The sequence below is a fragment of the Plantactinospora sp. B6F1 genome, from assembly GCF_040120695.1.
GTDB lineage: Bacteria > Actinomycetota > Actinomycetes > Mycobacteriales > Micromonosporaceae > Plantactinospora.
This window is the reverse complement of record NZ_JBEEAC010000038.1, coordinates 1-57,671: the sequence shown is the minus strand read 5'-3', so window position 1 is coordinate 57,671 and position 57,671 is coordinate 1. Positions and strand designations below refer to the sequence as shown.

The following is a 57,671-nucleotide window of genomic DNA, read 5'->3' as shown; positions in this document are numbered from 1 at the left end:
CGGGTCGTCGGGGTCCCGGACGTCATTGTCGAGTGCGGGTGTCATATCCACCTCTCGGCTTCGGTCTCGACGTCGAACACCCCGAACGGGATGATCTCGGCATCCGGGCGGTCGCTCTCGTTGACGGCCGGCGCGGCAGCGGGTTCGGGGAGGGTAGGCCGGTGGCCGGCCTGCCCGGCGCGGGTCCGCGCGGTGATCCGGGCGCTCGCCCGGTCCGGGCGCTCAGCGCGGGTCAGCAGCTCGTCGAGGACTCGGGCGACGTCGGTCTCGGTGGCACCTGTGCCGGCCAGCCTGCGGGCGTGACGCCAGGTGAAGTCGGCGAACGGTGCGGACACCATGGGCAGGTGCGTCCAGGCGGCGGTGATCCAACCGTCCGGGGTGCGCACGTGGACCTGGGAGACGTCGTAGGGGTCGTAGTGAACCTCCCACCGGCCCCGTTTGGCGATCACTCCGGAGTGCTGGTGCCGGTAAGGGCCGAGCGCGGCGGTGTTGTAGGTGCGGTTGCCGATCTGGATGCCCTCGTCGGTGATGCGCCGCCACTCGACCGGCAGAAGTTCCAGGTAGTCCTCGCCTGACAAGGTCAGCGGCAGATAGCCGGCCGCGGCGACCAGCGCGGCGTATTTCTCGTTCGGAGTGACCTGGGTTCCGCAGCTCCGCGTCGATATGGTCTGCGAATCTGGGCTGTGAGCTGGGCAAACGCCGGTTGGCCCGGTGACATGGCGTGTCACTAGGCGATGGTGTTGTTGCAGGTCAGGTGGTTGCGGGTGTCGCGTCGAAGATGCGGGGCGGGTCGGTGATCTTCAGCTTCGCGAGCAGGGCCTTCTGGGGTTGGGAGAGCTCGGTGCGCTGGGCGAAGGTCCCGGCGGGGCCGGTGAACACGCCGAGGTGCAGCCGGTCGATGTCGGTGCGGATGCTGGTCCAGGTGCGGCCGGTTTCGGTCTCGGCGACGCGGATCAGCAGCAGGGCCAGCCAGCAGAGCAGGATGTGGGCGCGGATGCGGTCCTCGCGGCGGTGGAACACCGGCCGCAGGTCGAGAGTGGTCTTCATGTCGCGCCAGCCGCGTTCGACTTCGAGGAGTTGCTTGTAGCCCAGGGCGATGTCCTCGGCCGACAGTGTCGGGTCCGAGCAGCGCAGCAGGTATTTGCCGTCCAGCCTCTGTTCGGTCTTGATCTTCGCGTGGTCGATGCGGAGCAGACCTTTCGGGGTGACGCGCAGGAACCGGTTCAGGCCGGGCTTGGTCGAGATCACGCCGCGTAGCTCGGCTCGCTTGGTGGCCGACAGCGTGTCGGAGCCGTCGATCAGGTCGGTGAGCTGGGCGATCAGCCGCTGGCGGATGGCGGCGTCCCGGTCGGCGGCCTCAGGGTTGTAGCAGATGACGAACCGGTCGTCGGTGTCGATGTTGACCTCTTTGACCTGCAGGTTCTCTGCGACGCATGCGTAGCGGCCCTGCCTGGCGAGGGCGGCGTCGGCGTCAGCGGTGCCGGCGCGTAGCTTCTCGCCGAGGATGTAGTGCCCGCCGCCCTGTTGCAGGAAGCGGCGGTTCTCGGCGGAGGCGAAGCCGCGGTCGGCGACCCAGACGACCCGGGCCAGGTTCCACTCGCGCATGTCGGTCTTGACCTGCCGGATCAGGGCGGAGTCGCCGGTGTTGCCGGGCCAGCACCACACCCTTACGGGGATGCCGGTGCGGGTGACGGCCATCCCGACCACGACCTGGGGCAGATCGTCGCGGGAGTCCTTGCTCTTGCCGTGGCTGCGGAACCCGGCCTGTTTGACCGCGGCGGGATTGTCGGCGTCGACCGGCTTGCCCTTGTCGTCGCGCCAGACGAGGTCGTCGGCCTCGTCGAGTTCGAAGTAGGTGCTGGTGGTGTCGAAGAACAGCAAATCGACTTCGAGGTTGAGCAGGTCGGCGAGCTGGTCGTAGACACCGCGGGTCAACGCGGGCTCGACGGCGATGAGCTGGTCCATGGCCCGGTAGCAGGCGTCGTCGGTGACGTGCGCAAGGCCGGGCAGGTGCACGTCCTGGCAGATCCACTCGGCGGCGGCCAGCTTGCTCGACGGGGCCAGGGCCCGGTTCGCGACCAGCCCGAACAGCACCCGTTCGACGTCGACCTCGCGCCGGGCCGAGCCGACCAGCGGCCGCAGGACGGTGTCGATACGCAGTCGGCGCCACAGTCCGTCGAGTAGCCACGCCCCGCCCAGCGGCCGGGACTCGGTGAACGACAACCCGGCCGGTGCGGCAGCGGCGAGGGCGTCGGCCGGGTCCAGCAGCCGCGACAACGCGTCCACGAGGCGACGGATACCGGCCACGTCGAGCTGGTCGGCGCGGCCGAACGAGTACAGCACCCGGGTCTTGGACGCCTTCGTGGCCGGATCCCACTCGTTGTGGGCCAGTTGCAGGTAGCGGATCGTCTGCCCGTCGCGGGTCTTGCGTGTCGACGCCTTCACGTACACGAGGCACGACCGTACACCGACTATGTCCCCAGGCATAGATCAGCAGCTCAGCGAAGTCATCCACAGGCAGGCGTGTCACTAGGCGCTTTCGCGGTTCCCGCCAGGTCGCAACGCCCTGACCTGCACCTTCACGCCGCGACGCCGACTATATCGACGCGGAGCTGCGGAACGCAGGAGTGAGCATCCGGCGCGGCTGGTGCGGGTCGCGTAGCGCCTCGTGCGGGCGGTGCTGCCAGCCGACGATGAGCCATTCGTCGAGCAGATCCTGGAGTTCGCCGATGGTCCATTCGCCCGTGACGTCGCGGCCGCGCATCGTCGGGTTCCCGCCGGTGTAGCCGGCAACGTGCTGTGCGAACAGCGTCTTGACCGCGCTGTTGGTGGCCTCGACGACGCCCTTGTCGGTCGGGGTGCCCTTCCGAGCCGGTTGGACGGAGATCCCGAGCCGGTTGCAGGCCCGGGAAAAGGTGTCCGAGACGAACACCCTGCCATGGTCGATGACGATCTGGTCCGGGACGATCACCGGCCGGGCCGCAGCCTCTCGCATCCGGGTGTCGATATCGACGAGCCGGGCGTGCGGCATCCGCGACGCCGACATTCGTAACGCGTTCGCCCAGCCGGGCCGCATCGGCTCAGGGACCAGCATCTTGGCCAGCAGCAGCGCCGCGTCAACCGCCTTCGTGTCGACCGGGCGCAGCACCGCGGCGCAGATCGTGCGGGTCGCGACGTCAACCGCGATGGTCAGATCCGCGCGGACCGGCAGGCCGTCGTCGAGGACCACCATCACGTCGATCGAGGTCGAGTCGATCTGGACCTGCTCGCCCGGCCGGGCAGCGAAGGTCGGGGTGAACAGCCCGCCCGGACGGTTCGCCATCTGTCGGCGTGTCACCGCCGACCCGAACGTGTGCTTGCCCTGCGAAAACCGATCGATCAGCTCGTAGAAGGCCGTGCGGCCTGGCAACGGAACCACCCCAGGCCCGTGGATTTCCTCCACGCGTTTGACCACCCGGTGTATCAGTCGTGACCGAGTGCCGGTCGACGCGTCCGTCTGCTCGGCGATGACCTCCCGGACCGCCCCGACCAGCCGCGCGTCCGTCCTGCCAAGACCCTCCAGCGTCCGCGCGGTGCGCTGGTCGACTAGGCCCCACAGTCCTTGCTCGGCGTAACGGGCCCGCCAGGATTGGATGGTGCGGACGCCGATACCCAGCTCAGCGGCCTTTGCCGCGTCCCGTTCGTTCAGCGTGGTCCGGCCCGGGTCGAACTGTGGCCTCGGTTGTGTCCCGGCCGGTGCGCCGGCCGGCAGGCCCGTCTCGACCTCGACGATGTGCAGCTCCCGCTGCTGCGCCGCAGCGAGCGCCTGCTGCGGTAACGCGTCCAGCAGCCCGAACTGATCGATCACCGGCCCGGACTCGGCGTCGAGGACTACGAAGCCGGGCGAAGCGATGAGGTGGCCGGCCAGCACGAGCTGCTCACCGGCGTCCGAACGCAACCGCACCATCGTGCCCGACAGCCCCACCACCTGATGCTCTCCGCCGTCGAAGCTGACCCGGTCACCCGGGCGCAGCACCGGCCAGCCCGCCATCAGCAGCTTCCCTGCGCGGTCGTCACGATCGTGTCCGGGTGCAGCGGCGCCGTCAGATCCGTCCGGAGCTCGTGCCGCCAAAGCAGATGGAACAAAGCCGGCAGCGCCGCGATCGGATCACCCACCGCCTCCGCACCCGCCATCAAGCGCCCAGGCTGCGTGAACACTTACCGAAGCCGGGCGGCGACGGCGGGCAGGTCATGGCGCGGATGCCGGTAACCCGCCAGCCAGCGAACGTTGCGCGTGACGATCACGTCCGTCGCCCCGGCCACCTGGTAGCGCCAGCCGACCTGTTCACACGCCTCAGCCGTCGCGGCGAACGCGGCCGCGTCCCGCGGCTTGATCCGCTCGACCGGCCGGCAATCAAGGACCAGTGCTCCCCCGTCGGCCAGTCGGGCGAAGTAGTCCGGCGCGTGCGACCGGGCCTTGCCCTGCTCAGTCGTCCAGAACAGCCAGAACGGCTGCGACGCCACCGCAACCACGACCGGGTCGAAGTCGAGCAGCATCAGGTGATCGCGCTCCAGCCACGATTCGTAGCCGACATGCCCGCCCATGGTCGCCGACCACCATCGGCCCGGGAGATGCCTCTGCCCCTTGTACTGGGGAAACACCCGCGCGGGCCGGCACGACTCGAACCGGATCCCCCACGCGTCCGCCACTCCCATCCGGTGCTCGGCGCCGTCCTCGGTCAGGTAGCCGACCTCAAATCCGCACCCGACGCTGCTCACCTCACCGACAACGGGCCGCAGCGTCGGCTCAGCCATGCCCGGCCCCTGTCTCGATCGAGGACGGCTTGCCGGTCCGCAACCCCAGCAGACCCTCAAGTTCACGAGCTACCGGCTGGCAGCGGCGGTAGTCGTTGCGAGGCCACACTGTCGGACCGTCCTGACGCACCAGCGTCGCCACCAGATGAACGTGATCATCGGCGTGACGCACCGCTACCCACCGCACCGACGCCCGATCACCGGCCGGCGCCAACCCGACCCCGTCGGCGAACACGACGGCGATCTGCGCCCACTGCTGGTCCGGCAGCAGCGGATCATCCCGGTGATTGTGGATCGAGCAATGCCACGCGGGCTTGTCCGGCGGGTTGTTGCCAGCAAGGACCGGTTGTTCCAGGAGCGTGGCAAGCCGGGCGACCGAGAAGCTGCCACCGGCCGTCGGCGGCTGAAGCTCGGCAACCCCGCCGATCGCTGCGGTCTCCCACACCGCAACCAAGCGCTGGTCGTGATGCTCGCCGTTCTCACCCAGGCCGAACAAGTAGCGCAACACCTCGCGGACACTCGCGCTGCGCGGCCGCACCCGCGGAATCACGCCGAGACCCGTCTCAGCAGGCCGTGTAGCCGCTCAGCGACCCTGTCAAGGCGCTCGACTGCCTCCCGCAGCGGCCCCTCGGAGCCGCCTGCGACCGACCGCGCCGCGCCTACCAGAGCAGCGCGAGCGGCGAACACCTCCCGCTGCACCCGGGCCAGCTCGGCCCGCGTGGCTCCGGCGGCGCCGCCTTGGGTATCCGCCCGGGCCGCCGCGACCGCTACCTCTCCCGCGTACCCGGTCGGAGTCAAACCCGCCCGGCGTGCCGCCGCAGAAATCTCACGCATCTCCTCGTCCGCCAGCCGGACGTTCAGGCAGTTCGACCGTCCGGCCGGCATCCGCGCCCGGTTCCGGGCCGGCACCACCGCCCTGGCACCCGTCGGAGAATCGACGCTCACACCACGGCATCCTGCTCTCCACCGACACCGTTTTCCGGCACCAACTCGGCGCGTACGGGTGACTCGCAACCTGTTCCGGACGGCTCGCAAGATCACTCGCAAACTTTCCCGGACACTCGCAGGATTCACGCGGAAGCGACAAAAGGATATGCCCCTTTTGGGCTGGGCAGAGCGGCGACAATCGATTAGAATGTGTGTACTAAAACGGCTTCTGAACTGGGAGGACAGCCGTGCCAGAGTCCGTCGCCACCGCGCCTACTGCCGCCCCCCTCCCCTACGCCACCCTGCTCGCCTTCACCCGTTACGTCGACCGCACCGGCCCGGCCAAGGCGACGTTCGTCGGCGGCCTCCGCAAGCAACGCGCGAGCCGCTCGGGCTTCAACCCGCATGGGCAGCTCGTCAAGGCGCTCAAGACCGACATCGCCTTCCGGACCGGCGGCCGCCACCTGGCGGAGATCGCCGGGGTGGTCAAGCCGCGCTGGCGCCCGCTCTACGAGGCGCTGGTCCCGGGCGCGATCAGCTACCTGCACTCGCTCGGCGACCTGTCGGCGGTCGAGCTCGCCCAGACCCACGACGCGCTCGGGATGGTCGGTGACCTGCCGGTGAAGGTCAACCCGCACCTCGGTCTGCGCTACGACGACGGCCGGCGGGAGGCCGTCCGGCTGCACTTCGACGAGCAGCCGCCGAGCCAGGAGGCACTGCTGGCCACCCTGCACCTGATGGGCCGGCAGATGGACCAGGTGCTGCCCGGTGCCGAGCCGGTGCTCGTCGACGTCCGCCGGGGGGTGACCCACCACCCCGATCCCGCCGTCCGCTCCGACCAGGTAGCGCGCTGGCTGGCCGGCGAGGCCGCCGCCTTCGCCGCCATCTGGTCCACCGCCGCCTGACAGCAGCGGCAAACGCGGACGGGACGCAGAGGACGGGCCCCCCGGACGCGACCGCACTACGTGCGGGAACGAGTGGCCTCCCCGCGCTGGAAGGCCACTCGTTCCCAGATCGAGCGCGATCTTCCCGCCGCGGGGCGGGCGGATCGCGGGGTTCGGTCAGACGGTCAGGGACCAGGTGTCGAGGCGGCCGGCGTACGGGGCCGCCGCGTCCTGCACCCGCAGCCGCCAACTGCCGTTGCGGGCCTCGGCCGACAGGTTCACCAGGTAGACCGCGTTGATCGGTGACCCGCCGACGACCCGGTTACGCAGCAGGTAGGAGCTACCGTCCGGGGCGACCAGCCGCAGTACCAGGTCGCCGACCCGGCCGTGCGAGATCCGTACGGCGACTGCGCTGGTCGTCGAGGCGTTCCCCGAACAGCCACTGAGGACGATCGGGCTCTGCACCGTGCCGAGGTCCGGGATGGCCAGGGCCGTGGTGTTGCTACCGGCGCAGGCGGTCGGCGTACCGGCCGTCAGGTTCAGCGTCCAGGTGTCGATCCAGCCGACGTCCGCGTACGCCATGTCCTGCACCCGCAGCCGCCACCGGCCGCTCGCCGTCTCGCTGGACAGGTTGACCCGGAAGGTCTGGTCGATGTTGTCCGCGCCGCCGCCCGTCCGGTTGTGCAGCAGGTACGCGCTGCCGTCCGGCGCCACCAGGTGCACCACCAGGTCACCGCGGTACGTGTGCAGGATCCGCACCCGGACCGTGCTCGACGCCGACGCCCGGCCCGGGCAGCCGGTGATGGTCACCCCGCTCTCCACACTGGACATGTCCGGGATCTCGACGTCGGCGCTGTTCGTGCCGGTACAGCCGGCGGGGTTCGTGACGGTCAGGGTGTACGGCGCGACCCTGGTGGCGTACGGGCCGGTGCCGGTGATCGTCAGCCGGTAGCTGCCCGGCACCGCCGCCGAGCCGACCCGGATCGTCAACACCGACGACCTGCCGGCGACGACCGAGGCCGAGCTGAACGTGGCGGTGACCCCCCTGGGCAGTCCGGCGACGGTCAGCGCGACCGTCTGGGCCGAACCGGCCGTGACCCGGGTGCTCACCGTCGCCTTGACCGTGCCGCCCGGACCGGCCGAGCCACCGCCCGGGGCGACCGTGAGGGTGAAGTCGGACGTGGGTACGCCGGCGACGTGCAGCAGGATGTTCGGCGAGCCGGGACCGGGATCGGTGACCAGGCCGGGTGTGCCGCCGCCGACCAGTACGTCGCGCACCTGCTGCGGGGTGTACGACGGGTTCTGCGCCAGCACGAGCGCGGCGGCGCCGGCCACGTGTGGCGAGGCCATCGAGGTGCCGTCCGCCGGCCCGCTGGAGGTGTCGCTGTCGATGGTGGACGAGACGATCGCCACCCCTGGGGCGAAGATGTCGACGCAGGTGCCGTAGTTGGAGAAGGTGGCCCGGGCGTCGGTACGGCCGGGGCCGCCCGGGAAGCCGCCGGTGGCGGCCACGGTGATCGCGGCGGGGACGCTCGCCGGTGAGCTGCCGCAGGCGTCGACGCTCGCGTTGCCGGCCGCGACGGCGTAACTGACGCCGTCGGCGATCGAGTTCGCCACCGCCGTGTTGGCCGCGCTGTTCGCCGGCCCGCCGAGGCTCATGTTCGCCACCGCGCGCTCGCCGGGGTCGTGGTCGCCGGTGACCCAGTCGACGCCGGCGATCACCTGCGCGTAGCTGCCGCTGCCGCTGCAGTCCAGTACCCGTACCGCGACCAGGGTCACGCCCTTGGCGACCCCGTACTCGGCGCCGCCGACGGTGCCGGCGACGTGCGTGCCGTGCCCTTGGCAGTCGTCGGCGGATCCGCCGTCGATCGCGTCGAAGCCGGAGACCGCCCGACCGCCGAAGGTGCTGTGGGTGAGCCGGATGCCGGTGTCGATGACGTAGGCCCGGACCCCGCTGCCGGTGTTCGGGTAGGTGTAGCTGTCGTCAAGCGCCAGCGGGCGCCGGTCGAGCCGGTCGAGGCCCCAGGAGGGGGTCGGGGTCTGCGTACCGGTGAGCCGGACCCGGTGGTTCTGTTCGACGTACGCCACGGACGGGTCGGTGCTGAGCCGCCGGGCCGCCTCGGCGGAGCCGGTGAACTCGAAGCCGCGCAGCGCGTGCCGGTAGGTGCGGGCCACCTTTCCGCCGGCCCGGTCTGCGAGTACGCCGGCCCGGTCGGTCACCGAGTCGGCGCTGACGGACGCCTCCTTGAGGACCACCAGATAGCTTCCGCTGATCGCGGTGGCGCCGCCGGAGTTTCGGATCGTACCGCCGGCCGGTGCCGCGGCCGCCGGTGCCGCCGCCGTGCCGAGCAGCCCGGCGGTTACCGCGACGACCAGGGCGAATCTTCCCGCCCGGCGGTGACCTGATGTGCTGGCAATTTCCATCGCCATTCTTCTCCCCTCCTGCCGGTGGCCGGGGCCCGCGCGACGGTGCCGCGACGCCGCCCCGGGAAACGGCTAACAGGACACTACGAGGAGTATCTGAATACTGGCGGACAGTAACCGACACCGGTGCAGTCGGCATCTGGACCGGGAGGGCCGTTACCTGACCAGGATCTCTCGACTATCGGCGGAGCGTGAGGATCAGGTCGGCGACCAGCGCGGTCCAGCCGGTCTGGTGCCAGGCACCCAGACCGGCTCCGTTGTCGCCGTGGAAGTACTCCGGAAAGGCGAGCAGGTCCTTCCAGTCCGGATGGGTCTGGAAGAGTTCGGCGATCCCGTAGATCGGGCGGCGCCCCCAGGCGTCCGGCACGAAGAGCGCGATCAGCCGGGCGGAGAGGTCGTCGGCGATCTCGGTCAGGGTGTGCTTGCTCCCGGACCGGGTCGGATACTCGACCAGCAGGTCGTCGCCGAAGAACGCCGCGTGGTCCCGGAGTGCGGAGATCAGCATGAAGTTGGTCGGCATCCAGATCGGGCCACGCCAGTTCGAGTTGCCGCCGAAGAGCCCGGAGGTCGATTCGGCCGGCTCGTAGCCGACGGTGAACTCCTGCCCACCCAACTCCACCGCGAACGGCTGGTCCAGGTGCCGGCGGGAGAGCGTACGCAGCCCGTACGGGGAGAGGAACTCCTCCTCGTCCAGCATCCGGGCGAGCAGCCGGACCACCTGGTCCGGGCCGACCATGGAGAGCAGGCGCTGCTGCCGCCCGTCGACCCCGAGCCGGCGACCGCCGATCACCCGGGCGTACTCCGGCTTGTTGGCCAGGAACCAGCGCAGCCGGGCGGTCAGCTCGGGCAGCCGGTTCAGCGTCACGGTGGTCAGCCGGGTGATCGCGGCCAGCGGCAGCAGCCCGACCACCGACCGCACCTTGAGCGGTCGGCTGGTCCCGTCCGGCAGCCGCAGCACGTCGTAGAAGAAGCAGTCCTCCTCGTCCCAGAGGCCCTGGTCGTAGGCGGCCGCCGCGATGTACGCGAAGTGCTCGAAGAACTTCGTCGCGATGTCCGAGTACGTCGGGTCGTGCACCGCCAGGATCAGCGCCATGTCCAGCAGGTTGAGCGCGTACATGGCCATCCAGCCGGTACCGTCGGACTGCTCCAGCACCCCGGCGACCGGCAGCGCGGCCGAGCGGTCGAACGGGCCGACGTTGTCCAGCCCGAGGAAGCCACCCTCGAAGACGTTGTTGCCGCCGACATCCTTGCGGTTGACCCACCAGGTGAAGTTCAACAGCAGCTTGTGCATCATCCGGGCCAGGAAGTCGAAGTCCCGACCACCGTCGATCTCGAAGACCTTCAGCGCCGCCCAGGCGTGCACCGGCGGGTTCACGTCGCCGAACGCCCACTCGTACGCCGGGATCTGCCCGTTCGGGTGCAGGTACCACTCACGGAGCAGCAACAGCAGTTGCGCCTTGGCGAAGCCGGGGTCGACCCGGGCGATGGTCACGCAGTGGAAGGCCAGGTCCCAGGCGGCGTACCAGGGATACTCCCAGGGGTCCGGCATCGAGATGACGTCGAAGCTGTTCATGTGCCGCCAGGAGCTGTTCCGGCCGAACCGGCGCCCGTCCGGCGGGGGTGCGGCGGCCGGGTCGCCGGTCAGCCACTGCTGCACGTCGAAGTGGTAGAACTGCTTGCCCCACATCAGCCCGGCGATCGCCTGCCGGACGACCAGCGCCTCCTGCGCGGAGGCGCCGCCCGGAATGAGCCGGCCGAAGAACTCGTCCGCCTCGGCGCGCCGGGTCGCCAGCACCGCGTCGTGCTCCGCCCCGAGGTCGAGCGGGGGCGCGGGCTCGCTGGCCGGCGGCGGGGCGGTCCGGGTGAGCCGAAGCTTGATCACCATCTCGCCCCGGGCCGGTACGTCCAGCACGTAGTGCAGCGCCCCCTTGGTGCCCTCGCCGGCCGGGTTGACCGTGTCCGCGCCGTGCACCACGTGGTCGTTGATGCCGTCCTTCGGGTAGGCGCTGCGCCCCGGCAGCCCCCAAAGTCGTTCGGTGTTGGTCTCGTTGTCACAGACCAGCGCGGCCGGGCCGCCGTCGCCCTCCAGCACCAACTGGCCGAGCACCCAGTGCTCGCCGACCAGCCGGCCCGGGCTGCCGACCAGCCTCGGCACCTGGTCCCGGCCGGGCAGCCCCCAGGACCAGGTGTTGCGGAACCAGAGCGTGGGCAGCACGTGCAGGGTGGCCGGCTTCGCTCCCCGGTTCGCCACGGAGATCGAGACGCACATGTCGGTCGGGGACGCCTTCGCGTAGTCGACGGTCACCGCCCAGTACCGGTCGTCGTCGAAGATCCCGGTGTCGATTAGTTCGTACTCCGGCTCCTCCCGGCCGCGCGCGGCGTTGACCGCGACCAGCTCGTCGTAGGGGAAGGCGGCCTGCGGGTAGTGGTAGCGCCAGCGCATGAAGGAGTGCGTGGGGGTGGAGTCCAGGTACCACCAGTAGTCCTTGACGTCCTCGCCGTGGTTGCCGCCGTCGCCGCCGAGCCCGAACATTCGCTCCTTGAGGATCGGGTCCGCGCCGTTCCAGAGCGCCAGGCCGAAGCAGAAGGTCTGCCACTCGTCGCAGATCCCGGCCATCCCGTCCTCGTTCCACCGGTAGGTCCGGGACCGGGCGTGGTCGTGCGGGAAGTAGTCCCAGGCGGTGCCGTGCTCGCTGTAGTCTTCCCGGACCGTCCCCCAGGCCCGCTCGGCGAGGTACGGCCCCCAGGCCCGCCACGGCTCCTGGCCGGCGTCGGCCTCGGCCAGCCGGGCACGCTCCGGATCCAGCTCGGCACGCCCCGGATCCAGTCCGGTCCGCCCCGCGTCCCGGGCACGCCCCGGGGACCCGCTGCCGGCGCTGCGCCGACCGGTGTCCCTCCCGTCGTCCATCCGACCCCCGCCCGTCATCCGACCGATCCCGGTCGTCCTTCCGATCATTGTGATCGGTCCCGGCACACCCGGCCAACGATCGCGGTGACCGTCACCACGGCCGGTGTGCCGGGGCACCGGAACGGGCATCATGGGCGCCATGCTGCCGATCGAGTTCGGGCCACGGGTCTGCGGTCACCTGGACACGGGCGTCGACCGGGAGTGGCTGGTCCCGGACGGCCTGGGCGGGTACGCGATGGGCACGGTCAGCGGGCTGCGCACCCGGCGGTACCACGGGTTGCTGATGGTGGCCGGGGAGACCCCGGCGGCCCGCCGGCTCGGGCTGGTCAGCCTGGACCCCGAGCTGATCCTGCCCTCCGGTGCGGTGGTCCGGCTCGGCGCGCACGAGTGGCGCTCCGGCGCCGTCGACCCGACCGGCTTCGCGCTGCTGGAACGCTTCGACCTGGTCGACGGGCTGCCGCGCTGGCGGTGGCGGATCGGTGACCTGGTGCTGGAGCGCGAGCTGGCGATGAGGTACGGCCGGTCCTGTCTGGCGGTCCGGCACCGGCTGGTCGCCGGCGGCCCGGCCCGGCTCAGCCTGGCCGCCGTGGTGACCTGGCGGGACGGCCACGGCGAGCGGCGCTCGGACGGGCCCGCGCCGAGAATCGCGCCGGTGGCCGGCGGCGCGGTGGTCGAGGAGGCGTTCCGGCTGGCCGGGCCGGGCTGGTCGGCCGAGGGCCAGTGGTGGCACGGGGTGCACCATCGGGAGGAGGCGGCCCGGGGACTCGCCCCGGACGAGGACCTCTGGTGTGCGGGCCGGTTCGGCGGGGCGCTCGACCGGCCCGGGGAGAGCGTCTCGGTGCTCGCCTGGGCCGGGGACCTGGCCGAGGAGCCGCCGCCGGCCGACGAGCTGATCGAGGCGGCCCGGCGGCGCAACCGCCGGGTGGTGGCGACCGGGCGGCCGGCGGACGGGGTGGCGGCGAGGCTCACCCTGGCCGCCGACGCGTTCGTGGTCCGCACCGGCAGCGGTCCGGACGTGGTGGCCGGCTACCCGTGGTTCGGCGCCTGGTCCCGGGACACCATGATCGCCTACGAGGGGCTGTTCCTCGGCACCGGCCGGGCGGACGAGGGCCGGGAGCTGCTCCGGGCGTACGCGGGGACGCTCTCCGAGGGCATGCTGGCGAACACCGCCGACACCGGGCGGGTGGAGTACAACACCGTGGACGGGACGCTGTGGTTCCTGCACGCGGTGGCCCGGCACGTGGCGGTCGCCGGGGACACCGACCTCGGCGCCGAGCTGCTGCCGGCACTGCGCGCGGTGGTCGAGCACCACCTGCGGGGCACCCGGTACGGCATCGTGGCGGATCCGACCGACGGGCTGCTCACCCAGGACAGCCCCGGGGCGGCACTGACCTGGATGGACGCCCGGGTCGACGGCGAACCGGTGACCCGGCGGGCGGGCAAGCCGGTCGAGGTGAACGCACTCTGGGTCAACGGGCTCGCGGCGGTCACCGAACTGGCCGGGCTGCTCGGCCAGGACGCCGGGTCGGCCCGGGTCGCGCACGCCAGGGCCCGGGCGGCGTTCCGGCGCCGCTTCCCGGCGCCGAACGGCTGGCTGTACGACGTGCTCGACGCCCCGCCGCCGGGCGATCCGGATGCCGCCGACGGCCGGCGGCACGACGACCTGCTCCGACCCAACCAACTCCTCGGCTGGTCGCTGCCGTACGCGCCGCTCGACCCGGATCCGGTGGTGCTGCGGCGGATCGGCGCGGCCCTGCTCACCCCGCTCGGCCCGCGCAGCCTCGCGCCGGACAGCCCCGGCTACCGACCACGGCACCGGGGCGGCCCGGCCGAGCGGGACTCCGGCTACCACCAGGGCACCGTCTGGCCCTGGCTGACCGGCCCGTACGCCGACGCCTGTCGTCGAGCCGGACTGCCGGTGGCGGGGTTGTTCACCGGGCTGGCGGCGCACCTGCCCGAGTACGGCCTGGGCTCGGTGAGCGAGACCGCCGACGCCGAACCGCCGCACGGGGCCACCGGGGCACCGTTCCAGGCCTGGTCGGTGGCGGAACTCCTTCGGGTACGGCGGGACTGACCGAGCGGCGTTACCGGCCCGAGCGGCCCCGCCTTCGCCGGTTTCCCGGCAGCGGCGGCCCCGGCTGCTGATCCGGCGCCGGTCCGGCGACACGCCGGGGTCCCCGCGTCAGCACCGCTTGTCCCGGGCCGCCGCACCGTCCGGAGTACCCGTTCGCGGGTCGGCGGCGCACCCGGGCTGACCTGGCCGAAAACCCGAAGCAGACCCGCGTTTGACCGCACCGGAGCGAGCCGGTGAAGTAGACCGTGACGTGGCTGACACCAATGTGGATCAAACGGTGATTGCCTCGTGATCCCCGGTTTGGCACAGTGTCGCCAGCCGTATGGGATGTACCCCGGGGAGGATGCACAACGATGATGGGACCATCCCATGCGCTGTCCGGCGCCGCGGTCTGGTTGGCCGGATCCTGGGGACTGGACTACTTCGCCGGCTACGAGCAGTCGCCGCTGGCGATCGCGGTCGGTACGGCGGTCTGCGCGGGCGGGGCACTCTTTCCCGACCTCGACATGTCCGGCAAGGTCACGAAGAACCAGGGCGGTGCGACCGTCGCCCGGACCTTCGGCGTGGTCTCGCTCTTCTTCGCCGAGGTGATGGAGAAGATTTCCCTCGGTGTCTACCACGCGACGAAGCTGAGCAAGGATCCGCACCGGAACAACGGCCACCGTACGCTGACCCACACCCTGCCGTTCACCGTCCTGGTCGGCTGGGGTACCACCGCGCTCTGCACCGCCTACGGCAAGTGGGCGGTGATCGGCATCCTCTTCTTCATGATCGGTCTGGCGTTGCGCGGTCTCTTCGACGAGTGGGCGAAGCGGGCCGGCTGGGTGATCGTGACCCTGGTGTCGCTGGCGGCGGCCTACTTCACCTTCCTGCACCTGCCCGGTGACCGGGGCTATCCGATGCTCGGGCTGGCGGTCGGGGTCGGCTGCTTCGTACACATCATGGGCGACATCATCACCAGCAACGGGGTGCCGATCCTCTGGCCTATCCCGATCAAGCGTCGGATGTGGATGATGATCGGCATCCCGAACAAGATCGCCGTCAAGGTGGGCGGCAAGGTGGAGACGGTCGTGCTGCGTGGCGCCTTCACGGTGATCTCGATTCTCTCCGCGGTCGGCCTGGTCGCCCCCTCCGTACTCCGGCGCTTCAACATCGAGGTCTGACCCCGGCGGTAGCCCGCCGGGGTCAGACGGCGACCCGCTGGGCCGGCACCGGGACGGTCAGCCCCCAGGCGGCGAGCAGTTCCGGAGTGTTCGCCCGGCTGCCGTCCGCCACCGTGTCACAGGCGATGTCGACGATCTCGTCCTTGTGCGCCATCAGGTACGGACGGGCGCCGACGTCGGCGTTCGCCAACGCGGCGATCCCGGCCCAGTGCCGGCGGCCGAAGAGCATGGGATAGCCGCGCAACCCGTCGTAGGTGGCGCAGACCAGGGCATCCGGGTAGGGCAGCGCCGCCACCCGGCGTACCGCCGCCTCGGTCAGTCCCGGCATGTCCACCGGAACCACCACCACCGCCTCGATCCGCCGGTCCGGTACGGCGTCCAGGCCGAGCCGGATCGACGAGCCGATCCCGGTACCCCAGGAGCGGTTGACCACCACCGTCGCTCCGGTGAGGTCGGCGGTGGCCCGTACCTGTTCGGCCGCGGCTCCGAGGACCACGACCAGTGGCCCGCAGCCCGCCGCACGCATCGTGTCGAGCACCTGGTTCACCAGGGGTCGCTCCCCCTGGTGCAGCAACGCCTCCGGGCCGCCGATCCGGCGTCCCCCGCCCGCGGCGATGATCATTCCTGCGATCCGACTCAGCACTGTCACCTTCCGCCCGTCGCGCGACCCCCGCCGCGCGCACAACGGTCCCAACGATCGGACGCCACCCAGGTATCGGCACTAATCGGACCATTTCGCAACTATGCCGCATTTGCATAAGAGTCCACCACCGAGACGTCGAGCGGGAACCGCACCGGAGTCTCGCCGAAGAGCAGCCGCCCGGCCTGCGTCGCCGCCTCGTGCACCAGGGCGGTCACCTGGGCGGCCAGCTCCGCCGGGCAGTGCACCAGCACCTCGTCGTGCTGGAAGAAGACCAGCTCGGGCCGGCCCGCCCCCGGCCCGTCGCCGAGCCCGGCCAACCCGTTGCGCAGCCCGGCGAGCAGGGTCAGCGCCCACTCCGCCGCCGTCGCCTGGACGACGAAGTTGCGGGTGAACCGGCCCCGGGCCCGAGCGGCGGCCCGGGCCCGGGGACCGAACGGGTCGATGCCGGCCGACTCCACCACCGGCCCCTCCCCCTCCTCCGACTCCCGCACCGAGACCGAGGCGGGTGGACAGGTCCGCCCCAGCCAGGACCGGACCAGCCCGCCGCCCTCGCCGGCCCGAGCCGCCGCCTCGACGTACTCGAAGGCGGTCGGATAGCTGCGCCGCAACACCGCCAGCGCCGGGATCGCCTCGCCGCCGGTCTGGCCGTACATCGCACCGAGCAGGGCCAGCTTGGCCCGGGCCCGGTCACCGCCGAAGCTCTCCCGGGCCAGCGCCGTGTAGAGGTCACCCGCACCACCGGCGGCGGCCAGCCGGGCGTCCCCGGAGATCGCCGCCAGCACCCTCGGCTCCAACTGGCCCGCGTCGGCGACCACGAACCGCCAGCCGGGATCGGCCAGCACCGCCCGCCGGATCACCTTCGGGATCTGCAACGCGCCGCCGCCCCGGGTCGCCCACCGCCCGGAGACCACGCCGGCCGGCACGTATTCCGGACGGAACCGGCCGTCCCGGACCCAGGCGTCCCGCCAGGCCCAGCCGTGCGCCGTCCATATCCGGTAGAGCTCCTTGTATTCGAGGAGCAGCGGAACCGCCGGATGGTCGACCCCGCGCAGCACCCAGGCCCGGGTGCTGGGCAGGTCGTGGCCGGCCCGGGCGAAGGCCCGGAGCAGCTCGGCGGGCGACTCGGCGTGCAGTTGGCGTACCCCGAAGGCGGCGGCGATCCGCGCGGACAGCTCGGCCAGCCGGCGCGGCGGCCCGCCCACCGGCGACGGCTCGCCGAGCAGGTCGACCAGGAGCGCGTCGTGCACGTCGGCCCGCCACGGCAGCCCCGTCGCGCTCATCTCGGCGGCGATCAGCGCCCCCGCCGACTCGGCCGCGACCAGCAGCCGGAACCGCCCGGGATGCGGCGCCGCCGCGATCCGGGCCTGCTGGTCGGCGTAGACCCGGACCAGCGCGTCGAGGCCGAGCGGCGGCGGCCCGGAGACCACCTCGAAGAGTGCGGCCTGCGCCGCTCCGGGCGGCGCGGCGGCCCGGGGCGGCGGATCGGCCGGCACCGGCGCGCCGGTCAGCCGGGCCCACGCGGCGGCCAGGCCGCGCGGCTCTCCCCAGCGCCCGTCCCGGCCGAGCAGCAGCGCCTCGGTCAGCTCGACGTCGTGGCAGCGCTCCACCCGGTGCCCCTGGCGCAGCAGCCCGGGATAGATCGCGGCGGTGGAGGCCCAGACCCAGCGGGGCGGATCCCCCTGAACCTGGGCGGCCTCCCGGCCGGCGACCGCCGCGCCGAGGTCGGCGACCCGCTCGGCCGGTCCGGCGGGGCGGCCGTCCGGATGCAACGGCTGGAGCAAACCCCCCTCGCCGTCCTCGTCCCGGACCACCGCCACCAGCACGGAGACGATTCTGCCCGCACCTACCGACATCCCCGGTGGCCGCCACTCGCGGCCGGGCACCCCGGTCTACGCTGTGGCGTTAGAGTTTCACGGTCGGCGCGCCGCGGAGCACGCATACCGATGTCTCATCGGGGCGGGAACGCGAGAATCTCGGCAACGAGGCGGGGAGGCATCAGGATCGTGACGCAGGTGATCGAACGCCGACCTCCGGTCCCCGCGCCGCGACTGCGTACGTGGTACGGCGGCCTGGGGCTGGGCCTCGCGGTGCTGCCGGTCGTCGTGGCGTTGACCGGCTGCGCGGAACCCGACGACGGCCGCGCGTTGGCAAAGGTCGTCGCGGAGGAGCAGGCGGATCTCGTCGGCAAGGGCCTCGGGTACCGCGATCGGGTTCGCAGCGCCGAACACATCGCCGCCACCGAGATCCCCGCGCAGACGCAGGGTTATGGCTGGACCGCCCGGCTCGCGCCGCTGCACTGGTCCGGACGGGTCAGCGGCGGCGAGCGGGCCACGATCGACGTACGGTTGGACGTGACGGTGGAGGCAGAGCCGGCTTCGGGCTTCGCCAGCAGCGGCAACTCTGCTGGCCAAGCCGGTCGCTGCTACCGCTACCAACTCCAGTTGTATCGCTACACCACCCACGACGAGGTCGACTGCCCGGCGGCAGCGCTCCCGCCGGAGCCGAGCGCCTCGCCGATCCAGCAGCTGCCGAAAGACGCCCATGACCGGCTCTCCAAGGCTCTGCGCACGGCCACCCCGGCCACGCTGGACAGCGCGGTGCGGTCGGCCTTTCCCGAGGAGTACGTCTCCGTCGACGTTGCCCTGCACGAGGGTTGGCTCGTCGCCGCCGTGGGCGTCCCCGCCGAGCGGGACTGTCTTCTCCTGGTCAGATCGCCCGTCGGCGCCATCGTGTCGCCCGGATACAACCGCACCTCGTTGGAACCGGGTGAGCTGGGGTGCTCGACCGGCCTGTTCGAGTCGCCGCCGCGCTGACCGGGTGCGCGCCTCCTCCGCGCCCTCGGCGACGACTCGCGCCAGGGTGTGCACCGTGGGTATTGGGTATCGGCGCCGCTGCCCCAGGCCCGCAGTTGTTCGCGGTCGGCGTACCGGGTGGGGTGGTGCCCGGCCGGCGGAACATCGAGGGTGTACTGATGGATGCCGCTTTCGTCCTCGTACACAGTCCGTCGGTCGGGCCACTGACCTGGGCACCGACCGCGCAGCTTCTCGAAGGCTCCGGAGCGGTGGTCATCGTGCCGTCGCTCGTCGGCGTCGCGGATGCGCGGCCGCCGTTCTGGCGGTCTGTCGCCGGGACGGTCAGCGCGGCGATCGACCGGTTACCGCCGAACCAACCCGCCGTGATCGTGACGCACAGCAACGCCGGCCTGTTCGTGCCGGTACTCGTCGAGGCGACCAGTCGGCGGGTCGCCGGCTGCCTGTTCGTCGACGCGGCACTGCCGCTACCTGCCGGGCCGACGCCTGTCGCGCCACCTGAGCTGCTGGACTTCCTACGCCCGAAAGCGATCGGTGGCCGGCTGCCGCCGTGGACGACGTGGTGGGACGAATCCGACGTCGCACCGATGTTCCCGGACACGCGGACGCGCGACGCCGTCTCGGCCGAACAGCCTCGGCTCCCGCTGAGCTACTACGAGGAACTCCTGCCCAACCCGCCCGGCTGGGAGAGCCGGCCGTGCGGCTATCTGCTGTTCGGCCCACCCTACGAGCGCGTCGCCGACGACGCGAGGCAACGAGGCTGGGCCGTCGACCACGTTCCGGGCAGGCATCTGCACCAACTGGTGGAGCCACGCACCGTGACCGACCGCATCATCGCCATGACCGACGAATGGCGTCGGTCCGGGCACTGACGCCCCCACCGTCCCGGCGGACACCGGTCCGTTACACGGCCCCGGACAGGTACTCCCGGCGTCGCCGCGGTTCGAACTTCTCGATCGCGTACCGCAGCATGACCCGGGGCATGACCCGGTAGTGCCGGGTCAGGAACTCCTCGGCCGCCGCTCTGTCGCGGTTGCCCACCTCGCGCAGCATCCAGCCCACCGCCTTGTGCACGAGGTCGTGCGGGTCGTGCAGCAACCGTTCGCCGAGCCGGAAGGTCCAGTGGAAGTCTCCGGCCCGGACGAAGGCGAAGGTCGCCATGACGGCGATCCGCCGCTCCCAGACCAGGCTCGACCCGGCCAACCGGTCCAGTACGCTCCGGTCCCTGTCGATCAGCCAGGGCCCGACGATGTACGGCGCGGACGAGTCCACCAGGTCCCAGTTGTTGATGTGCCCGGTGTTGGCCAGGGTGAGGTCGAAGATCCGGCCCCGCTCCGCCTCGTCCCCCTTGGCGAACTTCCGCACCAGGATGAGGAGTGCGGTCAGCCGCTCCTCGTGCACGCCGCTGGTCAGCAGCTTCGTCGTCTCGGCCAGGGAGAGCTCGCGCCAGTACCGGCCGGCCACCCTGCGCTGTTCCGGCACGGTGACGCCGATGGCCCGGTCGCCCTCGCCGTAGCCGCCCGGAACCATCTGGAGGAACCGGCTCAGCTGCGCCGCCCGGCGCGGGTCGGCGAGGCTGGCGAGTTCGTCACGGACGTCGGCGGAGCTGGCCACGACTGTGCAACCTACCGCGACCGCCGCGGCGCGCCGGTGCCGCTCGCGTGCGGTCGGCGCGCCGAGCGACGCGGCACGCTGCGGCGTTACGCGGACTCGCCGACGAAAAGACAGACATTCGTCACCGTGACTGATATAGATCGACGCCTTGTAAGGCGGGATTACCACCACTTAGCGTGGATGAGTGATCACTGCTGCACGGGCACGTTGATCCATGCGGGTCGAGGTCCGATTACTGGGTGCTGTACAGGTGTTCGGCGACGGTCGGCTCGCGGCCCTCGGTGCGGCGAAGCGCCGGAGCATGCTCGCCGGGCTGGCATTGGAGGCCAACCGTTCGGTGTCGCTCGCCCGACTCTCCGAGATGGTCTGGGCGGAGCCGCCGCCACGCTCGGCGATCGCGAACCTGCGGAGCCATGCCGCGGCGCTGCGCCGGATCGTCGGCGACCGTCTGGTGGCCGAGCGCGGCGGGTACCGGTTGCGCCTGGAGCCTGGTGAGCTGGACGTCGACGACTTCCGGCGGTTGGCCGGGACGGGCCGGGACGCGCTCATGGCGGGCGACCCCCACCTGGCGGCACCCCGCCTCACCGCAGCGCTTCGGCTCTGGCGGGGTCGAGCCGGCGAGGGACTGCCCGTCGGTACGACCATCGACGCCCGGCTGACCAGCCTCGACGAGCAGCGCCTACACGTCATCGAGGACCTGGGAGAGGCACGACTACGGCAGGGCCGGCACATCGAGGTCGTCCCGGTACTACGCCAACACGTACACGGCCATCCGCTGCGGGAGCGGGCCTGGGGCCAGTTGATGCTCGCCCTCTACCGTGGTGGGGACGCCGCGGCGGCGCTGGGTGCGTACCACGAGGCTCGGACGGTGCTGGGCGAGCAACTCGGGGTGGAACCCGGCCCGGAGCTGACCCAGCTGTACCGGGCGGTGCTCAACCGGGCACCGACGCTGGACCCGCCGGGCGACCGGACCGCGATCGCGCTTGCCGGGAGGGAGTCTCGGCAGTACTCCGGCGCGCCACGGGAGCTGCCGCCGGACGGGGTGCAGTTGGTCGGCCGGAGCGCCGAGGTCGCCGAGCTGGTCGCGGCCGTACGAGCGGCGGGACGGTTACCCACCACCGTGCTGGTCTCCGGCCCGGGCGGCAGCGGAAGGTCCGCACTGGTGGTCCGGGCCGCACACCTGCTGGCCGCCGACTTCCCCGACGGCCAGGTCTACCTGGACCTACGTCGGTCCTCGGCTACGGCCGGAGCCGTGCTGCCGGTGGAGGTGGTGGCGAGGGTACTCCGGGCGCTCGCCATGGCCCCCGACCCGGCCGACGGGCTCGACGAGCTGACCGGCCGCTACCGGTCCGTTCTGGCCCGGCGTCGGGTACTGGTCGTGGTCGACGACGTCGAGCACGCCGCTCAGGTACGTCCGCTGGTGCCGGCCGAACCGGGCTGCGCGGTCTTCGTCACCTGCCGACGCCGGCTGCACACCCTGAACTGTGTACGACACGTCTCGCTGGACCCGCTCGCCCCGCCAGACGCGTACGCGCTGCTCGCCAGCCTCGTAGGGGTGGCGCGACTCGACGCCGAACCTGAGGCCAGCGCCGAGCTGGTGCGGTTGTGCGCCGGGCTGCCGCTGGCGTTGCGGGTGGCCGGAGCACGGCTCGCCAGCCGACCCGAGTGGCCGGTCGCGCTCCTGGCCGAGCAGCTCGGTGACGAGCGGCGCCGGCTCGACGTGCTGAGGTACGAGGACCTGTCGGTCCGGGACAGCGTCGCCGCCGGCTACCAGGCGGCACATGCGGCCGACGAGCTGACCGGGCAGGTCTTCCGACTGCTCGGCGAGCTGCCCTCCCCGGTGTCGCCCGAGCAGGTCGCGGCACGGCTGGGCGTGTCGGTATCCCGGGCCTGGGCGGCGTTGGAAGGTCTGGTCGACGCGCAGTTGACCCACCCAGAGGCGCGGCGCGGCTACCGTCCGCTGCCGTTCGTTGCCGAGTACGCCATGGAGTTGGCAGCCCAGCCGGTGGCAGCGGTGCCGTCGGCCGACCGGGTCGATACCGCCCGATAAGTATCTCGACGATAGCGGCAAATATATCTCTGTCCCCTATCTTCGACCCCACGTGTCTACGTCGGTGCTGAGGGTGATGGCTGATGGGGAAGCTGCGCGGGGTGCTGGCCACCGTTCTGTTACTGGCCCTGGTGGTCACGCTCGGCGGGGTGGAGGCCCTGCCAACCCGGGAACCGACGCCGAGCGGGGCCGCTGGCGGCGAGCGCAACGACGGCGGGTGGCTGTCCCGGTTGGGTGAGGCGGCGCGGGGCCTGGTCGGTGCCGCTGGGCCGCGCCGCGAGCGGTCGGAGCCGGTAAGTCCGGGGTTGGCGGTGGATCAGGCGACACCGGCTGGCCGGGTGGTGAAGCCGGCGAAGCGGGTACGGGAGTTGACCGGCCGGCGGTCGGCGACGACGCGGTTCTTCGAGATGTCGGATGGGCGGGTCCAGGCGGAGGTGTCGACCGGCGCCCGGTTCTACCGGGACGCCTCGGGTCGGTTCCTGCCGATCGACACGACGGTCCGATCGGTCGGTGCTGCCGGGTACGCGAACACGAGTAACACCTTCGCCAGCCGGTTCGGGGTACGCAGCGACGACCTGGTCCGGTTCGAGTTGGGCGGTGAACGGGTTCGACTGGGGCTGGCCGGTGCCGGGCGCAAGGTCACGCCCACCGCCGAGGGGGACACGGTCACCTACCGGGATCTGGTCGACGGGGTCGACGTCTCCTATGAGGTGCTCGGGGATGCGCTGAAGGAGTCGATCATCCTGAAGCGCGCCTCGGCGGCCACGTCGGTGACGTTCCGGCTGGATCCGGGACGGTTGTCGGTGTCCCAGCGGGACGACCAGGCGATCGAGTTCCGGGACCCGGACAGCGGGCAGGTGCTGCTGGTGATGCCGGCGCCGTTCATGTTCGACTCCCGGGACGACGCGGAATCGCCGTACGGGAAGGCCTGGAGCGACCGGGTCACCCAGCGGTTGGACACCTCCGGTCCGGTGCCGACGCTGACCGTTGCCGCCGATCCGGCGTGGCTGGCCGACCCGGCCCGGGTCTTTCCGGTGACGGTGGACCCGACGATCAAGATCCAGCCGACGACGACACAGTCGGCGGACGCGATGATCACGTCGGACGATCCGACCGGCAACTTCGACGGCAACTGGCGGCTCTCGGTGGGGACCACGACATCGTCCCGGGCGCGCAGCCTGGTCAGGTTCAACCTCGCCGGTATCCCGCTGAACACGGCGATCGACTCGGCGTCGTTGGAGATGTACTTCGACCAGGACCACACCACCGGCGGCTACGACGTGCCGTTGGAGGCGCGGCAGGTGACGGCGCCGTGGTCGGAGTCGACGGTGACCTGGAACTCGATCAACGCGAGCATGGGCGCCGGGGCGGCGACCGTGGTCACGGTCGACGACACCGACACGGCGAAGACGGCGGTCAGTGGGGACTGGCCGGCGTCGGCCAACACCGACTACACCCGGTACGCCGTCAACGGCACCTACAGGTACAACAAGAACACGGTTGCCGGTGAGACGTTCACCTGGATTCCGACCCTGCCGGAGGCCGGGACGTACACCGTGGACGCGCACCACGTGACCGCGTCGGACCGGTCGACCGCGGCGCCGTACCGGGTCGCGCACACGGGCGGGACCACGTCGAAGACGGTGAACCAGCAGGTCCCGGGGGTCGCGGACTGGGCCACCCTGGGGACGTACCCGTTCACGGCGGGTACGACCGGTCGGGTGGTGTTGGGTGATGCCGGGGTGTCCGGTTCGGTGGCGGTGATCGCGGACGCGGTGCGGTTCACCAAGGCCGGCGCGGTGAAGAAGGCCGGCGAGTCGAGTGTGTGGCACCGGTTCCCGGTGACCAACGTGGTCCAGTCGTGGCTGACCGGCACCGCGAACCACGGGTTCATGCTCAAGGCGGCGAACGAGGCGATCCTGGGCCGGGGCGGTCCGCGCTACGAGGCGGCGGAGTACGCCTACAACGGCGAGAACGAGAACACCCCTAAGTTGATCATCAACTACGGCCGACCGGGGGTGTCCCTGGATGCGCCGACGACGATCCACGCCACCGGCGCGGAGTTGGACTGGTCGGCGTACTCCGGCAGCGACATCGTCGAGTACCAGGTGCACCGCAGCGTGTTCCAGACCTTCACCCCGTCGGCGGCGACGCTGGTGGCGCCGGTGTCCAAGACGGCGACGAGCTTCCGCGACACCACGGCGACCCCGACCCCGGTGGACTCCACCGACCCGTTCGGGCAGGTCTACTACTACATGGTCGCGGTGAAGACCAACGACGGGGCGGTGATCCCGGCACCGACCCAGATCGCCCGGCTGCCCCGGGCGGGGCGGATCGTGCGGGTGTTGCAGGGCGACGCCACTGACACCACGTTGACCTCGGCCCAGCCGTCGAGCGGGCACGACGTGCTGGCCGGCAAGCCGTGGCTGATGGTGGGCAATGACTCCACCACCTACGGCACGGCCCGGACGGTCGTCCGGTTCCCGGGTGTGTCCTCCATTCCCGCCAACGCCCGGATCCTCGGGGCCGAGTTCGAGCTGTGGTCGGCGACCACCCCGACCACCGGGGGTGCGACCTACCAGGTGCACGCGCTCACCCGAGGGTTCGACGAGGCGAGCGGCTCCTGGGACGACGCCGCCACCGGAACGCCATGGGTGGCCGAGGGTGGGGACTACGATCCGGCGGTACCGGACACGGTCACCGGGGTCACCAACGACCCGGCGTGGCGGAGCTGGTACGTCGAGGACGTCACGCAGCGCTGGGTGTCCGGCACGACGCCCAACCACGGTCTGTTGGTGCGGCTGGCGGACGAGACCGGCCCGGCCGAGCGGATGCTCTTCCTGTCCAGTGAGGCGGCTGAGCCGCAGCTGCGACCGAAGCTGGTGGTCACGTACACCGTGCCGACCACGGAGCAGACCTACCACGCGCCGGAGACGCCGCAGCAGATGGCGCCCGGCAGCGCCTACACGGTGCCGGTGACGGTGTCGAACCCGACCACCGGCACCTGGTCGGCGGCGGACTGGGAGCTGTCGTACCGGTGGGCCCGGGCCGACGGCCTCCCGCTCGACGACCCGGCCAGCCAGGCCGTGACCCCGTTGGGCCGGGACGTCACCGCGGGGGACGCCGTAACGGTGTCGGCGCAGGTGAGAACGCCGTCGTCGAGCACGGAGGGGAACAAGCGCACCGACTACGTCCTGCAGTGGGAACTGCACAACAAAGCCACCGACGAGTGGTTGTCGGCCGTCGCGCCGATCACCTCGCTAAACCAGACGGTGGCGGTGGCGGAGCCGACCTCCGACCAGCTCGGCCTGGAGAAGTTCTACTCGTACGCGCAGCAGGAAACCGGTGCCGGCGGCACCCTGCGGAACAACCTGTTCGCCGGCAACACCGTCTGGTCGTACGACGCGTTCAGCAACCCGTCCCGAGGGCTGTCGACCTTCGTCCGGTTGGCGTACAACTCCCTCGACACCTCCGACACGGTCGCCGGGTACGGCTGGTCGTTGCAGGCGTCGTCGCTGATGCGGCTCGGTACGCCGCTGGACTTCCACCCCAACCCCAACCCCAGGACGGTGACGCTGACCGACGGCGACGGTACGAGTCACTGGTTCACCTGGAACGACGATGCGCAGGAGTGGGTGAGCCCGAAGGGCGTGCACCTCTACCTGCAACGGTTGGTGGCCTGCGGCAACAGGACGGAGGAGTCCCGGGCCTGGCAGTTGACTCGGCCGGACCGGACGAGGTTCTTCTACGACTGCGACGGCTACCTGTCGGCGGTGGTGGACAACAACCTCAACGAGACGTCGTTCACCTACGAGGAGCGGAGGTCGAACAACAAGCCGACCAAGTTCCTCAGGTATCTGACCGACCCGTCCGGTCGGCGGACGCTGACCGTCGACTACTACGCGAAGGGTCAGACGTACGACTACATCGACGACACGACCTGGACGCGGCGGTCGGCCTCGAACCTGACGAACCCGCACATCATCGACCACGTCTCGCGGATCACCGACATCTCCGGACGGCGGTTGACGTTCACCTACACCGACAAGGGGCTGCTGGGTGAGCTGGTCGACGGTGCCGGGTCGACCAATGGTGATCCCAAGCTGTTCAGGTTCGCCTACGACATGACCCAGGGGAACAAGAACGTCAAGCTGGTCAAGGTCACCGACCCGCGCGGCAACGCGACGAACCTGGCGTACTACTCGCCGCCACAGGACGACCCGAAGTTCCACTGGCGGACGAGGACGTACACCGACCGGCTCGGGCATCCGACCCAGTTCGCGTACACCGATCCGGACGGGCCGCAGGGCGACACCATCCACACCACGGTGACCGACGCCGAGAACCACCCGACCAACTACCAGATGGACGGCTACGGCCGGCCGGTCCAGACCACGGACGCGAAGCAGCAGGTCACCAAGCTGGGCTGGGACGACGACCACAACGTGGTCCGGAGGGAGGAGGCGAACGGCGCCGTCTCCACCTGGCGGTACGACCAGAAGACCGGTTACCCCCTCGAAGTCAGGGACGCCGAGGCGGTCCGGAACGGCACCCCCGGCACCACGTTGGGCTACCAGGCCCAGTTGAACGGCTACGTCGCGGACCTGGTCAGCAAGACCAGCCCAGAGGGTCGCCGGTGGACGTTCGGCTACCAGACCGACGGCGATCTCGCCTGGGTGGTCGACCCGTTCGGCAACACCACCGCGGATCCGGAGGACTACAAGACGTCGTACACCTACGACGACTGGGGGCAGGAGCTGACCGCGACGGACGCCAACGGCAACACCACGCGGCACGACGACTTCGACGCCAACGGCTACCCGCGGATCATCACCGACGCGCTCGACAAGCGCACCACCTTCGAGTACGACGAGCGCGGCCAGGTGCTCACGGTCACCGACGCGCTGGGCAAGACGACCACCCAGACGTACGACACCTTCGGTCGGCCGCTGGAGAAGCGGGTACCGAAGAAGCAGGACGAGGGTGAGTTCATCGTCACTCCCGCCCCGGTTTACGACCCGAACGACAACGTGGTCGAGTCGACCTCGCCGAACGCGGCGGTGTCGAGGGCGGTCTACAACGCCGGCGACGAGCTCGTCGAGTCGTACGCCCCGGTCGACAAGGCCGGTGACCCAGAACGGAAGACCTCGTTCACGTACGACAGGGCCGGCAACCTGATCACCACCACCGAGCCGAAGGGCAATCTGACGCCGGAAGAGGGCGACTTCGTCACCACCAACACCTACGACGAGATCTACCAGCGCACCAGCGTGACCAACGCCGAGGGGCACCGGATCAGCTACGAGTACGACAACGTCGGCAACGTGGTCACGGTGATCGACCCTCGGAAGAACGCCACGCCGGAGACCACCGACTACACCACCAGGTACGCCTACGACCTGGCCCGTAGGGTCACCCGGACCACCGACGCGCTGGGCAAGTTCACCACCAGCACGTACGACCGGGACGGCCTGGTCACGGCCACCACCGATGAACTCGGCAACACCACCACCACGGTGCTGGACCCGCGCGGCATGCCGGCAGAGGTCAGGGTGCCGCACGAGACGGTCGGCGGCGCCACCACCTATCGGACCACCCAGTACCGCTACGACGAGGCCGGCAACCGAACGAAGGTGATCAGCCCCCGAGGAGTGGCGACCACCGACGACCCGAACGACTTCGCCACGGTCACCGTCTACGACGAACTGAACCGGGTGAAGGAGACCCATACCGCGTACGACGAGGACGACCCCCGCTACACGACGGCGGACCGGACCATCTACAGCTACGACGACGTGGGCCGGTTGACGACCCTGTCCGCACCGCCGTCGTCCGGCGAGTCGGTGCGCAACGACACCACCTACACGTACTTCGACAACGGCTGGGCCGAGACCTCGACGGATTCGTGGGACATCCTGACCGAGTACGAGTACAACGAGCTCGGGGCGCAGACCGCCCGTACCGTCATCTCGGCGGGCGGATCGTCGAGCCGGACGATGACCTGGACGTACCACCCGGACGGCAAGCTGCGGTCCCGGGCCGACGACGGCGTGCCGGTCGGTAGCCAGGTGGTGCTGGTCGACAACTCCGACTTCAACAACACCGGTACGACCGGTGCCTGGACGACGGTGACCGATCCGGCGACCGGCAGGTACGGCCACAACTACCAGACGCGTCCGGCCGGCAGCGGCGTCAACAGCTTCGACTGGCGGCTCAACGTGCCACAGGACGGCACGTACGAGGTGTTCGTCCGCTACCCGCGGGTCTCCGGTGCGGCGAGCAACGCCCGCTACACCGTTACCCACGCGAACGGCAGCGCGGCACGGACGATCGACCAGACGACCAACGGTGGCGCCTGGGTGTCGCTCGGCTCCTACTCCTTCAGCGAGGGCGCCGACAAGTTGGTGAGCCTCTCCGACCAGGCGACCGGCACCGTGGTCGCGGACGCGGTCAAGCTGGTCCGGAACAACGCCGGCGAGCCGGACCACGAGAAGCAGGACTACACCTACGGGTACGACCCGAACGGCAACCTGACCAAGATCAACGATGCCAGTCCCGGGGCGCGGGTCGACGAGTACACGGTCGAGTACACCGGGTTGAACCAGGTCGACGCCGTCCGCGAGTTCCGAGCCGGCGAACTGCGCAACACCACCGAGTTCAGGTACAACGAGAACAACGCCCCCGTGTCGATCACCCACGACCGACAGCACGCCGCCTACACCTACGACCCGCGGGACCTGATCTCCACGATCGCCAACGGCGCCTCGGCGGGTGACCCGGACCCGAAGGTCACCAGCTACACCTACACCGACCGGGGTGAGCGGCTGACCGAGGTCAAGGGGAACGGCAACACGGTCGACTACACGTACTACCTGGACGGCCTGGTGCACACACAGACGGAGAAAAGGTCGAACGGTACCCTCGTCGCCGACCACATGCTCGACTACGACCTCAACGGCAACCGCGTCAGTGACGTAGCCAAGAAGATGAACGCCGACAACCACGCGGCGTACCTGAGCACCACGTCGGTCTACACCTACGATCCACGGGACCGGGTCGCGTCGTTGACCAGGACCGGTGACGGTGCTGGCACCGAGACGTACGTGCACGACGCGAACAACAACGTCATCTCCCAGAGGGTCATGGGTGTGGCGTCGACGTTCAACTACGACCGGAACCGTCTACTCAGCACCACCACGGGCCCGGCCACGTCGCGCTACAACTACGACGCCTTCGGTCGGCTCGACACCATCACCTCCGGTGACCAGACGGTGCAGCGCAACATCTACGACGGCTTCGACCACATCGTCGAGAACCGGACGCAGACCTCGACGACGAGGTACACCTTCGACCCGATGGATCGAACCACCACGACGACCACCGACGCGGGAACCGCGCAGGAGAAGACGGTCACCTTCCACTACCTCGGGCTCTCCGGCGAGGTCCTCGACGAGGAGGTCGCCGGGGAGATCGAGAAGTCGTACCAGTACTCGCCGTGGGGCGAACGACTCTCGCAGATCACGTACCGCAGCGACGGCGGCGAGGAGCGCGGTTACTACGGGTACAACGCGCACTCCGACGTCGAGATCCTGACCGACGAGGCCGGCAACACCAGGGCCACCTACGGCTACACCGCCTACGGGAGCGACGACGAGGCGCAGTTCACCGGTGTGGACAAGCCCGATCCGACCGACCCCGACAAACAGCCCTACAACTCGTACCGGTACAACGCCAAGCGGGTCAACGCCAACTCCGACACGTACGACATGGGCTTCCGCGACTACGCACCCAGCCTCAACCGGTTCCTGACCCGGGACAGTTACAACGGCGCCCTTGCCGACCTGCGACTCGGAATCGACCCCTGGAACGCCAACCGTTACGCCTTCGCCGGCGGCAATCCCATCTCCCTCGTCGAGAACGACGGCCACGACTCCTGTAGCTGGAACCCGATGAGCTGGGGTGACTGTGCCGCGGACGCCGGAGACTGGATCGGGGACACCGCAAGCGACGCAGGGGACTGGATCGGGGACACCGCCAGCGACGTCGGAGACTGGATCGGAGACACCGCAAGCGACGTCGGAAACTGGATCAAGGACACGGCCAGCGACGTCGGAAACTGGATCAAGGACACCGCCAGCGACGTCGGAAACTGGATCGACGAGAAAGCGACCGCGGCATGGGAGGCGACGACCGCCTACGTCGCGGAGCAGTGGGACCGGTTCACGGATTGGCAGTCGGCAGTGCTCGGCGATGCGGTGGAGTGGATCGTCACCCAGACCGGCGGAGAGTGCCAGACCGTTTATGGCCTCCGGGTCTGCGAGGAGGGCTGGCTCCCGATGCATTCCCGTGGCGGGACCCAACTGGGCGACACGTTCGTCTGGGACGGCGGCACCATGGACCCGGATCTTGCCACGCACGAGAAGTTCCACCGCGACGAGCAGTGGCGGCGGTACGGTTGGATCTTCGGCGGCATGTACCTGTGGGCGGAGTTCGTAGACCGGAACAAGCCGTGCAACAGGTACGAGGAGGCCGCCGAGCAGGCCTCGAACGGTGGAGGTGGCTACAATTGCTGACCCAACGGCAATGGCTGATGGCTCCCCTGCTCGCGGTGGCGGCCCTACTCGCCTCCGGGTGTGAGTACGTGGCCCCCAGTGACGACATCTACGAGATCGGCGTGGCGCGGATAGGCGACGAACTTCACGTCTTCGCGCCACTCTGCGACGACGAACGGATCGCGAGCGTCGAGGCCATCGACAACACGGCGGCTGCCAAGGAGTCGACCTTCGACCGGGAATCGACCAGATTCACGTACTGGAAGGTGGCGGAGCCGACCGACGATCGTGCCGCGCGGGGTTGGATCGTGGTTGGCGACGACGCCGGCTATCAGAAGGTGAGCGTCCCCGCCGGCTCCGCCATGGAGTTACCGGAGACGCTCGCCGTCATGTTTCGGATCAACGATCCCGAGGCCGGCCATTCGGTCGGGGGCGCTTTCGAGGTAGGCAGGGTACCGACCTATCCGGCTGGCACGGATCCGGAGACCGTGAAGTACGGCTACAATCTCGGCGCGAAGAATGAGGAGCGGCTGACGGCCTCGGAGATCAGTGACCGCTCCAAATGCGCGCTTGACTACTACCGATCCTGATTCTCCTGTCACGTCCAACGGGTCAGGGGCTACTTCAGGGCGCCGGCGGTGAGGCCGGACTGGATCTGTCGCTGGAAGATCGCGTAGACCACGATCATCGGCAGAATCGCCATGGTCAGCGCGGCGAAGAGCCCGGACCAGTCCGCCTCGTAGCCGGCGTTGACCGAGATGTCGGCGATGCCCTGGGTGAGCACCCACTTGTCCTCGGCGTTGGAGAGCAGCACCAGCGGCAACTGGTACTGCGACCACTGCCCGATGATGTTGAAGATCCCGACGCTGATCAGTCCCGGCTTGGCCATCGGCATCATGACCTGGAAGAAGAGCCGGGTGTGCGAGCAGCCGTCGATCATGCCCGCCTCGGCCACCGAGGTCGGCAGCGTCTTGAAGAACGCGGCCAGGAAGAAGACCGTGAACGGCAGCGAGTACGCGATGTAGACCAGGACCAGCCCGGTGTGCGTGTTGAGCAGGCCGAGGTTGTCCACCACGAAGAAGAGCGGCACCAGGGCGAGGAAGACCGGGAAGGCCAGCCCGGAGACGAACAGGTAGTAGATCAGCCGGTTGCCGACGAACTTGTAGCGGGCCAGCACGTACGCGGCCATCGAGCCCAGCAGCATGGTGCCGAAGACGCCGCAGGCGACCACGATCACGCTGTTGACGAAGAACTTGCCGACCCGGGCCTGGGTCCAGGCCCGGCCCCAGTTCTCCCAGCGCAGTTCGGCGGGGAGGGTCCACGGACTGCTGAAGATCTCCGCGGTGTTCTTGAACGAGGCCAGGAAGGTCCAGAGGATCGGGACGATCACGATCACCGCCCAGACCACCAGGGCCACGTGCCCCAGGCTGGAGAGCAGTCGTACCTCGGACCTGACCCGGCGGTCGCGGCCCTTGCCGGCACCGTCGGCCGCCTTGCGTCGCACCGGTCCGGTCACCGGGCGTTCGGTCTGTGTCGTCATCTGGGGTCCCATCTAGTACTCGATGCTCTCCCGCTTGGACACCCGCAGCGTGAGCGCCGCGAAGGTGATGGTCAGGAAGAACAGCGCCACTCCCATCGCCGAGGCGTATCCGGCCCGGCCGTAGATGAACGCGTTGCGGTAGATCTCCATCGCGAGCACCGTGGTGGCGCCGTCCGGGCCGCCACTGTCGACGGAGAGCACCGCGACGATGGCGAAGGCGTCGAACGCCGCGATGCCGAGATAGACCCAGGCCACCTGGAGGGTGTCCCAGAGCAGCGGCAGGGTCACCCGGAAGAACAGCGTGATCCTGGTGGCGCCGTCGATCTCGGCGGCCTCGTAGATCTCGGTCGGGATCGACGCCATGCCGGCCGAGAAGAGGACCACGTAGAAGCCGACCGCCTGCCAGACCAGCACCCCGATGATCGACCAGAGGGCGAGGTTCGGGTTGATCAGGAAGAAGATCGGTTCGAGCCCGATCTTCGTCAGTACGCCGTTGATCAGGCCGGACTCGTCCGGCCGGTACACCATTTGGAAGAGTACGGCGATGATCGCCACCGCCAGGACCTGGGGGAAGAAGAAGACCACCCGGTAGAAGGCGGATCCCCGGACCCCGATTCGCTGGCCGCCCTTGCTGCCGCCGCCGACGTTGAGCAGGAACGCGAAGAACAGCGCGATGGCGATGGTGATCAGCGGCAGGGCAAGCAGCAGTATCCCGTGGTGCTGGACCGCCTTCCAGAAGGCCGTGTCGTTGAACAACCGCTGGAAGTTCTCGAACCCGATCCACTCCGGCGCGCCGATCCCCCGCCAGTTCGTCATCGCGAGCTGGAACGCCTGGGCGTACGGCGCGATCACGAAGACCGAGTAGAGCGTGACCGGCAGGAAGAGAAAGCCGATCACGAACGGGTACTTGCCCTGCCGCATGATCACTCCACTCCGGTCAGTCAGCGCGAGAACTTGGCGACACTGCTGTCGTTCTTGATCGCGTCCGCGCGCTTCTGGATCCGTTCGGCCCACTGCTCGGCGCTGGCCCGGCCGAACATCAGCTCGTTGGTCGCCGTCCGGGCCTCGGTGTCCAGCTCCTTGTACCAGTTGTCGAACATCATGTTGAACACGTTCGTCCCGGCCGCCTTCAGCGCGGCCTGCGAACTGGCCACACCGGGCGGGAAGGAGTAGCCCTCGCTGCCGGCCGGAACCACGGTGGCCGCCCCGACGGTCTCGGTGAAGCCCCGGGCGCCCGCCTTGGAGAGCATCTGCCGCATGTACTCCATGCCGCCGCGCGGGTTCTTGCTCTTGGCCGAGACGAAGTACCCCTCGCCACCGGCCGCCCGGATCGCCCCGGCCGGCAGCTTGTCTCCAGCGGTCAGGCTCGGCACCGGCATGAGCTGGTACTCGAAGCCGGCCGGCGTGTCCTTCTTCTGCTCGTTCTCCAGCCAGTCACCGCTGGGATAGAAGGCGAGCTTGTACTGGTTCTGCCGCAGCTGCACGTCGGTGTGCTTGAGGCCCTCGAAGCTCTTGTCGCCGTACTTGGCGCCGATCTCGGCCCAGGCCTTGGCGGACTGGATCACCGGCTCGGCCTTCCAGGCGTTCGGCTCAAGGTTGTCGATGTTCTTCAGCACGTCCGGACCGCCGACCTTGGCCGCCTGGGTCAGGATCACGTTCCACATGTAGTAGGCCGCGTTCGCCCCGGCGTAACCGAACGGGGTGATGCCCTTGGCCTTGATCTGGTCGCAGAGCGCGGTGAACTGCTCCCAGGTGGTCGGTACGGTCCAGCCGTTGTCCTTGAAGAGCTTGCCGGAGTACCAGATGCCGTAGACGGTCGAGACGTAGTAGAGCACGAAGGGCTTGCGGCCACCGTCCTTCGTGTTGAACATGCCCTGCTCGACGACTCCGGGGATGACGGTGTCCCGGACCTTCTTGTTCGGGTCGTCGACCGACGGCGCGTCCCACAGCTCGGTCAGGTCCTGGAGCTGGTCGTCGTTGACCAGGGCACCGAAGTCGAGGAACTTCTCGCCCGAGTTGTTGACGAACTCCGGCGGGTCACCGGCGGTGAACCGCGGCTGGAGCACCGTGGAGACCGCCTGGGTCGCCTGGTGCTTGATCTCCGCCTTCGGGAACGCCGCCTTGTAGAGCTTCTGGTGCACGTCGGTGGCGTACTTCTCGCCGTACCCACCGTTGAAGATGATCACCTCCAGCGCGGCGTCCTCCTTGACACCGAGCGGGTTGGTGGCGCTCTTCTCCCCGGTCTCCTGCTCGGTGGTGCCTCCGTCGTCACCGCCGGTGGCACAGGCACCGAGCAGCCCGGCGGCCGGGATGGTGAGCAGCCCGACGGCCGCGGCCCGGCGCAGCACCGTGCGGCGGCTGCTGCCCAGCGCCGCCGGCAGCTCAGGCCCGGTCATACTCGACGAATCAACGCGGTCCGACGTGTGGTCGGGGATTGCGGACATCTTCATCTCCTCGGTTGAGAATCGGGTCGGGCCAACCGGACGACTCCGGATGACCGGGACCTGCCAGCGGTGCGGGTTGCGCGCTCCTGCGCGGAGCGATCGGGCCGGAGGTGGCATGCGATGCCTCCGCCGGCGACGGGTCGGGGTCGGATGCGGGTCACGGGCGCGCCTCCCTGATTGCCTTGTGCCCGCCCACCGCCCGGGCCGTCCGCTGGAACGCGGCGTGGGCCCGGTCGTGGGTGCGTTGGGCGACGGCGATGTAGAGCAGGTCGAGCACGACGAGCTGCGGATGCCGGGCGGAGAGCGCGTCCGGCCGGAAGGTGGTCGCCTGGCTGGCGGTGCGCAGCACGATGTCGGCCAGTTCGGCCAGCGGGGACCGGGGGAACCCGGTCAGCGCCACGGTGACCGCGCCGTGACTGCCCGCCTCGGCGAGGGTCTCGATGGTCTCGCGGGTCTGGCCGGTGTGCGAGATGCCCAGGGCGACGTCGCCGGGGCGGAGCAGCGCGGCACCGGCCAACGCCTCGTGTACGTCGTTCCAGGCCCACGCGGCCACGCCGATGCGGTGCAGGCTGAACTGCATCTCCTCGCCGACCAGCGCGCTGCCGCTGGCGCCGAAGATGTTCACCCGGGCCGCTCCGGCGATCGCCTCGGCGGCCCGCCCGACCTCGGCCAGGTCGAGCAGCGCGGCGGTGTCGCGCATGGCCTGGGTGTCCGCCGCGATTATCTGGCCGAGCACCCGTTCCAGCGGGTCGGTCGGTTGGATCTCCCGACCGATGTCGACGGTCCAGCCGGCGGTGTGCGCCCGACCGGTCTCGGCGGCGATCCCGAGCCGCAGGTCGGCGTAACCCTCGAAGCCGAGCGCCCGGCAGAACCGGGTGACGGTGGCCGGGGACGTGCCGCTGCGCTCCGCGAGTTCGACGATGGTGGCCCGGGCGGCGGCGGCCGGGTCGCTGAGCACCTGCTCGGCCACCCGTTGCAGGGCGCCGGTGAACTCGGTGAGCCGGGACCGGACCCTGACCAGCACGCTGTCGGCCGGGGAGAGCCCGGCGGCGGCCCGGCGGTCGGGCCCGGCGTCGACCACCGCGGTCCCCGCGATGTTGTCCGACTCCGGCTCGACCATGGGCACACCCTTCGGAAAAGGAAGTTAACTGTTAGTGGTAAAAGTTCTTACTAACACCCCCCGCTTGTCAAGACGATGGGTGAAGTTTTCAAACTGTTACCTCGGCCGCCCCTGTGCCGGACTACCGGCGCTTGCCCGGAAGAGCCGTACCGAGCAGCATGGACGCCGATCGACTGGGCGCGGGAAAGGCGGTTGCCGGTCATGTCCGACGGCATAGTGGTGGGGCTCGACGTCGGCGGCACCTCAACCCGGGCCGCAGTGGTCTCGCTGGCCGGGGAACCCCTCGGCACCGGGCTGGCCGGCGGCGGCAACCCGACCACCCACGGCGCCGACCGAGCCGCCGAACAGCTCCGGCTGGCGCTGACCGACGCCCTCGCCGAGATCGATCCGGGACTGGCCTGGGCCGGCGTGATCGGGCTGGCCGGAGCCGGCCGGCTGCTCGCCGATCCGGCCGGCCGGCTGGCCTTCGAACGGGTCTGGCAGGAGGTCGGGCTGCGCTGCCGGTACGAGGTCCTCGGCGACGCCCTCGTCGCGTACGCCTCGGGCACCGCCGAGCCGGACGGCACGATCCTGATCGCCGGCACCGGGGCGATCGCCGTCGAGGTACGCGACATGACGCTGGCCCAGGTCGCCGACGGCCACGGCTGGCTGCTCGGCGACGCCGGCAGCGGCTTCTGGCTCGGTCGGGAGGCGGTCCGACGAACGCTGGCCGACCTCGACCGGCACCGGACGCCCGGCCCGCTCGGCACCCTCGTCCTCACCGAACTGCTCGGCTCGGCGGAGGTCGCCGCACGGCCCCGGGACACCGTGGACAGCCTGATCCAGACGGTGACCCGGCGCCCCCCCGTCGAACTGGCCGCACTCGCACCGCTGGTCATCCGGGCCGACCGCGATGGCGACCCGTCCGCCGGGGCGATCCTTGCCGAGGCCGCCCGGCTGCTCGCCGCCAACGTGGAGCGGATCCGGCCCGCTGACGCGCGTACCCCGATCGTGCTCGGCGGCGGGCTGCTCACCGGGGACACCCCGCTGGCCGAGGCGGTCCGCCCGGCGCTGACCGCGCGCTGGCCGGACGCGCCGGTGCGGACCGCCGGGGACGGTGCGCTCGGCGCCGCCTGGCTGGCCGCCCGGGACCTGCCCGAGCTGACCGACCCGGCCGCACTGCACCGCCGGCTGCTCGGCCCGGCCGCCCACTGAGGTCGGTATCAGCCTGCCGCTCCGGGGCTCCTGTCGCTACTCAGGAGGGGGAGGTTGGAAGGTTCATTCGTAGTGATAGCGGCACTGCGCTATCTGCACGGTGTCATCGACGATCCGGTACACCAGGCGGTGTTCCTGATCGATTCGCCTCGACCAGAACCCAGCCCAGTTGCCGCGCAACTGCTCCGGCTTGCCGATGCCCTGGTGGCCGTTGCGTCGGATGTCCTCAATCAAGGTGTTCACTCGCTTCAGCATCTGACGATCTCGCTGCCAGCTCAGATAGTCCTCCCAGCCCCGGCCTGCGAACTGGACCTTCACGCCGCCGACGCCCCACCTGGCATGGCGTCCGGGTCGATCAGGTCACGCATCTCCCCGCCCCCGTTGCGCAACTCTTCGACGGCTTCGTTCAGACGGCGCGCGTTGGCGGGACTGGCCATCAGGTACGCCGTCTCCTTAAGCGACTCGTACTCACGCAGCGAGATGATGACGGCCGCCTCACGGCCAGAGCGGGTCACCACGATCTCCTCCGCGTCGTCCACGACGTGGTCCAGCATCCTAGCCAGGTTCTGCCGGACTTCGGAGTAGGGAACGGTACGCATGATGCCTCCCGGACGCGACGTACATAAAATTGTACAACCCTAGAGAGCGCACGTCAGGCGAGTCCCGCGCCGCCCGACGTTGGCTTACTCGCTCTCGTCGCGTTGGCTGGGCCGGTTCTCGCGGATCCACGCCTCGACGGCGTCTCGATCCCAGATCCGCATGCGGCCGTTCCCGACCGTGTCGATGGGCTCGGGGAAGCCAGGCCGTCGGACGATCTCGGTTGCCCTGGTACGTGATACCCCACCGAGCATCGCGGCGACGTCTGCCAGGGCAACCAGCCTCATGGGGCGACGGTAGGCACAAATGACCTTGCCACTTCGACACCTGCCACATTGACAGTGTCGAAGTGACAAGGGAGGCTGTTGTGCTTGGGCTGTGCCGCTCGTGGAGCTGGGCTCGGGGGCGGCACGTCGGCCCTGGCCTGCCCGGGTGGTCGGATCAACCCGTCCGTTGGCAAGGAGCGCCGGCCACCGGGCAGGCCCGGACGCGACGAAGGGGGGCGCGTGTGTTCCCGGCTACTGCTGGGCCGCCAGGGTGGCGTACGAACGGTTGACCAGGAACTGGAGGAAGTGGCAGCCGGAGACGTAGCACGGCCCGGACCTGTCCCAGGTAGGTCCGGGCCGTTACCGCGGCGGTACCGCGTGGGCGGTCGGCCCTACTTCAACTGGCCGGCGGTCAGTCCGGACTGGATCTGGCGCTGGAACAGGACGTAGACCGCCAGCACCGGCAACATCCCGAGGGTCAGGCCGGCGAACAACCCGCTGAAGTCGCCCTGGTAGCCCTGGCTGATCGCCAGCGCCGCAAGCCCCTGTGCGAGTACCCATTTCGACTCGTCCCCCTGCATCAGCACCTGCGGCAGGATGAACTGATTCCACTGGCTGAGGAAGTTGAAAATCGCCACGCTGACCAGGCCCGGTCGGGCCATCGGCAGCATCACCCGGAAGAAGAGCCGGAAGTGTCCGCAGCCGTCGATCAGCGCCGCCTCGGCAACCGAGGTCGGCAGAGTTCGGAAGAACGCGGAGAGGAAGAAGACAGTGAATGGCAGCGAGTAGGCGGCGTAGACCAGCATCAACCCGGTCCAGGTGTTGAAGAGCCCCGCGTTGCGGACCACGAAGAAGAGCGGCACCAGGGCGAGGAAGACCGGGAACATCATGCCGCCGACGAACAGGTAGTAGAACCCCTGCCGGAAACGGAAATCGTACCGGGCGAAGACGTACGCGGCGGTGGCGCCGAAGAACATGGTCAGGGTCAGCGAGCCGGCCACCACGATCCCGCTGTTCAGGAAGTACTGTCCGATCCGCGCCTCGGTCCAGGCCCGCGCCCAGTTCTCGAAGCGCAGCGCGCCGGGCAACCCCCACGGATCGCTGAGAATCTCGCCGTCGCTCTTGAACGAACTGATCACGACCCAGAGCAGCGGCAGGGTGGTCAGCAGCCCCCAGAACAGCAGGAAGCCGTGCGAGAAGACGTTCATCACGCCCCGCTCGCGGCGGGGTGCCCGGTCGCCGGTCCCGGACCGGCTGTCGGCGCCGACGGCAGGCGGAGCCGACGCGGGAGTGTCGACGGTTGTCACGAGTACTCGATTCGGTCCCGGCGGGTGACGCGCAGCGCCAGTACCGCCACCGACAGGGTCAGGAAGAACATCACCACGCCGATCGCGGAGGCGTACCCGAACTTGGTCTCGGTGCCGAACGCGGTGTTGTACATCCGCAGGCCGATCACGTCCGACGAGTGGTTGGGACCGCCGTCGGTCATCAGCTGGATCAGGATGAAACCGTCGAGCGCGGCGATGGCCAGATAGATCCAGGCGACCTGCACGGTGTCCCAGAGCAGTGGGAGGGTCACCCTTCGCAGCGTGGTGAGCCGGGAGGCGCCGTCGAGCATCACCGCCTCGTAGATGTCCTTCGGAATGGCCTGCATCGCCGCGCCGAAGAGCACCACGTAGAAGCCGACGTTGCTCCAGACCATCACCGCCAACACCGCCCAGAACGCGGTACGCGGGTCGCCGAGCCAGGTCGGCGCGGGCAGCCCGACCGTGCGCAGCGTGGCGTTGAGCAGCCCGTTGTTGGGGTGGTAGACCTCCTTCCAGAGCAACGCGATGATCACCACCGAGAGCACCTGCGGGAAGAAGTAGACCAGCTTGTAGACGCTGGAACCGCGCACCCCGACCACCCCGGCGCTGCCGCGCCGGCCGCCCATGTTGAGCATGCTGGCGAAGAAGATCCCCAGCCCGATGGTCAGGACCGGGAGCAGCACCAGCAGGATCGCGTTGTTCTTCACCGCGTTCCACAGCGCGCCGTCACGCAGCAGCGTGCTGAAGTTCTCCAGCCCGACATAGTCGGCGGAGGCCGAGTAGCCCAGCCAGTTGGTGGTGGAGATCTGGAACGCCTGCAGGTACGGCGAGAGCACGAAGATGCCGTACAGCAGCAGCGGCGGTACCAGGAAGGTGATGATCAGCGGATACTTGCCATGTTTCACGTGACTGACATCCTGCCCACTCCACGCGGGAAGACCTGTCCCCGCGACGATCACGCCGGGGGGCCGGCCGTGCCGGCCGACCCCCGCGACGTCACCCGACGGCCTACTGACGCTTGTACTTCTTGATGCTGCTGTCCGCGGCGATCTGGTCGGCACCCTTCTGGCACGCGTCCAGGAACTCGGCCGGGGTGCTCCGGCCGCTGAAGAACTCGCCGCAGGCCGCGTCCACCAGCTCGCGCTCCAGCTTGCGGTAGTAGTTGTTGTAGACCCAGTTGAACCCGTTGCTGCCTGAGGCGTCCAGCGCCTTGACCACGGTGCTCAGCCCGAACGGCAGGTCGATGCCCTCGGTGGAGCCGGCCACCACGGTCAGGCTGGAGACCTTCCGGGTGAAGTCCTGGGCACCCTTCATCGACAGCATGGTGCGCAGGTACTCCAGGCCGCCGGCCCGGTTCTTGGCCTTGGCCGGGACCATGAACGGCTCACCGGCGGTGCCACGCATCGCCTCGAACGGCAGCTTGTCGCTGGTCCCCAGGCTGGGGGTCGGCGCGACGGACATGTTGAAGCCGGGCGGGGTGACCTTGGCCTGCTCGCTCTCCAGCCAGGAGCCGCAGGAGATGAAGGCGGCCTTGCCCCGGCACCACTCGGTCTGCGACTGCACGTGGTCCAGGCCAGGGCTGCCCGGCATGATGAAGCCGTCCTTGACGATCTGGTACCAGGCGTCCGCCGCCATCTTCATCGGCTCGGACTTCCAGGCGTTCGGCTCCAGGTTGTCGATCGCCTTCGCCACGTCCGGGCCGCCGAACTTGATGGCGGTGGAGAGGACCGGCCAGCTCATGTACCGGGGGTGCTTGCCGGCGTAGGTCCAGGGAGCGATGCCGGCGGCCTTGATCTGCTTGCAGAGCGCGATGTGGTCGTCCCAGGTCTTCGGGTACTGCCAGCCCCGTTCGCTGAAGAGCTTGGTGGAGTACCAGATGCCGTAGGCGGTGTACGCGTAGCTGAGCACCAGGAACTTGCCGTCGTACGACCCGACGTCCACCACGCCCGGCAGCAGGGTGTCCCGGACCTTCTTGCCCGGAATGTCCAGGCTGGGCGCGTCCAGCAGCTCGCCGAGGTCGGCCAGGGCGTTCTGCGAGACCAGGCCGTTGAAGTCGATCTGCCCGGCGCCGGAGTTGTTCACCACGTCCGGCGGGGTGCCGTCGACGAACCGGGGCTGGAGGGTCTTGCTGATCTCCTGGGTCGCCGAGTGCTTGATCGTTGCCTTTGGATATTTGGCGGTGTACATCGCCTGGTGGGCTTTGGCATACTCTTCGCCAAAGCCACCGTTGAAGATGACCACCTCGAGCGGCGCATCTTCCTTGACCCCGAGTGGGTTCTGCTCACTCTTCGTGCCTTCGAGCGACTCGCCGCCGCTCTTGTCGTCGTCGCCGCCGAGGGCGCAACCGGTCAACAGACCGGTGGCGGGGACGGCCAGCAGGCCGGCCGCGGCGGTACGACGGAGAATGTCACGCCTGTTCATTGCTTCTCCTCGGATCCGGTCCAGGTGGACGCCGCAGCCGGTTGGGGCGGCGCCCGCCAACGAGGCTCGGGGTCATCGGGTCGGGTGGCGCTGGCGGTGCTGGTCGGCGGCTCGGCCGTCGACGGGTCGTGTGGGGTGGTGTCGCCTTGACAGGTGGGAAAATTCGGACAGTGGTGCTTGTCTTCACTTGACAGAAAGTTACTGAAGGATTCTTACGGAAGAGGGTGCCGGCAGCAAGCCCCGGCGGCCGAACCGTTACGCAGCGGCAATCCACCCCGGGTTCCCGCATAGCGCGTCCGGGGGCCGACAGAATAGATAGCCTGGCCACATGCGCCGCCTGCGGGAGGTCGCCGACCGCACGCCAGCCCGGCGGGAGCGCTACGTCGACCTGCTCCGCGCGACGGCGATCGCCCTGGTGGTGCTCGGTCACTGGCTGATCGCCGTAATCGAGGGCGACGACGGACAGTTGCGCGGCCACAACGCCCTTGAGGACATCGGGTGGGCCCATCCGGGCACCTGGCTTTTCCAGGTCATGCCACTGTTCTTCCTGGTCGGCGGCTACGCCAACGCCGCCTCGCTGGCCAGCCACCGACAGCAGGGCGGCGACGCCGCTGCCTGGTTGCGGGACCGCAGCGGACGGCTGCTCCGGCCCACCACCGTGCTGCTGGTGCTGCTCGCCCTCGCCGCGCTGGCCGCCCGGCTGCTCGGCGGCGGCCCGTCCCAGGTCCGCGAGGTCGTCTGGTACGCCACCGTACCGCTCTGGTTCCTGTCCGCATACCTCTGCGTGGTGCTGCTTACCCCGGTCACGTACGCCCTGCACCGACGGTACGGCCTGGTCGTGCCGGTGGTACTGCTCGGACTGACCGCCCTCGGTGACCTGGCCCGGCTGCTCGGCGAGAGCCGGCTGGGATACGGGAACTTCCTGTTCGGCTGGCTCGCCATGCACCAGGTCGGGTTCGCCTGGCGGACCGGGCACCTGCCGATGCGTCCCCGGGTGGGCGGGCCGCTGCTCGCGGTCGGGCTGACCGCGCTGCTGCTGCTGACCCTGGTCGGCCCGTACCCGACCAGCATGATCAACCAACCGGACCAGCGGATCCAGAACATGTCCCCGCCGAGCCTGGCCCTGCTCGCCCTGGCCACCGCGCAGCTCGGGCTGATCATGCTGCTCCGCGCCCCGGCCGAGCGGTGGTTGCACCGGACCCACCCCTGGATGCTGGTCGTCGCGGTCAACTCGGTGGTGCTGACCATCTTCCTCTGGCACCTCACCGCCGTGATCCTGCTGGCCGGTGGGCTGGACGCGCTCGGCGCCCTGCCCGCCCCGCCGGTCGGCACCACCACCTGGTGGCTCTGGCGGATCCCCTGGCTGATCATGCTGACCGGGGTACTGGCGGTGCTGGTCGCCATCTTCGGCCGGATCGAGCTGCGCGGCTCCCGCCGCCCGCACGGCCGGCACCGGGCGCTGCCGGCGGCACTGTGCCGCACCCTCGCCCGCCCGCTGCCCCGGCTGCTGCTCGTCGTGCTCGGCTTCGCCGCGACCGTGGTCGGGCTGTTCAGCAACAACGCCGCGCCGAAGAGCGGCGAGTACCCGCTCGGCCTGCCCACCGGCGCGCTGGTCGCGTATCTCCTCGGAGCCGGCCTGCTCCGGCTGCTCCGCTCGGTGCCCACCCCGGCCCCGGACTGACCGGCCGGCACACCTCCGCCCCGCCGGACACCGGGCCCCGCCGGACACCAGGCCCCGCCGGACACCGCCCTCCCCGCCAGCCCGCCCGGCCACCCGCCAGCCCGCCGAGCCACCGGACAGCGGGATGCCGCCGGCCGGGGCGGAATACTATTGCCTGTGCCCAACGGACAGCTCCGGCGGATGGCCGCCTTCTCCTTTCCGGCCCACTCCTTCGACCCGGCCACCGGCCAGGCCGCCCTCGAATACGCGCTGACCGGCCCGGACGGCGAGCTGCGGTTCACCGAGCGGATCAGCTTCCCCCGGCCGGAGGCACCGCCGTCACCGAAGGCCCTGGCCACCTTCGGTCGGGTGCTGGAGCTGCTGCACCTGGTCGCCGGGGTGAGCTACTACAAGGCCGCCGCACCGCCCAGGCTGGTCCTGCCGGCACCGCTGGGCGAGCAGGCGGTCGCGCTGGTCACCGCCGTCTACACCGCCGGACTCGCCGAGTACGCCTACCGCAACGACCTGCCGCACGTGCTGGACCTGACCCCCGAGCTGCCACCGGGGCGGAGCGCCGAACCGGTCGGCTGGGACAACTCGGACCGCCGGCCGCTCTCCACCGTGGGTGGCGGCAAGGACTCCATCGTCACCCTGGAGGCGCTACGCCGGGCCGGCTTCGACCCGGTGCCCTTCTCGGTCAACCCGAACCACATCATCGCCAGCGTCGACGAGGCCTCCGGGCTGACCCCGCTGGCCGCCCGGCGGCGGCTCGACCCGGCGCTGATCGAGCTGAACGCGGCCGGAGCCCGCAACGGGCACATCCCGGTCACCGCCATCAACTCGCTGGTCGCGGTGGCCACCGCCGTACTGCACGGGCTGGGCCCGGTGGTGATGTCGAACGAGCGCTCCGCATCCGACCCCAACCTGGTCTGGCACGGTGTCCAGGTCAACCACCAGTGGTCCAAGGGAGTCGAGGCGGAGGGGCTGCTCCGGGCCGCGCTGGCCGGACACGCCGGGCTGACCGAGCCGTACTTCTCGCTGCTGCGGCAGCTCTCCGAACTGCACATCGCCCGGCTCTTCGCCCAGTTCGACCGCTACGACGACGTGGTGACGAGCTGCAACGCGGCGTTCAAGCTGCGCGACCCCAGCGACCGGTGGTGCGGGGACTGCCCGAAGTGCCGGTTCATCTTCCTGGCCCTGGCCCCGTTCATGCCCCGGGCCCGGCTGGTGCAGATCTTCGGCGCCGACCTGCTGGCCGACCCGACCCAGTCGCCCGGCTACCTGGAACTGCTCGGCGTCGACGCACACAAGCCGTTCGAGTGCGTCGGCGAGGTCGAGGAGTCGGTGGTGGCGCTCGGCCTGGTCGCCGAGCATCCGGACTGGCGGGACGCGGCCGTGGTCCGCACGCTGCTCGACGCCGTCCCGGCGCAGGCCTGGACGGCGGCCAACGCCACCGACGTCTTCACCCCGGCCGGACCGCACTTCGTCCCCCCGGCGTACGCCAAGGCGCTGACCGCGATCTCCTGAGCCCGGCCCGGTCCTGTCGAAACGGCGCTGGACCGGGCGGCGGTCCGGCCACCGGGCGCCGGTCCGGATGGATCAGCCGTCCCGGACGGCGTCCAGGGCGAGCAGGGCGACGTGCAGCGACAGGCAGTCGTCCACCGAGTCCAGGTCGACCCGGAGAATCCGGGAGATCCGGGCCAGCCGCTCGTAGTAGGCCGGCCGGGACAGGTGCGCCGCCGAGGCGGCGGCCGACTTGTTCCGGCCGCTGGCCAGGTAGCCGCGCAACGTACCGAGCAACTGCTCCCGGGGATGCTCGGCGTCGTGGGTCAGCAGCGGCCCGAGTTCGCGTTCGACGAAGGTCTGCAACCTCGGCTCGTCCCGGAGCAGGTGCAGCAGCCCGACCAGGCCAACCTGGGGCAACCGGTACACCGGCAGGTCCCGTCGCCCCCGGCGGGCGGCGTCGGCGACCTGGCGGGCCTCGATCAGCGAGCGCCGGACCTCCCGTACGGTGCCCACGCCGGAGCCGGCCGCCACGATCACCGCGCCCGGCACGCCGTACGGCCGGACCGTGGCCGGGCCGGCGTCCAGGCGTACCCGGTCCAGGGCCGCCGCGAACGCGACAAGCGCGCGCTCCTCGTCCCCGGGGTCCCGCAGGGCCAGCACGGCACCGACCGCCTGGTCGTCCAGGGTGCTGGCCAGTCCGCTCAGTTCGACCTCCCGCAGGGCCTGGCTGACCGCCTCGGCCAGATCCCGCAGCCGGGCCTGCCCGCCCGGCGCCGCGCCCGCCTCGTCGGCGCGGTACCGGACCACCACCCCGACCAGGTGCCGGCGGTCCAGGGGTACCCCGAGGGCGCGGGCCCGCAGCGCCACCTCGTCGACCGGCCGGGTGTGGTCGAGCAGCGCGGTCAGCAGGGTGCGGTGGATCTGCCGCTCCAGCCCCTCGGCGTCCCGCCGGATCAGCCGGCCCAGCGCCAGCGTGGAGGCGGCCCGCTCGATCAGGATCGTCAACCGGGTCGGCGGGCCGGCCGAGGTGGCGACCGGCGGCTCCCCGCTCGGCCAGCGCAGCAGCAGCCGCCCCCAGTCCTGCCCCCGGGCGCCGACCGTGGTGCAGAGCCAGCCGGCGTCCGGGTCGTAGCCGGTCCGGCCGGTCGGGCGGATTCGCCGGGAGTGCTGCTCCCAGCCGCGGAGCAGCAGCTCGGCGCTCTCCCCCGCCGGGTCGTACGCCAGCACCTGCCGGGAGAGGTTCTCCAGGATCACCGGGCAGCCGGCCAGTACGGCGGCCTGCCGGACCACCTCGGCCGGCTCGGCGCCCTCGACGGAGAGTTCGGTGAACCGCTGGTGGATCTCCTCGGTCGCCCGCAACTCGGCGAGTTGGGCGTCGAGAATCAGCCCGTGCACCGCCTCGGTGATCGGGACGAACGGCGTCACCCGGCAGAGTTCGACCAGCGGCAGGTTCCGGCGCTCGGCCGCGGTGACCATCGCCCGGGGTACCGCGGCCGGATAGCGCCGGCCGAGTTCGACCAGGAGTCCGGAGACCCCGACATCGGCCAGCTCGTCGATGAAGGCGCGCAGCCCGGCGTCGTCGCCGGGCAGGCCGATGCCGGTGGTGAGCACCAGTTCACCGCCGCTGAGCAGGGCCGCGATGTCCGGCACCTCGGCGGCGTGCACCCACCGTACGCGCCGGTCCAGCCCGGCCGCGCCGGCGACCACCCGGGGGCCGCCGTGCCGGACCGGATCGAGGGCCAGCACCTCGCGCACGGTGGGAAACACGGGCTCGACGGTACCGCCCGACCCGCGACCACCCGCGCCGCCACCGGCACCGCCGGGCCGGCGACCGCACGGCTGCGCCGAACCCTCCGGCGCAGCTCGCCAGGTCGTGGCCGATCCCCTGGAGGATCGGTGCCGGTTGATCCCCGACAGGAGATCAGTCGACGCCGAACTCCATCGCGGCGCGGTCGAGTGCCTCGTCGTCGGCGGAGGAGACCCCCCGCGAGGCGATGGCTTCCGCACCACCTGCCGGCATCGCACCGATCAGCCCGGTCGACGCCGCCTGCGCGGCACCGACCACCCGCTGCGGGGTCGCGCCGCCGACCATGCCGAGGGTGGCGTACTGCTCCAGCTTCGCCCGCGAGTCGGCGATGTCCAGGTTGCGCATGGTGAGTTGGCCGATCCGGTCCGCCGGGCCGAACGCCGAGTCCTCGGTACGCTCCATCGACAGCTTGTCCGGGTGATAGCTGAACGCCGGGCCGGTGGTGTCCAGGATCGAGTAGTCCTCGCCCCGGCGCAGCCGCAACGTCACCTCGCCGGTGATCGCGGTGCCGACCCAGCGCTGCAGCGACTCGCGCAGCATCAGGGCCTGCGGGTCCAGCCAGCGCCCCTCGTACATCAGCCGGCCGAGGCGGCGGCCCTCGTTGTGGTAGTTCGCCAGGGTGTCCTCGTTGTGGATCGCGTTGACCAGCCGTTCGTACGCGGCGTGCAGCAGCGCCATCCCGGGTGCCTCGTAGATGCCCCGGCTCTTGGCCTCGATGATCCGGTTCTCGATCTGGTCCGACATGCCCAGGCCGTGCCGGCCGCCGATGGCGTTCGCCTCCAGCACCAGTTCGACGGGGCTGCCGAACTCCTTGCCGTTGATCGTCACCGGGCGGCCCTGGTCGAAGCCGATCGTGACGTCCTCGGTCGGGATCTCCACCGACAGGTCCCAGAACCGGACTCCCATGATCGGGTTGACGGTCTCGATACCGTTGTCGAGGTGCTCGAGGGTCTTCGCCTCGTGCGTGGCGCCCCAGATGTTGGCGTCGGTGGAGTACGCCTTCTCGGTGCTGTCCCGGTACGGCAGCCCGCGCTCGGACAGCCACTCCGACATCTCCCTACGCCCGCCCAGTTCGGTGACGAAGTCGGTGTCGAGCCAGGGCTTGTAGATGCGCAGCTGCGGGTTGGCCAGCAGCCCGTACCGGTAGAAGCGCTCGATGTCGTTGCCCTTGAAGGTCGAGCCGTCGCCCCAGATCTGGACGTCGTCGGAGATCATCGCCCGCACCAGCAGGGTCCCGGTCACGGCCCGGCCCAGCGGGGTGGTGTTGAAGTACATCCGCCCGCCCGAGCGGATGTGGAAGGCGCCGCAGGTCAACGCCGCCAGTCCCTCCTCCACCAGGGCGGCACGGCAGTCGACCAGGCGACCGAGCTCGGCGCCGTAGCTCAGGGCGCGACCGGGTACCGAGGCGATGTCGGGCTCGTCGTACTGGCCGATGTCGGCCGTGTAGGCGCAGGGGACGGCGCCCTTGTCGCGCATCCACGCGACCGCGACCGAGGTGTCGAGGCCGCCGGAGAAGGCGATGCCGACACGTTCGCCGATGGGCAGGGAGGTGAGAACCTTGGACACAGGGAAGATTATGCATTAGGTCGCATCATCATGCAAACGGCGGATCGTCACGTCCCAGCTCCCAGAACGCCACCGCCGCAGCGGCGGCGACGTTCAACGAGTCCACTCCGCGCCGCATCGGGACGACCACCCGGACGTCGCTGGCCGACTGGGCTCCAGCGGTGAGGCCGGGACCCTCGGCCCCCAGCAGCAGTGCCGCCCGCTCGCGCTGGGCCGGAGTCAACCGCTGGATCGGTACGGCGTCCGGCGCCGGCGTCATGGCGAGCACGGCGAAGCCGGCCTCCCGGACCCGGTCCAGACCTGCGGGCCAGCTGTCGAACCTCGCGTACGGCACCGCGAAGACCTCGCCCATACTGACCCGGACGCTGCGCCGGTAGAGCGGGTCGGCGCAGGTGGGCGAGAGCAGGACGGCGTCCACCCCGAGCGCGGCGGCGCCCCTGAAGATCGCCCCGAGGTTGGTGTGGTTGTTGACGTCCTCCAACACCACCACCCGGCGGGCCTCCCGGAGCACCTCCGGCACGGTCGGCAGCGCGCGTCGGTGGAACGAGCCGAGTACGCCCCGGTGCACGTGGAAGCCGGTGACCCGCTCCAGCACGGCCGGGCTGGCGGCGTAGACGGGTGCGGGCGTCCCGCCGGCACCGTTGCCGGCGGCCAGGTCACCGAGCTGGTCGACCCGTTTCGCGTCGACCAGGAAGGAACGCGGCCGGTAGCCGGCCCGGACCGCCCGGCGCAGCACGAGTTCGCCCTCGGCGATGAAGAGCCCGTTCGGCGGCTCCCACCGGGTACGCAGCTCGACGTCGGTGAGGGCCCGATAGTCGGCGATCCGGGGATCTTCCGGGTCGGTGATCACTTCGGCAGGCACGATGGTGGGCGCGTCGGACACGTGCCGATTCTCCCGGTCCCCCGCTCCGCCACCCGATCGGGCTCGACAGGTAGGAGATTTCCTACGCTTGACTGGTAGGACATTGCCTACCTATTGTCGTCCGCATGGCTATCACGCAGATCCAGTTGCTCTCACTGCCGGTGACCGACCAGGACCGGGCCCGGGACTTCTACGTCGACACCCTCGGCTTCGAGTTGCTCGGCGACAACCGGACGGGGCCGGACCAGCGCTGGGTGCAGGTCGGCCCGAAGGGTGCCGGGACCTCGATCACCCTGGTCACCTGGTTCGACACCATGCCGCCCGGCTCGGTCAAGGGACTGGTGCTGGAGACCGACGACCTCGACGGCGACGTCGCCGAGCTGACCCGCCGCGGCGTGCCGATGTCCGGCGGCGTCCAGGAAGCGCCCTGGGGCCGATTCGTCACCTTCGACGACCCGGACGGCAACGGCATCGTGCTCCAGGCGACGGCCGGCCGTGCCTGACGTCGACGTCTTCACCGCGGTCGCCAACCCGACCCGGCGGCAACTACTCGGCCTGCTGCTGGACCGGGGCGAGCGGCCGGTGCAGGAGTTGGCCGACCACTTCGACATGCGCCGGCCGAGCCTCTCCGAACACCTGCGGGTACTCAAGGACGCCGGCCTGGTGGTCGAGCACCGGGCCGGCCGGCAGCGGCTCTACTCGCTGCGTCCGGAGCCACTGCGCGACGTCGCCGAGTGGCTCACCCCGTACGAGCGGTTCTGGCGGGAGAAGCTCGCCGGGCTCCGCGACCTACTCGACGCGATCGACGCCGACGAGGACACCGACCGCCCACGCCATGCCGCCGGTCGCGCCGGCCGGTCGGACGCCGTGGCCGCAACAGCCGAACAGCGCCGGGATTCCGGCCGACAGGAGGGACAACGATGACGACCGAACGCGGCGTGATCCGGGCCGACCAGTTTCTCGCGCATCCACCCGGACGGGTCTGGCGGGCCCTCACCGAGCCCGAGCTGCTGGCCCGGTGGTTGATGCCGAACGACTTCAAGCCGGTACCGGGACACCGGTTCACCTTCCAGACCACGGCCCGGCCCGACGAGGACTTCGACGGCGTGGTGCACTGCGAGGTCCTGGAGGTCGAGCCGGAGCACCGGCTGCGGCTCTCCTGGAGCGGTGGCCGCCTGGAGACCACCGTCACCTGGACGCTCGCCGCCGAGGGGCGGGGCACCCGGCTCTTCGTCGAACACGCCGGTTTCGACCCCGACGACCCGGTCCAGCAGCGCGCCTTCACCATCATGAGCGGTGGTTGGCGAAGCATGGTCTTCCGCCGCATCGCGGAGGTACTGGTCGAACAGGACGGCCCGCCGGAGGGCGACCCGGGGCGGTAGCGCCCTCCGGCGGGCGGACGGTCCGACCGGGACCGGACGGAACGGGGACGATCAGGAGGGGGCTGGGCCGGTCGTGGCGGGGCCCAGCCCACCACCTGCCGGAGCGACGCCGAGACCGCCGGAGACGCTCGCCGCCACCGCCCCGGCCGTGCCGGGACGGGTCAGCGCGGCCCGGCCGACCGGCGGCACCAGCAGCCGGGCCCGCCAGGCGATCCCGATGCCGGCGGCGAGCACGAACATCGCACCGAGGGCGTGCAGGGCCGAGGCCAGCATCCCGCCGACGCCGAGCAGCGGAGCCGCGATCATCAGCAGTACGCCGTCGGACTGGCTGAAGACTCCGGAGCGGTACAGCGCCAGACCCGTCAGCCACCAGCCGAGGGAGTAGAGCACGCCGCCGCTGACCGCGATGACCTGGCCAGCCCGGCCGAACGCCGCCGTGGAGTCCGGCAGTCCGCCGAACGGGAGTACCAGCATCGTCCCGGCGACCGCGACCAGCAGACCGGCGGTGCCGACGCCCCGGGTCCGGGTGGTCACCAGCAGGCTGGCCAGCGCCATCAGGGCGAGCAGGCCGAGCCAGAGCGCACCGATCCAGCCGAGCAGGTGGGCCGGACGCTGCTGGGTGAGGAACGGCGCGTTCCCGGCACCGACCAGGGTCACCGAACCGTACACAATGGCATAGCCGGGCAGTGACCAGACGGCGAGCCGGGCGAGCCGGCGCAGCGACCAGGCCCAGCTCGCGTCACTGGCCGGTTCGCTGGCGCCGCGCTCCACCACGAACGGCAGGAACCCGAAGCCGCCGTAGGGCCAGCGCCCGGAGACCGGATACACCCCGCCGCCGCTGCCCGGTGCGGTGCCGGATGTCCTCTTCGGCACCGTCACCGCCCCGGGGCGCGCGGAATCACGCTGGGGGTTCGAGGGGGGATTTTCCGGATTCGAGGGGTGGATCACACGCCGTCACCTCGCTCAACGTACTGCGCGGGCGGGCGCGGGCGCGATCCGCTTCGACGCCCCGCTCCTTCACACCACCCGTCGCTAGACCGATCGTGTCAGGTGCCGGGGCGCCGCGCGGACGCTTTGCCGGAATGGGCCGGGCGGGCCGGTCAGCCCCGCTCGGGATGCTTGTCCACAGTGGAGTTGTCGACCAGGTCGGTCGGCGGGACCGGCTCCGGCGCGGGCAACTGCTGCGGACCGGCAGGTCGGGACGACACCTGCGCCTCGGCGGCGCGTACCTCGGCGTTGACCTCCTGGGCCGCCTCGGCCGCGGCCTGGGCCGCCTCCGCCGCCTCGCGCTCGACGGCGCTCGCGTCGACGCTCGCCCGGGGTTCGTCGCCGACCATCTGGCCGAGTCCGCCCAGCGCGCCGCCCAGCCCCTCGAGCGCCTTGTTCAACTCGGCCGGAACGATCCACACCTTGTTGGCGGTCCCGTTGGCGATCTGCGGCAGCGCCTGGAGGTACTGGTAGGCCAGCACCTTCTGGCTCGGATTCGCCTGGTGGATCGCGTCGAAGACGGTACGGATCGCCTTCGCCTGCCCCTCCGCCTGGAGGATCCGGGCCTGCCGGTCACCGTCGGCGCGGAGCACTGCGGCCTGCTTCTCACCCTCGGCGGAGAGGATCTGCGACTGCTTGTGCCCCTCGGCGTTGAGGATCGCGGCCCGGCGGTCCCGCTCGGCGCGCATCTGCTTCTCCATCGAGTCCCGGATGCTCGGCGGCGGCTCGATCGCCTTGATCTCCACCCGGGTCACCTTGATGCCCCACCGTCCGGTCGTCTCGTCGAGTACCCCGGAGAGGTGCCGGTTGATCTCCTCGCGGCTGGTCAGCGCCCGCTCCAGGTCGAGCGAGCCGATGACGTTCCGCAGGGTGGTGACCGTCAACTGCTCGATGGCCTGGAGGAAGTTCGAGATCTCGTAGGTCGCCTTCACCGAGTCGACGACCTTGAAGTAGAGCACCGTGTCGATCGAGACGACCAGGTTGTCCGAGGTGATCACGGGCTGCGGCGGGAAGCTGACCACCTGCTCCCGCATGTCGACCTTGGTGCGTACCGCGTCGACGAACGGCACCAACAGGTTGAGGCCCGGGTTGAGGGTGCGCTTGTACCGGCCCAGCCGCTCGACAACGTCCTCCCGCTGCTGCGGCACGATCCGTACCGCACGCACCAGGGTCACCACCGTGATCAGGGCCACGGCGGCCAACAGCAGACCGATCACCGTATCCACGTCGCGCTCACCTCTTTATTTCGGGTTGCTCATCAATTGTGAACTCATCCCGCCAGACCAGTGCGGTCACGCCCTTGACCTCGATCACCCGTACCCGGGTGCCGGGCTCGATCACCTGGCTGGCGTCGTACGAGCGGGCGGTCCAGATCTCCCCGTCGATCTTGACCACGCCACTGTCGGCGTCCACCTGCTCCAGCACCAGCGCGCTGCTCCCGGTGATCGCCCGGACCCCGAACGGCTGCTCCTCCCCGGACAGTTCGGCCGCGCGATGCCGCCTCATCACGGGTCGGGCGACGGCCACGGTCAGCGCCGAGACGCCGGCGAAGACCACCGCCTGGAGCTCCAGCGGGGCGCCGAGGGCGGCAGCGCCGGCCGCGGCGAACGCCCCGACTCCGAACATGACGAGGAAGAGGGTCGTCGTGAAGATCTCCGCAACGACCAGCACGACGCCCAATACGATCCACAGGAGCGACTCCACACATCGATCCTGGCACGTCCGGGCGGCTACCGGCGAACTCACGATCGACCTACGTAAGATCTCCTGTCGAGATCCGCCGGCCGGGCGTCGTCCGGCCACCCGATTCGATCCTGTTTACACCCCGGACGGTCCGGTTCGGATGATCGGTCCGGTTTTCCGGTGTCCGGTCCTGGCTAGGATGATCCAGCCCGTTCAGACAAGCCAGTCCGGTTCCGGCACTCGAGCCCGAGGAGGCAGCCCGTGGTCCCCCAGCCGCCGGAGTCCGGCCTATCGCCGCAGACCACCAGCCGGATCGACACGCTCGTCGCCCAGGCCCAGGCATCCGGCCGGGCGCCGTCGCTGATCCTCGGGGTGCTCCGGACCCCGTCCGCCGCCGCGCCCGGGCAGGACGGCGGGCTCGTGCACGTCGCCACGGCCGGCGAGACGCCGCCGCCGGATCCGGACCTCCAGTACCGGATCGGCTCGATCACCAAGACGATGACCGCGGTACTGCTGCTGCGGCAGCGCGACGAGGGGCTGCTCGATCTCGACGATCCGCTGCACCGGCACCTGCCCGGCAACCCGCTCGGCGCCGTCCGGCTGCGTCAACTCCTCGGCCACGTCGCCGGGTTGCAACGCGAACCGGACGGCGAGTGGTGGGAACGCTCCACCGGTGTCGACCCGGACACCCTGCTCGCCGGTCTCACCGGCGACAAACTGGCATTTCCGCCGCACCGCGCCTTCCACTACTCCAACCTGGCGTACGGGCTGCTCGGGACGGTGCTGGAGCGGGTCACCGGGGAGTCATGGTGGAAGCTCGTCCGGTCCCGGCTGCTCGATCCACTGGGGATGACCCGCACCTCCTACCAGGCCACCGAACCGTACGCCCGCGGCTACGTCGTACATCCATGGCACGGGACGCTGCGCGAGGAGCCGCGTACCGACACCGGGGCGATGGCGCCGGCCGGGCAGCTCTGGGCCAGCCTGACCGATCTCGCCCGCTGGGCGGGTTTCCTCGCCGCCCCGGATCCGCAGGTGCTCGGTCCGGACAGCGCGGCGGAAATGTGCGTCCCGGTGGCGATGGCCGACCCGGACGTGTGGACCGCCGGCTACGGACTCGGCGTGGAACTGCACCGGGTCGGCGACCGGGTGTACGTCGGGCACGGCGGTTCGATGCCCGGCTACGTGGCCACGTTCTCGGTGCACCGGCCCTCCGGCACCGGCGTGGTCGGCTTCGCCAACGCGTACGGGCTGCGCGCCGCGTCGCTGCCGGCGCTCGGCCGACAGGTGCTCTCCACGGTGCTCGACGCCGAACCCACGCCGGTCCAGCCCTGGCGCCCGGCGACCGCGCCGCCGGACGCGGAGGTCGCCGAGCTGACCGGCCGCTGGTGGTGGATGGGCCGAGAGTTCGAGGTCTCCTGGGAGCCGACCGCCGAGGAACTGGTCGTGCGCCAACTGCTGGCCGGCACCGTCCCGCCCTGGCGGTTCGGCCGGGACGCCGCCGGCCGCTGGCGGGGCCGCTCCGGCATGAACAACGGTGAGATCCTCGCCGTCCGGCGCGACCCTACCGGTGCGGTCACCGCCCTGGACATCGCCACCTTCGTCTTCACCCGCGACCCCGACCGGCTCGGCTGAGACGACGACCCGCCCGCGACAACGGCGTCGCCGGAGCATTCGTACCGGGTCGACGCCGACCGCGTGGTGGTCGTCGAGGCCGAACCGCGCCGGTCAGGGCCCGGACGGGACCGTGACGAAGTCGATGAGCCGTTCCATCGCGTTGATCAACGGTGTCTCGACGTCGTGGAAGCTGTCGACCCGGGCGAGGATCCGCCGCCACATCTCGGCCGGCTCGGCAACCCCGAGGGCGGCACAGACGCCCTCCTTCCACGGCCGTCCCGGCGGCACCACCGGCCACGCCCGGATGCCGAGCGCCGACGGCTTCACCGCCTGCCACACGTCGACGTACGGGTGGCCGGTGACCAGGACGTCCGGCGAGGTGACCGCCGCGACGATCCGGCTCTCCTTCGAACCGGGCACCAGGTGGTCGACGAGGACCCCGAGCCGCCGCCCCGGCCCCGGGCCGAACTCCCGGACCCGGGACGCGAGCGCGTCGATGCCGTCCAGCGGCTCCACCACCACGCCCTCGATCCGCAGGTCGTCGCCCCAGATCCGCTCCACCAGCGCCGCGTCGTGCACACCCTCCACCCAGATCCGGCTGGCCTGGGCCACCCGGGCGGGTACTCCGGCCACCGCGACCGATCCGGAGGCGGTCCGTCGGCGCGGCGCCGGTGCCGCCGACGGTGCCGGCCGGCGCAGCGTCACCGGCTTCCCGTCGAGCAGGAACGCCGCCGGCAGCAACGGAAAGTTCCGCCGCCGGCCGTGCCGGTCCTCCAGCACCACCGCACCGGACTCGAAACCCACCACCGCGCCGCAAAACCCCGAATCGGCGTCCTCGACCACCAGATCGGCCTCGGCCGGCACCTCGGGCACCACCCGGCGCCGCCGCCAGTCCCCGGCGAGCACGTCGTCGCCGTACATCCTCCCCATGGGAGGCGACGGTAACCGCCGTCGGCCACCGACCGGAGTTGACGCGCCGCCCTGCCCGCACCCGAGACAGCCGACACGGGAAGCACGTACCCTAGCCGCATGTCCCCCGCAACGGGCGCGGCGACTCTCGTGGCGCGCCGGTCCAGCCGTTTTGTGGCCTGGGTACGCGCATGGCGCGCCGGGCTGGTGCCGTACGACGAGATCGCCGACGAGATCGCCGGCGGCGAGGAGCACCTCGTCGCCGACGCACCCGGTGCCTGGACCGACATACCGCTGCGCGACGCGCTCTCCGCCTTCTCCAAACTCTCGCCCGACGAGATCCGGCTGGTGCTGCCCGCCCCCGGCGATCCGCGCGGCCTGCCCGGCCCCGGTCCGTTCGCCTCGGCGGCCCTGCTGGCCGGCGAGGCCGTGGTGGCCCGCGGCCTGGGCGTGATCCCCGAGGTACGCACGCACACCAGCGGGTCCGGCGTGACGTTCGAGACGGTGCTCTGGCGGGTCCATCCGCTGCCGGAGACCGCTCCGGCCGCCTCGCTCGGCAGTCCCGGTGCCGCCGAGGCCGAGGCCGAGCTGGCGGTGACCCTGGCCGAGGCGACCGCCGCACTGACCCGGCTCGACGTCGCGCAGTGGCGTCCCGAGCTGGCCGGCGCGCTCGCCGCCCTGCGCCGCCCGGACAGCGGAATGGACCTGCCGCCCGGCTTCGACCCGCGCTCGCGCCGGCTGTTCGCCCGGGCCAGCGTGCTGGACCAGGTGCTCGCGCTGGCCGAGCACGCCGCACCCGGCGGTTCGGTCAACGGCCACGAGGCACAGCAGCGCGACGCCGCACTGCGCCCGCTCACCGCCGCCTGCCGCCGGGCGGTCGTGGCCGCCTGCAACGCCCCGCTCTCGGCCTGACCCCGGTCGCTGCCGCCCGGCCGGGACGACTCAGCTCCGGCCGGGACGACTCAGAATCCTGCCCGGACGACTCAGCTCCGGCCGGGACGACTCAGATCTCGTCGATCAGGTCGGCCACCGAGTCGACGATCCGGGACGGCAGGTACGGATAGCGCTCGGCCTCGGCCCGGGTGCTGATCCCGGTCAGCACCAGCACGGTCTGCAACCCCGCCTCCAGCCCGCAGAGGATGTCGGTGTCCATCCGGTCACCGATCATCGCGGTCGTCTCCGAGTGCGCGTCGATGGTGTTCAGCGCCGACCGCATCATCATCGGATTCGGCTTCCCGACGAAGTACGGCGCCACCCCGGTCGCCTTCGAGATCATCGCCGCCACCGAGCCGGCGGCCGGCAGGGCGCCCTCGGCGGACGGGCCGGTCGGGTCCGGATTGGTGCAGATGAACCGGGCTCCACCGTCGATCAGCCGGACCGCCTTGGTGATCGCCTCGAAGCTGTACGTCCGGGTCTCGCCCAACACCACGTAGTCGGGGGCGAAGTCGGTCAGCACGTACCCGACGGCGTGCATCGCGGTGGTCAGCCCGGCCTCCCCGATCACGTACGCGGTACCGCCGGGCCGCTGGTCGGCCAGGAACTGCGCGGTGGCCAGCGCGGCGGTCCAGATGGCGCGCTCGGGGACGTCGAACCCCATCCGGTTCAGCCGGGCCTGGAGGTCCCGGGCGGTGTAGATCGAGTTGTTGGTGAGGATCAGGAACGGCTTGCCCGAGGCACCCAGTGCCCGGACGAATTCGGGCGCGCCGGGCACCGGCTGCCCCTCGTGCACCAGTACCCCGTCCATGTCGGTGAGCCAGCTTTCCACCGGCTTGCGATCGGTCACGCCGAGCCTCCGCCGCGGGCGGCGTACGGGCTGGTCTCGTTCATGGCCCTCCTAGCCCCGCTTTCCGCACGTCGGTGATCGTGGGTGGGTTTCGGCGCGGCGGGTTGGTGATGAGGGTGACCGGTGGCAGCGTGTCCGGGTTGTGAGAGAGCGTGCGCGGTACGGTGTGGTGCCGTC

Annotated in this window: 47 protein-coding genes (1 of these 47 running past the window's edge); 16 read left to right on the top strand and 31 right to left on the bottom strand. The window is 70.6% G+C overall.

The genetic code is table 11. The annotated features are described in order from the left end of the window. From ABNF97_RS29810 to ABNF97_RS29775, 8 genes are all read right to left on the bottom strand, one after another. Positions 1 to 45, bottom strand: partial view of a TniB family NTP-binding protein gene (locus tag ABNF97_RS29810; RefSeq protein WP_349340559.1) — the 5' end (the start) only. It extends 1,026 nt beyond the left edge of the window; 45 of the gene's 1,071 nt are visible here — the first part of the coding sequence; it begins with the start codon at positions 43 to 45; the stop codon falls past the left edge of the window. After that, entirely contained in the window at positions 42 to 578 is a 537-nt protein-coding gene (locus ABNF97_RS29805; protein ID WP_349340558.1) for a Mu transposase C-terminal domain-containing protein, read from the bottom strand. Before ABNF97_RS29805 ends, ABNF97_RS29810 begins: the two co-directional genes overlap by 4 nt. Positions 579 to 750: 172 nt before the next feature. After that, the gene (locus ABNF97_RS29800; protein WP_502930564.1) at positions 751 to 2,451 is read right to left on the bottom strand and encodes an IS1634 family transposase; all 1,701 of its coding nucleotides are present in this window, start codon (positions 2,449 to 2,451) and stop codon (positions 751 to 753) included. A 145-nt stretch (positions 2,452 to 2,596) separates the two neighbouring features. After that, positions 2,597 to 4,030, bottom strand: a complete 1,434-nt coding sequence (locus ABNF97_RS29795) for a TnsB C-terminal domain-containing protein (protein ID WP_349340556.1) — start codon at positions 4,028 to 4,030, stop codon at positions 2,597 to 2,599. After that, positions 4,030 to 4,176 carry a hypothetical protein gene (locus tag ABNF97_RS29790; protein WP_349340555.1) on the bottom strand — a complete coding sequence of 49 codons (147 nt, stop codon included), beginning with the start codon at positions 4,174 to 4,176 and terminating at the stop codon, positions 4,030 to 4,032. The genes ABNF97_RS29795 and ABNF97_RS29790 overlap by 1 nt, the downstream gene beginning before the upstream one ends. A 21-nt stretch (positions 4,177 to 4,197) precedes the next feature. Further along, positions 4,198 to 4,794, bottom strand: coding sequence for a TnsA-like heteromeric transposase endonuclease subunit (locus ABNF97_RS29785; protein WP_349340554.1), 597 nt, complete (start codon positions 4,792 to 4,794; stop codon positions 4,198 to 4,200). Next, on the bottom strand, positions 4,787 to 5,302 hold the full coding sequence (locus ABNF97_RS29780) for a relaxase/mobilization nuclease domain-containing protein (RefSeq protein ID WP_349340553.1): 516 nt from the start codon (positions 5,300 to 5,302) through the stop codon (positions 4,787 to 4,789). The genes ABNF97_RS29785 and ABNF97_RS29780 overlap by 8 nt, the downstream gene beginning before the upstream one ends. Positions 5,303 to 5,340: 38 nt before the next feature. Beyond that, a complete protein-coding gene (locus ABNF97_RS29775; RefSeq protein ID WP_349340552.1) occupies positions 5,341 to 5,739 on the bottom strand; it encodes a hypothetical protein in 399 nt (132 codons plus the stop codon). A gap of 230 nt (positions 5,740 to 5,969) precedes the next feature. Here ABNF97_RS29775 and ABNF97_RS29770 point away from each other — a divergent pair, with 230 nt between their 5' ends. Then, positions 5,970 to 6,626, top strand: a complete 657-nt coding sequence (locus ABNF97_RS29770; RefSeq protein ID WP_349340551.1) for a hypothetical protein — start codon at positions 5,970 to 5,972, stop codon at positions 6,624 to 6,626. 156 nt (positions 6,627 to 6,782) lie between these two features. On the opposite strand, the gene ABNF97_RS29765 is transcribed toward ABNF97_RS29770, so the two are convergent. Both ABNF97_RS29765 and ABNF97_RS29760 read right to left on the bottom strand, forming a co-directional pair. Then, complete coding sequence (locus ABNF97_RS29765; protein ID WP_349340564.1) at positions 6,783 to 9,029, bottom strand: S8 family serine peptidase; 2,247 nt, start codon at positions 9,027 to 9,029, stop codon at positions 6,783 to 6,785. Between the two features lie 178 nt (positions 9,030 to 9,207). Continuing rightward, entirely contained in the window at positions 9,208 to 11,955 is a 2,748-nt protein-coding gene (locus ABNF97_RS29760; protein WP_349340550.1) for an MGH1-like glycoside hydrolase domain-containing protein, read from the bottom strand. Positions 11,956 to 12,076: 121 nt separating this feature from the next. Here ABNF97_RS29760 and ABNF97_RS29755 point away from each other — a divergent pair, with 121 nt between their 5' ends. Together ABNF97_RS29755 and ABNF97_RS29750 are read left to right on the top strand one after the other, a co-directional pair. Beyond that, the gene (locus ABNF97_RS29755) at positions 12,077 to 14,011 is read left to right on the top strand and encodes an amylo-alpha-1,6-glucosidase (RefSeq protein WP_349340549.1); all 1,935 of its coding nucleotides are present in this window, start codon (positions 12,077 to 12,079) and stop codon (positions 14,009 to 14,011) included. Between the two features lie 353 nt (positions 14,012 to 14,364). Next, positions 14,365 to 15,174, top strand: coding sequence for a metal-dependent hydrolase (locus tag ABNF97_RS29750; protein WP_130460429.1), 810 nt, complete (start codon positions 14,365 to 14,367; stop codon positions 15,172 to 15,174). Positions 15,175 to 15,196: 22 nt separating this feature from the next. Here ABNF97_RS29750 and ABNF97_RS29745 read toward each other — a convergent pair whose 3' ends face one another. After that, entirely contained in the window at positions 15,197 to 15,796 is a 600-nt protein-coding gene (locus ABNF97_RS29745) for an NTP transferase domain-containing protein (RefSeq protein ID WP_130460430.1), read from the bottom strand. 119 nt (positions 15,797 to 15,915) lie between these two features. Beyond that, on the bottom strand, positions 15,916 to 17,670 hold the full coding sequence (locus ABNF97_RS29740; protein ID WP_349340563.1) for a bifunctional 3'-5' exonuclease/DNA polymerase: 1,755 nt from the start codon (positions 17,668 to 17,670) through the stop codon (positions 15,916 to 15,918). A gap of 150 nt (positions 17,671 to 17,820) precedes the next feature. On the opposite strand from ABNF97_RS29740, the gene ABNF97_RS29735 reads away from it, so the two are divergent. Continuing rightward, the gene (locus tag ABNF97_RS29735) at positions 17,821 to 18,630 is read left to right on the top strand and encodes a hypothetical protein (protein WP_349340548.1); all 810 of its coding nucleotides are present in this window, start codon (positions 17,821 to 17,823) and stop codon (positions 18,628 to 18,630) included. A 158-nt stretch (positions 18,631 to 18,788) separates the two neighbouring features. Next, the gene (locus ABNF97_RS29730; protein WP_130465574.1) at positions 18,789 to 19,499 is read left to right on the top strand and encodes an alpha/beta hydrolase; all 711 of its coding nucleotides are present in this window, start codon (positions 18,789 to 18,791) and stop codon (positions 19,497 to 19,499) included. 31 nt (positions 19,500 to 19,530) lie between these two features. On the opposite strand, the gene ABNF97_RS29725 is transcribed toward ABNF97_RS29730, so the two are convergent. Then, on the bottom strand, positions 19,531 to 20,241 hold the full coding sequence (locus tag ABNF97_RS29725; RefSeq protein ID WP_349340547.1) for a DNA alkylation repair protein: 711 nt from the start codon (positions 20,239 to 20,241) through the stop codon (positions 19,531 to 19,533). Between the two features lie 250 nt (positions 20,242 to 20,491). Between ABNF97_RS29725 and ABNF97_RS29720 the strand changes: the two genes are divergently transcribed. The 3 genes from ABNF97_RS29720 (at position 20,492) to ABNF97_RS29710 (ending at position 31,433) form a co-directional block, all read left to right on the top strand. Then, positions 20,492 to 22,291 carry a BTAD domain-containing putative transcriptional regulator gene (locus tag ABNF97_RS29720; protein ID WP_165436575.1) on the top strand — a complete coding sequence of 600 codons (1,800 nt, stop codon included), beginning with the start codon at positions 20,492 to 20,494 and terminating at the stop codon, positions 22,289 to 22,291. 83 nt (positions 22,292 to 22,374) lie between these two features. Next, positions 22,375 to 30,864, top strand: coding sequence for a golvesin C-terminal-like domain-containing protein (locus ABNF97_RS29715; protein WP_349340546.1), 8,490 nt, complete (start codon positions 22,375 to 22,377; stop codon positions 30,862 to 30,864). Then, positions 30,858 to 31,433 (top strand): hypothetical protein, encoded by a 576-nt coding sequence (locus ABNF97_RS29710; protein ID WP_130460435.1) that lies wholly within the window; start codon positions 30,858 to 30,860, stop codon positions 31,431 to 31,433. Before ABNF97_RS29715 ends, ABNF97_RS29710 begins: the two co-directional genes overlap by 7 nt. Positions 31,434 to 31,462: 29 nt before the next feature. On the opposite strand, the gene ABNF97_RS29705 is transcribed toward ABNF97_RS29710, so the two are convergent. The 4 genes from ABNF97_RS29705 to ABNF97_RS29690 form a co-directional block, all read right to left on the bottom strand. Beyond that, on the bottom strand, positions 31,463 to 32,383 hold the full coding sequence (locus tag ABNF97_RS29705) for an ABC transporter permease subunit (protein WP_130460436.1): 921 nt from the start codon (positions 32,381 to 32,383) through the stop codon (positions 31,463 to 31,465). Between the two features lie 12 nt (positions 32,384 to 32,395). Beyond that, positions 32,396 to 33,304 (bottom strand): ABC transporter permease subunit, encoded by a 909-nt coding sequence (locus ABNF97_RS29700; protein WP_130460437.1) that lies wholly within the window; start codon positions 33,302 to 33,304, stop codon positions 32,396 to 32,398. Between the two features lie 20 nt (positions 33,305 to 33,324). Next, positions 33,325 to 34,779, bottom strand: a complete 1,455-nt coding sequence (gene ngcE / locus ABNF97_RS29695; RefSeq protein WP_130460438.1) for an N-acetylglucosamine/diacetylchitobiose ABC transporter substrate-binding protein — start codon at positions 34,777 to 34,779, stop codon at positions 33,325 to 33,327. A gap of 205 nt (positions 34,780 to 34,984) precedes the next feature. After that, the gene (locus ABNF97_RS29690; RefSeq protein WP_130460439.1) at positions 34,985 to 35,947 is read right to left on the bottom strand and encodes an SIS domain-containing protein; all 963 of its coding nucleotides are present in this window, start codon (positions 35,945 to 35,947) and stop codon (positions 34,985 to 34,987) included. Positions 35,948 to 36,148: 201 nt separating this feature from the next. Between ABNF97_RS29690 and ABNF97_RS29685 the strand changes: the two genes are divergently transcribed. Further along, on the top strand, positions 36,149 to 37,141 hold the full coding sequence (locus ABNF97_RS29685; RefSeq protein WP_349340545.1) for an N-acetylglucosamine kinase: 993 nt from the start codon (positions 36,149 to 36,151) through the stop codon (positions 37,139 to 37,141). A gap of 63 nt (positions 37,142 to 37,204) precedes the next feature. On the opposite strand, the gene ABNF97_RS29680 is transcribed toward ABNF97_RS29685, so the two are convergent. The 6 genes from ABNF97_RS29680 to ngcE (ABNF97_RS29655) all read right to left on the bottom strand — a co-directional run bounded on the left by ABNF97_RS29680 (position 37,205) and on the right by ngcE (ABNF97_RS29655) (position 41,732). Continuing rightward, entirely contained in the window at positions 37,205 to 37,459 is a 255-nt protein-coding gene (locus tag ABNF97_RS29680) for a Txe/YoeB family addiction module toxin (protein ID WP_130460441.1), read from the bottom strand. Beyond that, positions 37,456 to 37,740, bottom strand: coding sequence for a type II toxin-antitoxin system prevent-host-death family antitoxin (locus tag ABNF97_RS29675; protein ID WP_130460442.1), 285 nt, complete (start codon positions 37,738 to 37,740; stop codon positions 37,456 to 37,458). Before ABNF97_RS29675 ends, ABNF97_RS29680 begins: the two co-directional genes overlap by 4 nt. 84 nt (positions 37,741 to 37,824) lie before the next feature. Continuing rightward, positions 37,825 to 38,025 carry a DNA-binding protein gene (locus ABNF97_RS29670; RefSeq protein ID WP_130460443.1) on the bottom strand — a complete coding sequence of 67 codons (201 nt, stop codon included), beginning with the start codon at positions 38,023 to 38,025 and terminating at the stop codon, positions 37,825 to 37,827. Between the two features lie 371 nt (positions 38,026 to 38,396). Beyond that, positions 38,397 to 39,212 carry an ABC transporter permease subunit gene (locus ABNF97_RS29665; protein ID WP_130465575.1) on the bottom strand — a complete coding sequence of 272 codons (816 nt, stop codon included), beginning with the start codon at positions 39,210 to 39,212 and terminating at the stop codon, positions 38,397 to 38,399. Between the two features lie 95 nt (positions 39,213 to 39,307). Next, positions 39,308 to 40,216, bottom strand: a complete 909-nt coding sequence (locus ABNF97_RS29660; protein WP_130460444.1) for an ABC transporter permease subunit — start codon at positions 40,214 to 40,216, stop codon at positions 39,308 to 39,310. 103 nt (positions 40,217 to 40,319) lie between these two features. Then, entirely contained in the window at positions 40,320 to 41,732 is a 1,413-nt protein-coding gene (ngcE, locus tag ABNF97_RS29655; protein WP_349340544.1) for an N-acetylglucosamine/diacetylchitobiose ABC transporter substrate-binding protein, read from the bottom strand. Positions 41,733 to 42,060: 328 nt separating this feature from the next. Between ngcE (ABNF97_RS29655) and ABNF97_RS29650 the strand changes: the two genes are divergently transcribed. Both ABNF97_RS29650 and ABNF97_RS29645 read left to right on the top strand, forming a co-directional pair. After that, positions 42,061 to 43,413, top strand: coding sequence for an acyltransferase family protein (locus tag ABNF97_RS29650; protein WP_130460446.1), 1,353 nt, complete (start codon positions 42,061 to 42,063; stop codon positions 43,411 to 43,413). 156 nt (positions 43,414 to 43,569) lie between these two features. Beyond that, on the top strand, positions 43,570 to 44,919 hold the full coding sequence (locus tag ABNF97_RS29645) for a MurL-like N-terminal domain-containing (protein ID WP_349340543.1): 1,350 nt from the start codon (positions 43,570 to 43,572) through the stop codon (positions 44,917 to 44,919). 72 nt (positions 44,920 to 44,991) lie between these two features. Here the strand turns inward: ABNF97_RS29645 and ABNF97_RS29640 are convergent, their stop codons facing one another. The 3 genes from ABNF97_RS29640 to ABNF97_RS29630 all read right to left on the bottom strand — a co-directional run bounded on the left by ABNF97_RS29640 (position 44,992) and on the right by ABNF97_RS29630 (position 49,133). Beyond that, a complete protein-coding gene (locus ABNF97_RS29640) occupies positions 44,992 to 46,665 on the bottom strand; it encodes a PucR family transcriptional regulator (protein WP_349340542.1) in 1,674 nt (557 codons plus the stop codon). 154 nt (positions 46,666 to 46,819) lie between these two features. Next, positions 46,820 to 48,271, bottom strand: a complete 1,452-nt coding sequence (gene argG, locus ABNF97_RS29635) for an argininosuccinate synthase (protein ID WP_130460449.1) — start codon at positions 48,269 to 48,271, stop codon at positions 46,820 to 46,822. Positions 48,272 to 48,299: 28 nt separating this feature from the next. Further along, a complete protein-coding gene (locus tag ABNF97_RS29630) occupies positions 48,300 to 49,133 on the bottom strand; it encodes a TrmH family RNA methyltransferase (protein WP_349340562.1) in 834 nt (277 codons plus the stop codon). 125 nt (positions 49,134 to 49,258) lie between these two features. Between ABNF97_RS29630 and ABNF97_RS29625 the strand changes: the two genes are divergently transcribed. From ABNF97_RS29625 to ABNF97_RS29615, 3 genes are read left to right on the top strand one after another with little or no spacing between them, the layout of a single operon-like run. Further along, entirely contained in the window at positions 49,259 to 49,636 is a 378-nt protein-coding gene (locus ABNF97_RS29625) for a glyoxalase superfamily protein (RefSeq protein WP_349340541.1), read from the top strand. Next, complete coding sequence (locus tag ABNF97_RS29620) at positions 49,629 to 50,057, top strand: ArsR/SmtB family transcription factor (protein WP_349340540.1); 429 nt, start codon at positions 49,629 to 49,631, stop codon at positions 50,055 to 50,057. The genes ABNF97_RS29625 and ABNF97_RS29620 overlap by 8 nt, the downstream gene beginning before the upstream one ends. Then, positions 50,054 to 50,515: an SRPBCC family protein gene (locus tag ABNF97_RS29615; RefSeq protein WP_349340539.1), complete on the top strand. Its 462-nt coding sequence runs from the start codon at positions 50,054 to 50,056 to the stop codon at positions 50,513 to 50,515. Before ABNF97_RS29620 ends, ABNF97_RS29615 begins: the two co-directional genes overlap by 4 nt. Before the next feature lie 51 nt (positions 50,516 to 50,566). On the opposite strand, the gene ABNF97_RS29610 is transcribed toward ABNF97_RS29615, so the two are convergent. From ABNF97_RS29610 to ABNF97_RS29600, 3 genes are all read right to left on the bottom strand, one after another. Then, a complete protein-coding gene (locus ABNF97_RS29610; protein WP_349340538.1) occupies positions 50,567 to 51,388 on the bottom strand; it encodes a hypothetical protein in 822 nt (273 codons plus the stop codon). Between the two features lie 227 nt (positions 51,389 to 51,615). After that, the gene (locus ABNF97_RS29605) at positions 51,616 to 52,728 is read right to left on the bottom strand and encodes an SPFH domain-containing protein (RefSeq protein ID WP_349340537.1); all 1,113 of its coding nucleotides are present in this window, start codon (positions 52,726 to 52,728) and stop codon (positions 51,616 to 51,618) included. A gap of 7 nt (positions 52,729 to 52,735) precedes the next feature. Next, the gene (locus tag ABNF97_RS29600; protein ID WP_130460455.1) at positions 52,736 to 53,206 is read right to left on the bottom strand and encodes an NfeD family protein; all 471 of its coding nucleotides are present in this window, start codon (positions 53,204 to 53,206) and stop codon (positions 52,736 to 52,738) included. Positions 53,207 to 53,446: 240 nt separating this feature from the next. Between ABNF97_RS29600 and ABNF97_RS29595 the strand changes: the two genes are divergently transcribed. Beyond that, a complete protein-coding gene (locus tag ABNF97_RS29595) occupies positions 53,447 to 54,820 on the top strand; it encodes a serine hydrolase domain-containing protein (RefSeq protein ID WP_349340536.1) in 1,374 nt (457 codons plus the stop codon). A gap of 93 nt (positions 54,821 to 54,913) precedes the next feature. Here the strand turns inward: ABNF97_RS29595 and ABNF97_RS29590 are convergent, their stop codons facing one another. After that, the gene (locus ABNF97_RS29590; RefSeq protein ID WP_349340535.1) at positions 54,914 to 55,732 is read right to left on the bottom strand and encodes a DUF3097 domain-containing protein; all 819 of its coding nucleotides are present in this window, start codon (positions 55,730 to 55,732) and stop codon (positions 54,914 to 54,916) included. 99 nt (positions 55,733 to 55,831) lie between these two features. On the opposite strand from ABNF97_RS29590, the gene ABNF97_RS29585 reads away from it, so the two are divergent. Next, entirely contained in the window at positions 55,832 to 56,623 is a 792-nt protein-coding gene (locus ABNF97_RS29585) for an Rv1486c family protein (protein WP_130460458.1), read from the top strand. A 91-nt stretch (positions 56,624 to 56,714) separates the two neighbouring features. On the opposite strand, the gene ABNF97_RS29580 is transcribed toward ABNF97_RS29585, so the two are convergent. Beyond that, complete coding sequence (locus ABNF97_RS29580) at positions 56,715 to 57,494, bottom strand: HAD-IIA family hydrolase (RefSeq protein WP_130460459.1); 780 nt, start codon at positions 57,492 to 57,494, stop codon at positions 56,715 to 56,717. Positions 57,495 to 57,671 lie beyond the last annotated feature (177 nt).

Coding starts and splice junctions, on each gene's coding strand:
- ngcE (WP_349340544.1), bottom strand. CDS start 41,732: ATGAACAGGCGTGACATTCTCCGTCGTACCGCCGCGGCCGGCCTGCTG.
- ABNF97_RS29690 (WP_130460439.1), bottom strand. CDS start 35,947: ATGGTCGAGCCGGAGTCGGACAACATCGCGGGGACCGCGGTGGTCGAC.
- ABNF97_RS29715 (WP_349340546.1), top strand. CDS start 22,375: ATGGGGAAGCTGCGCGGGGTGCTGGCCACCGTTCTGTTACTGGCCCTG.
- ABNF97_RS29665 (WP_130465575.1), bottom strand. CDS start 39,212: ATGAACGTCTTCTCGCACGGCTTCCTGCTGTTCTGGGGGCTGCTGACC.
- ABNF97_RS29760 (WP_349340550.1), bottom strand. CDS start 11,955: ATGACGGGCGGGGGTCGGATGGACGACGGGAGGGACACCGGTCGGCGC.
- ABNF97_RS29740 (WP_349340563.1), bottom strand. CDS start 17,670: ATGTCGGTAGGTGCGGGCAGAATCGTCTCCGTGCTGGTGGCGGTGGTC.
- ABNF97_RS29670 (WP_130460443.1), bottom strand. CDS start 38,025: ATGAGGCTGGTTGCCCTGGCAGACGTCGCCGCGATGCTCGGTGGGGTA.
- ABNF97_RS29730 (WP_130465574.1), top strand. CDS start 18,789: ATGGATGCCGCTTTCGTCCTCGTACACAGTCCGTCGGTCGGGCCACTG.
- ABNF97_RS29765 (WP_349340564.1), bottom strand. CDS start 9,029: ATGGAAATTGCCAGCACATCAGGTCACCGCCGGGCGGGAAGATTCGCC.
- ABNF97_RS29705 (WP_130460436.1), bottom strand. CDS start 32,383: ATGACGACACAGACCGAACGCCCGGTGACCGGACCGGTGCGACGCAAG.
- ABNF97_RS29590 (WP_349340535.1), bottom strand. CDS start 55,732: ATGGGGAGGATGTACGGCGACGACGTGCTCGCCGGGGACTGGCGGCGG.
- ABNF97_RS29745 (WP_130460430.1), bottom strand. CDS start 15,796: ATGATCATCGCCGCGGGCGGGGGACGCCGGATCGGCGGCCCGGAGGCG.
- ABNF97_RS29650 (WP_130460446.1), top strand. CDS start 42,061: ATGCGCCGCCTGCGGGAGGTCGCCGACCGCACGCCAGCCCGGCGGGAG.
- ngcE (WP_130460438.1), bottom strand. CDS start 34,779: ATGACCGGGCCTGAGCTGCCGGCGGCGCTGGGCAGCAGCCGCCGCACG.
- ABNF97_RS29755 (WP_349340549.1), top strand. CDS start 12,077: ATGCTGCCGATCGAGTTCGGGCCACGGGTCTGCGGTCACCTGGACACG.
- ABNF97_RS29785 (WP_349340554.1), bottom strand. CDS start 4,794: ATGGCTGAGCCGACGCTGCGGCCCGTTGTCGGTGAGGTGAGCAGCGTC.
- ABNF97_RS29675 (WP_130460442.1), bottom strand. CDS start 37,740: ATGCGTACCGTTCCCTACTCCGAAGTCCGGCAGAACCTGGCTAGGATG.
- ABNF97_RS29685 (WP_349340545.1), top strand. CDS start 36,149: ATGTCCGACGGCATAGTGGTGGGGCTCGACGTCGGCGGCACCTCAACC.
- ABNF97_RS29795 (WP_349340556.1), bottom strand. CDS start 4,030: ATGGCGGGCTGGCCGGTGCTGCGCCCGGGTGACCGGGTCAGCTTCGAC.
- ABNF97_RS29750 (WP_130460429.1), top strand. CDS start 14,365: ATGATGGGACCATCCCATGCGCTGTCCGGCGCCGCGGTCTGGTTGGCC.
- ABNF97_RS29585 (WP_130460458.1), top strand. CDS start 55,832: ATGTCCCCCGCAACGGGCGCGGCGACTCTCGTGGCGCGCCGGTCCAGC.
- ABNF97_RS29700 (WP_130460437.1), bottom strand. CDS start 33,304: ATGCGGCAGGGCAAGTACCCGTTCGTGATCGGCTTTCTCTTCCTGCCG.
- ABNF97_RS29625 (WP_349340541.1), top strand. CDS start 49,259: ATGGCTATCACGCAGATCCAGTTGCTCTCACTGCCGGTGACCGACCAG.
- ABNF97_RS29615 (WP_349340539.1), top strand. CDS start 50,054: ATGACGACCGAACGCGGCGTGATCCGGGCCGACCAGTTTCTCGCGCAT.